55 protein-coding genes (2 of these 55 only partly in view) are annotated in these 56,515 nt (G+C 59.9%); 23 read left to right on the top strand and 32 right to left on the bottom strand.

The annotated features are described in order from the left end of the window. The 3 genes from ileS to murJ form a co-directional block, all read right to left on the bottom strand. Positions 1-797 carry the beginning of an isoleucine--tRNA ligase gene (gene ileS, locus AB4N41_RS04745; RefSeq protein WP_041477795.1) on the bottom strand. 2,035 nt of this gene lie to the left of the window's left edge, so only the first 797 of its 2,832 coding nucleotides appear in the window; it begins with the start codon at positions 795-797; the stop codon falls past the left edge of the window. A 13-nt stretch (positions 798-810) separates the two neighbouring features. Beyond that, the gene (gene ribF, locus AB4N41_RS04750) at positions 811-1,749 is read right to left on the bottom strand and encodes a bifunctional riboflavin kinase/FAD synthetase (protein WP_016773125.1); all 939 of its coding nucleotides are present in this window, start codon (positions 1,747-1,749) and stop codon (positions 811-813) included. Between the two features lie 129 nt (positions 1,750-1,878). Beyond that, a complete protein-coding gene (gene murJ / locus AB4N41_RS04755; RefSeq protein ID WP_095181848.1) occupies positions 1,879-3,417 on the bottom strand; it encodes a murein biosynthesis integral membrane protein MurJ in 1,539 nt (512 codons plus the stop codon). A gap of 252 nt (positions 3,418-3,669) precedes the next feature. On the opposite strand from murJ, the gene rpsT reads away from it, so the two are divergent. Next, on the top strand, positions 3,670-3,942 hold the full coding sequence (rpsT, locus tag AB4N41_RS04760) for a 30S ribosomal protein S20 (protein ID WP_003228351.1): 273 nt from the start codon (positions 3,670-3,672) through the stop codon (positions 3,940-3,942). 185 nt (positions 3,943-4,127) lie between these two features. On the opposite strand, the gene AB4N41_RS04765 is transcribed toward rpsT, so the two are convergent. The 5 genes from AB4N41_RS04765 to rplU all read right to left on the bottom strand — a co-directional run bounded on the left by AB4N41_RS04765 (position 4,128) and on the right by rplU (position 7,883). After that, positions 4,128-4,595, bottom strand: a complete 468-nt coding sequence (locus AB4N41_RS04765; protein ID WP_041477794.1) for a CreA family protein — start codon at positions 4,593-4,595, stop codon at positions 4,128-4,130. A 10-nt stretch (positions 4,596-4,605) separates the two neighbouring features. Continuing rightward, complete coding sequence (proB, locus tag AB4N41_RS04770) at positions 4,606-5,724, bottom strand: glutamate 5-kinase (protein ID WP_039761700.1); 1,119 nt, start codon at positions 5,722-5,724, stop codon at positions 4,606-4,608. Positions 5,725-5,861: 137 nt separating this feature from the next. Further along, the gene (gene cgtA, locus AB4N41_RS04775) at positions 5,862-7,085 is read right to left on the bottom strand and encodes an Obg family GTPase CgtA (RefSeq protein WP_016773122.1); all 1,224 of its coding nucleotides are present in this window, start codon (positions 7,083-7,085) and stop codon (positions 5,862-5,864) included. A 193-nt stretch (positions 7,086-7,278) separates the two neighbouring features. Further along, positions 7,279-7,536 carry a 50S ribosomal protein L27 gene (gene rpmA, locus AB4N41_RS04780; RefSeq protein WP_016773121.1) on the bottom strand — a complete coding sequence of 86 codons (258 nt, stop codon included), beginning with the start codon at positions 7,534-7,536 and terminating at the stop codon, positions 7,279-7,281. A 35-nt stretch (positions 7,537-7,571) separates the two neighbouring features. Then, positions 7,572-7,883 carry a 50S ribosomal protein L21 gene (gene rplU / locus AB4N41_RS04785; RefSeq protein ID WP_007924746.1) on the bottom strand — a complete coding sequence of 104 codons (312 nt, stop codon included), beginning with the start codon at positions 7,881-7,883 and terminating at the stop codon, positions 7,572-7,574. A gap of 241 nt (positions 7,884-8,124) precedes the next feature. Here rplU and AB4N41_RS04790 point away from each other — a divergent pair, with 241 nt between their 5' ends. Further along, a complete protein-coding gene (locus AB4N41_RS04790) occupies positions 8,125-9,093 on the top strand; it encodes a polyprenyl synthetase family protein (protein WP_016773120.1) in 969 nt (322 codons plus the stop codon). Positions 9,094-9,274: 181 nt separating this feature from the next. Continuing rightward, positions 9,275-9,616 carry a zinc ribbon domain-containing protein YjdM gene (locus tag AB4N41_RS04795; RefSeq protein ID WP_016773119.1) on the top strand — a complete coding sequence of 114 codons (342 nt, stop codon included), beginning with the start codon at positions 9,275-9,277 and terminating at the stop codon, positions 9,614-9,616. A gap of 8 nt (positions 9,617-9,624) precedes the next feature. Here AB4N41_RS04795 and AB4N41_RS04800 read toward each other — a convergent pair whose 3' ends face one another. After that, positions 9,625-9,822, bottom strand: coding sequence for a hypothetical protein (locus AB4N41_RS04800; protein WP_252876924.1), 198 nt, complete (start codon positions 9,820-9,822; stop codon positions 9,625-9,627). Here AB4N41_RS04800 and AB4N41_RS04805 point away from each other — a divergent pair. Then, the gene (locus tag AB4N41_RS04805; protein WP_016773118.1) at positions 9,821-10,078 is read left to right on the top strand and encodes a PA4570 family protein; all 258 of its coding nucleotides are present in this window, start codon (positions 9,821-9,823) and stop codon (positions 10,076-10,078) included. The two genes, AB4N41_RS04800 and AB4N41_RS04805, sit on opposite strands and share 2 nt — an antisense overlap. Positions 10,079-10,217: 139 nt before the next feature. Here the strand turns inward: AB4N41_RS04805 and AB4N41_RS04810 are convergent, their stop codons facing one another. The 3 genes from AB4N41_RS04810 to AB4N41_RS04820 form a co-directional block, all read right to left on the bottom strand. After that, on the bottom strand, positions 10,218-10,835 hold the full coding sequence (locus tag AB4N41_RS04810; protein WP_039761705.1) for an FKBP-type peptidyl-prolyl cis-trans isomerase: 618 nt from the start codon (positions 10,833-10,835) through the stop codon (positions 10,218-10,220). A gap of 120 nt (positions 10,836-10,955) precedes the next feature. Next, on the bottom strand, positions 10,956-11,261 hold the full coding sequence (locus AB4N41_RS04815) for a DUF6482 family protein (RefSeq protein WP_150638478.1): 306 nt from the start codon (positions 11,259-11,261) through the stop codon (positions 10,956-10,958). 130 nt (positions 11,262-11,391) lie between these two features. Continuing rightward, on the bottom strand, positions 11,392-11,880 hold the full coding sequence (locus AB4N41_RS04820; RefSeq protein ID WP_016773116.1) for a TIGR00645 family protein: 489 nt from the start codon (positions 11,878-11,880) through the stop codon (positions 11,392-11,394). A 160-nt stretch (positions 11,881-12,040) separates the two neighbouring features. Here AB4N41_RS04820 and AB4N41_RS04825 point away from each other — a divergent pair, with 160 nt between their 5' ends. After that, the gene (locus AB4N41_RS04825) at positions 12,041-13,870 is read left to right on the top strand and encodes a hypothetical protein (RefSeq protein ID WP_252876926.1); all 1,830 of its coding nucleotides are present in this window, start codon (positions 12,041-12,043) and stop codon (positions 13,868-13,870) included. Here the strand turns inward: AB4N41_RS04825 and AB4N41_RS04830 are convergent. Both AB4N41_RS04830 and AB4N41_RS04835 read right to left on the bottom strand, forming a co-directional pair. Further along, a complete protein-coding gene (locus tag AB4N41_RS04830; protein ID WP_016773114.1) occupies positions 13,867-14,187 on the bottom strand; it encodes a PA4575 family protein in 321 nt (106 codons plus the stop codon). The genes AB4N41_RS04825 and AB4N41_RS04830 overlap by 4 nt on opposite strands. 325 nt (positions 14,188-14,512) lie before the next feature. After that, positions 14,513-16,951: a Lon protease family protein gene (locus AB4N41_RS04835; RefSeq protein ID WP_056790505.1), complete on the bottom strand. Its 2,439-nt coding sequence runs from the start codon at positions 16,949-16,951 to the stop codon at positions 14,513-14,515. A 302-nt stretch (positions 16,952-17,253) separates the two neighbouring features. On the opposite strand from AB4N41_RS04835, the gene AB4N41_RS04840 reads away from it, so the two are divergent. The 4 genes from AB4N41_RS04840 (at position 17,254) to AB4N41_RS04855 (ending at position 20,833) form a co-directional block, all read left to right on the top strand. Continuing rightward, on the top strand, positions 17,254-17,742 hold the full coding sequence (locus tag AB4N41_RS04840; protein WP_016773112.1) for a DUF3015 domain-containing protein: 489 nt from the start codon (positions 17,254-17,256) through the stop codon (positions 17,740-17,742). 96 nt (positions 17,743-17,838) lie between these two features. After that, the gene (locus AB4N41_RS04845) at positions 17,839-19,692 is read left to right on the top strand and encodes an Lnb N-terminal periplasmic domain-containing protein (protein ID WP_252876927.1); all 1,854 of its coding nucleotides are present in this window, start codon (positions 17,839-17,841) and stop codon (positions 19,690-19,692) included. 219 nt (positions 19,693-19,911) lie between these two features. Continuing rightward, complete coding sequence (locus AB4N41_RS04850; protein ID WP_073475524.1) at positions 19,912-20,268, top strand: hypothetical protein; 357 nt, start codon at positions 19,912-19,914, stop codon at positions 20,266-20,268. 70 nt (positions 20,269-20,338) lie between these two features. Beyond that, entirely contained in the window at positions 20,339-20,833 is a 495-nt protein-coding gene (locus AB4N41_RS04855; protein WP_252876928.1) for a GreA/GreB family elongation factor, read from the top strand. Here the strand turns inward: AB4N41_RS04855 and gdhA are convergent. Then, a complete protein-coding gene (gene gdhA, locus AB4N41_RS04860) occupies positions 20,830-22,167 on the bottom strand; it encodes an NADP-specific glutamate dehydrogenase (protein ID WP_252876929.1) in 1,338 nt (445 codons plus the stop codon). The genes AB4N41_RS04855 and gdhA overlap by 4 nt on opposite strands. Before the next feature lie 352 nt (positions 22,168-22,519). Further along, positions 22,520-24,184: an energy-dependent translational throttle protein EttA gene (gene ettA / locus AB4N41_RS04865; RefSeq protein WP_016773108.1), complete on the bottom strand. Its 1,665-nt coding sequence runs from the start codon at positions 24,182-24,184 to the stop codon at positions 22,520-22,522. Positions 24,185-24,471: 287 nt separating this feature from the next. On the opposite strand from ettA, the gene morA reads away from it, so the two are divergent. From morA to AB4N41_RS04890, 5 genes are all read left to right on the top strand, one after another. Continuing rightward, positions 24,472-28,320: a cyclic di-GMP receptor MorA gene (gene morA, locus AB4N41_RS04870; protein WP_041477787.1), complete on the top strand. Its 3,849-nt coding sequence runs from the start codon at positions 24,472-24,474 to the stop codon at positions 28,318-28,320. Positions 28,321-28,553: 233 nt separating this feature from the next. Next, the gene (glyA, locus tag AB4N41_RS04875; RefSeq protein ID WP_016773106.1) at positions 28,554-29,807 is read left to right on the top strand and encodes a serine hydroxymethyltransferase; all 1,254 of its coding nucleotides are present in this window, start codon (positions 28,554-28,556) and stop codon (positions 29,805-29,807) included. 335 nt (positions 29,808-30,142) lie between these two features. Next, on the top strand, positions 30,143-31,456 hold the full coding sequence (locus tag AB4N41_RS04880; RefSeq protein WP_095181858.1) for a C4-dicarboxylate transporter DctA: 1,314 nt from the start codon (positions 30,143-30,145) through the stop codon (positions 31,454-31,456). Between the two features lie 49 nt (positions 31,457-31,505). Further along, complete coding sequence (locus tag AB4N41_RS04885) at positions 31,506-32,210, top strand: FadR/GntR family transcriptional regulator (RefSeq protein ID WP_016773102.1); 705 nt, start codon at positions 31,506-31,508, stop codon at positions 32,208-32,210. 18 nt (positions 32,211-32,228) lie between these two features. After that, positions 32,229-32,933, top strand: coding sequence for a GntR family transcriptional regulator (locus AB4N41_RS04890; RefSeq protein ID WP_252876930.1), 705 nt, complete (start codon positions 32,229-32,231; stop codon positions 32,931-32,933). A 114-nt stretch (positions 32,934-33,047) separates the two neighbouring features. Here AB4N41_RS04890 and yjiA read toward each other — a convergent pair whose 3' ends face one another. The 3 genes from yjiA to AB4N41_RS04905 all read right to left on the bottom strand — a co-directional run bounded on the left by yjiA (position 33,048) and on the right by AB4N41_RS04905 (position 36,457). Next, positions 33,048-34,025: a GTPase gene (gene yjiA / locus AB4N41_RS04895; RefSeq protein ID WP_252876931.1), complete on the bottom strand. Its 978-nt coding sequence runs from the start codon at positions 34,023-34,025 to the stop codon at positions 33,048-33,050. A gap of 152 nt (positions 34,026-34,177) precedes the next feature. Further along, positions 34,178-34,375, bottom strand: a complete 198-nt coding sequence (locus AB4N41_RS04900) for a YbdD/YjiX family protein (RefSeq protein WP_003228401.1) — start codon at positions 34,373-34,375, stop codon at positions 34,178-34,180. 15 nt (positions 34,376-34,390) lie between these two features. Continuing rightward, complete coding sequence (locus tag AB4N41_RS04905; protein WP_041477781.1) at positions 34,391-36,457, bottom strand: carbon starvation CstA family protein; 2,067 nt, start codon at positions 36,455-36,457, stop codon at positions 34,391-34,393. Positions 36,458-36,616: 159 nt separating this feature from the next. Between AB4N41_RS04905 and AB4N41_RS04910 the strand changes: the two genes are divergently transcribed. Continuing rightward, positions 36,617-36,985: a PilZ domain-containing protein gene (locus AB4N41_RS04910; protein ID WP_041477779.1), complete on the top strand. Its 369-nt coding sequence runs from the start codon at positions 36,617-36,619 to the stop codon at positions 36,983-36,985. Between the two features lie 99 nt (positions 36,986-37,084). On the opposite strand, the gene radA is transcribed toward AB4N41_RS04910, so the two are convergent. Genes radA through katB form a run of 3 tightly spaced genes read right to left on the bottom strand, consistent with a single transcriptional unit; the run spans position 37,085 to position 40,647 of the window. Continuing rightward, a complete protein-coding gene (radA, locus tag AB4N41_RS04915) occupies positions 37,085-38,452 on the bottom strand; it encodes a DNA repair protein RadA (protein ID WP_007909773.1) in 1,368 nt (455 codons plus the stop codon). 47 nt (positions 38,453-38,499) lie between these two features. Beyond that, on the bottom strand, positions 38,500-39,045 hold the full coding sequence (locus AB4N41_RS04920; RefSeq protein WP_460138355.1) for an ankyrin repeat domain-containing protein: 546 nt from the start codon (positions 39,043-39,045) through the stop codon (positions 38,500-38,502). Between the two features lie 60 nt (positions 39,046-39,105). After that, on the bottom strand, positions 39,106-40,647 hold the full coding sequence (katB, locus tag AB4N41_RS04925) for a catalase KatB (RefSeq protein ID WP_252876933.1): 1,542 nt from the start codon (positions 40,645-40,647) through the stop codon (positions 39,106-39,108). Positions 40,648-40,932: 285 nt separating this feature from the next. Between katB and mscL the strand changes: the two genes are divergently transcribed. Beyond that, positions 40,933-41,346, top strand: a complete 414-nt coding sequence (mscL, locus tag AB4N41_RS04930) for a large-conductance mechanosensitive channel protein MscL (RefSeq protein WP_024014404.1) — start codon at positions 40,933-40,935, stop codon at positions 41,344-41,346. A 45-nt stretch (positions 41,347-41,391) separates the two neighbouring features. Here mscL and AB4N41_RS04935 read toward each other — a convergent pair whose 3' ends face one another. Continuing rightward, on the bottom strand, positions 41,392-42,168 hold the full coding sequence (locus AB4N41_RS04935; RefSeq protein ID WP_041477773.1) for a ferredoxin--NADP reductase: 777 nt from the start codon (positions 42,166-42,168) through the stop codon (positions 41,392-41,394). A gap of 313 nt (positions 42,169-42,481) precedes the next feature. Here AB4N41_RS04935 and AB4N41_RS04940 point away from each other — a divergent pair, with 313 nt between their 5' ends. Further along, positions 42,482-43,192 carry an autoinducer binding domain-containing protein gene (locus AB4N41_RS04940; RefSeq protein WP_041477771.1) on the top strand — a complete coding sequence of 237 codons (711 nt, stop codon included), beginning with the start codon at positions 42,482-42,484 and terminating at the stop codon, positions 43,190-43,192. Positions 43,193-43,366: 174 nt separating this feature from the next. After that, on the top strand, positions 43,367-44,491 hold the full coding sequence (locus tag AB4N41_RS04945; protein WP_252876934.1) for a methyltransferase: 1,125 nt from the start codon (positions 43,367-43,369) through the stop codon (positions 44,489-44,491). A 72-nt stretch (positions 44,492-44,563) separates the two neighbouring features. On the opposite strand, the gene AB4N41_RS04950 is transcribed toward AB4N41_RS04945, so the two are convergent. The 3 genes from AB4N41_RS04950 to AB4N41_RS04960 form a co-directional block, all read right to left on the bottom strand. Beyond that, positions 44,564-44,731, bottom strand: coding sequence for a DUF2474 domain-containing protein (locus tag AB4N41_RS04950; protein ID WP_252876935.1), 168 nt, complete (start codon positions 44,729-44,731; stop codon positions 44,564-44,566). An 85-nt stretch (positions 44,732-44,816) separates the two neighbouring features. Beyond that, entirely contained in the window at positions 44,817-45,824 is a 1,008-nt protein-coding gene (gene cydB, locus AB4N41_RS04955) for a cytochrome d ubiquinol oxidase subunit II (RefSeq protein WP_016773089.1), read from the bottom strand. 3 nt (positions 45,825-45,827) lie between these two features. Then, positions 45,828-47,273: a cytochrome ubiquinol oxidase subunit I gene (locus AB4N41_RS04960; protein WP_024014409.1), complete on the bottom strand. Its 1,446-nt coding sequence runs from the start codon at positions 47,271-47,273 to the stop codon at positions 45,828-45,830. Between the two features lie 469 nt (positions 47,274-47,742). On the opposite strand from AB4N41_RS04960, the gene AB4N41_RS04965 reads away from it, so the two are divergent. Then, a complete protein-coding gene (locus AB4N41_RS04965) occupies positions 47,743-48,978 on the top strand; it encodes an MFS transporter (protein WP_252876936.1) in 1,236 nt (411 codons plus the stop codon). A 5-nt stretch (positions 48,979-48,983) separates the two neighbouring features. Here the strand turns inward: AB4N41_RS04965 and AB4N41_RS04970 are convergent, their stop codons facing one another. Beyond that, positions 48,984-49,535, bottom strand: coding sequence for a DJ-1 family glyoxalase III (locus AB4N41_RS04970; protein WP_252876937.1), 552 nt, complete (start codon positions 49,533-49,535; stop codon positions 48,984-48,986). A gap of 67 nt (positions 49,536-49,602) precedes the next feature. Beyond that, positions 49,603-50,049, bottom strand: coding sequence for a DUF4879 domain-containing protein (locus tag AB4N41_RS04975; protein WP_095181869.1), 447 nt, complete (start codon positions 50,047-50,049; stop codon positions 49,603-49,605). Positions 50,050-50,269: 220 nt separating this feature from the next. Here AB4N41_RS04975 and AB4N41_RS04980 point away from each other — a divergent pair, with 220 nt between their 5' ends. Further along, on the top strand, positions 50,270-51,565 hold the full coding sequence (locus tag AB4N41_RS04980; RefSeq protein ID WP_016773083.1) for an NCS2 family permease: 1,296 nt from the start codon (positions 50,270-50,272) through the stop codon (positions 51,563-51,565). Beyond that, positions 51,562-52,641 (top strand): tRNA (uridine(54)-C5)-methyltransferase TrmA, encoded by a 1,080-nt coding sequence (gene trmA, locus AB4N41_RS04985; RefSeq protein ID WP_252876938.1) that lies wholly within the window; start codon positions 51,562-51,564, stop codon positions 52,639-52,641. The genes AB4N41_RS04980 and trmA overlap by 4 nt, the downstream gene beginning before the upstream one ends. 54 nt (positions 52,642-52,695) lie before the next feature. Here the strand turns inward: trmA and AB4N41_RS04990 are convergent, their stop codons facing one another. Then, positions 52,696-53,142, bottom strand: coding sequence for a DUF2442 domain-containing protein (locus tag AB4N41_RS04990; RefSeq protein ID WP_236168712.1), 447 nt, complete (start codon positions 53,140-53,142; stop codon positions 52,696-52,698). Then, positions 53,139-53,567 (bottom strand): DUF4160 domain-containing protein, encoded by a 429-nt coding sequence (locus AB4N41_RS04995; RefSeq protein WP_236168713.1) that lies wholly within the window; start codon positions 53,565-53,567, stop codon positions 53,139-53,141. The genes AB4N41_RS04990 and AB4N41_RS04995 overlap by 4 nt, the downstream gene beginning before the upstream one ends. Positions 53,568-53,893: 326 nt before the next feature. Between AB4N41_RS04995 and aroQ the strand changes: the two genes are divergently transcribed. Together aroQ and AB4N41_RS05005 are read left to right on the top strand one after the other, a co-directional pair. Next, the gene (gene aroQ / locus AB4N41_RS05000; protein WP_076564187.1) at positions 53,894-54,334 is read left to right on the top strand and encodes a type II 3-dehydroquinate dehydratase; all 441 of its coding nucleotides are present in this window, start codon (positions 53,894-53,896) and stop codon (positions 54,332-54,334) included. A gap of 5 nt (positions 54,335-54,339) precedes the next feature. Continuing rightward, positions 54,340-55,194 (top strand): shikimate dehydrogenase, encoded by an 855-nt coding sequence (locus tag AB4N41_RS05005; RefSeq protein ID WP_252876939.1) that lies wholly within the window; start codon positions 54,340-54,342, stop codon positions 55,192-55,194. Positions 55,195-55,312: 118 nt separating this feature from the next. Here the strand turns inward: AB4N41_RS05005 and AB4N41_RS05010 are convergent, their stop codons facing one another. Beyond that, positions 55,313-55,990, bottom strand: a complete 678-nt coding sequence (locus tag AB4N41_RS05010) for a TetR/AcrR family transcriptional regulator (protein WP_016773079.1) — start codon at positions 55,988-55,990, stop codon at positions 55,313-55,315. Positions 55,991-56,092: 102 nt separating this feature from the next. After that, positions 56,093-56,515 carry the 3' end of a 3-dehydroshikimate dehydratase QuiC gene (gene quiC, locus AB4N41_RS05015; protein ID WP_252876940.1) on the bottom strand. 1,479 nt of this gene lie beyond the right edge of the window, so the window shows 423 of its 1,902 coding nt (coding positions 1,480-1,902); the start codon falls outside the window, past its right edge; the stop codon is at positions 56,093-56,095.

Consider the following 56,515-nt stretch of genomic DNA (forward strand, 5'->3'; position numbering starts at 1 on the left):
TTGTCGCCGATATCGACCAGGGCGTAGTTGAATTCCGGGTGCACGTTCAGCGCCTGGTTGGCCGGGATGGTCCACGGGGTGGTGGTCCAGATCACGATCGCAGCAGGTTTGCTCAGCGACGCCAGACCGAAGGCCGCAGCCAGTTTGGCTTCGTCGGCGATCGGGAACGCAACGTCGATGGTCGAGGACTTCTTGTTCTCGTACTCGACTTCCGCTTCAGCCAGAGCCGAACCGCAATCGAAGCACCAGTTCACCGGCTTGAGGCCCTTGAAGACAAAACCACCCTTGACGATTTCGGCGAGGGCGCGGATTTCACCGGCCTCGTTCTTGAAATCCATGGTCTTGTACGGATTGGCGAAGTCGCCCAGCACGCCGAGACGGATGAACTCGGACTTCTGCCCTTCGATCTGCTCGGTGGCGTAGGCACGGCACAGCTCGCGGGTCTTATCCGCGCCGAGGTTCTTGCCGTGGGTCACTTCCACCTTGTGCTCGATCGGCAGGCCGTGGCAGTCCCAGCCCGGGACATACGGCGCGTCGAAACCCGACAGGGTTTTCGAGCGGATGATCATGTCCTTGAGAATCTTGTTCAGTGCGTGACCGATGTGGATCGTGCCGTTGGCGTACGGAGGGCCGTCGTGCAGGACGAACTTCGGACGATCCTTGCCAATCTCGCGCAACTTTCCGTACAGGCCAATACTGTCCCAGCGCTGCAGGATCTGCGGTTCGCGCTGTGGCAGGCCGGCCTTCATTGGGAAGGCGGTGTCCGGAAGGTTTAGCGTGGCTTTATAGTCGGTCATTTAAGGCTCTTCATTAGCGATGGGCGCTAGGTGCGGCTAGTGCACGGGCGGTGGCGACATCCGCATTGATCGCCGTTTTCAATGCCTCCAGAGAGGCGAAGCGCTGCTCTTCACGCAGCTTTTGGTGGAAAACCACCGTCAAACGCCGGTCATACAGATCGCCGGCAAAATCTAACAGATGGACCTCGAGGTGGGCTTTGCCATCTCCTTGCACCGTGGGGCGCACGCCGATATTGGCGACGCCGGGCCAGGTCTTGCCGTCGATGTCGACATTCACCAGATACACCCCGGTAAACGGCACGCGACGACGCTTGAGTTGAATGTTGGCAGTGGGCGTGCCCAGTTGCCGGGCCAGTTTCTGCCCATGCAGCACGCGACCGGCGATGCGGTACGGACGGCCGAGCAAGCGTTCGGCCAAGGCAAAATCGGCCGCAGCCAAGGCGTTGCGCACCTGCGTGCTGCTGACGCGAATGCCGTCCAGCTCGACGGTTTGCGCCGCTTCGACGGTGAAACCGTGAACCTGCCCGGCCTGCATCAGAAAATCGAAATCGCCGAGGCGGTCGCAACCGAAACGGAAATCATCACCGACCTCCAGATGCTGCACGCCAAGGCCATCGACCAGAATGGTATCGACGAACTCACTGGCGCTGAGCTTGCTCAGCCGTTGGTTGAAAGCCAGGCACAAGACCCGGTCGACGCCTTCAGCGGCCAGTAACTGCAGCTTGTCGCGCAACCGCGCCAGACGTGCCGGTGCGGTGTCGGGAGCAAAGAACTCCCGCGGCTGCGGCTCGAAAATCACCACGCAGCTGGGTACGCCCAACTCGAGCGCACGCTCACGCAGCCGGGCCAGGATAGCCTGGTGACCACGGTGAACACCGTCAAAGTTGCCAATAGTGGCGACGCAGCCCCGATGCTGGGGGCGCAAGTTGTGGAGGCCTCGAACCAGCTGCATAACGCGCTTCTTGCTCATAAAGTGGTCGATTATAACCACACCCGACGGCCGACGACAGGCAACACCGTAACGCAAAGTGAACGAGCCGACAAAACCGCCGGCCCATGCCTGCTCATGAAGGCTGAAACCTCAGCTCAAGGCCTTGCGATTGAAGTCTCGCAGGCGGAAACCCAGCAACAGCAACATACCGAAATACGCCACCACGCCAGCAACTACCAGCGCACCCAGGCGCAAGAAGCGCTCAAACATATGGCCCTCATCCCAGGCGGGCATGAAATGCATGCCGGCCAGCAACACCGCCGACATCACGGTCACCGCAACGACCAGCTTGAAGCCGAATTTGCCCCAGCCCGGTTGCGGTTGATACATCTTTTGCTTGCGCAGTTGATAGAACAGCAGCCCGGCGTTCAGGCAAGCACCGGCACTGATCGCCAAGGCAAGGCCGGCGTGGGCTAGTGGGCCGATCAACGCCAGGTTGAACAACTGCGTGCAGACCAGCGTGAAAATTGCGATTTTCACCGGGGTGCGAATGTTCTGTTGCGCATAAAAGCCCGGCGCCAGCACTTTGATCACGATAATCCCGAGCAGGCCGACCGAATAGGCAATCAGCGCGCGTTGGGTCATCTCGGCATCAAAGCCACTGAACTGACCGTACTGGAACAACGAAACAGTCAGCGGCTCGGCAAGAATCCCCAGTGCCAGCGCGCACGGCAACACCAGCACAAAGCACAGGCGCAGCCCCCAATCGAGGATCCGCGAGTATTCGTGGCGATCCTTGCTGGCGTAGGTCTTGGCCAGCGTTGGCAGAAGAATCGTGCCGAGCGCCACGCCCAATACGCCCGACGGCAATTCCATCAAGCGGTCGGCGTAATACATCCACGACACCGAACCTGCGACCAGAAACGAGGCGAAGATGGTGTTGATGATCAGCGAAATCTGACTGACCGACACGCCGAGAATCGCCGGCAGCATCTGCTTCATCACCCGCCACACGCCGCTGTCGCGCAGGTTCAGGCGTGGTAGCACGAGCATGCCGATCTTTTTCAGGTGCGGCAGCTGATACAGCAACTGCGCCAGACCACCTACCAGCACCGCCCAGCCAAGAGCCATGACCGGCGGATCGAAATACGGCGTGAGGAACAGCGAAAACACGATCATGCTGACGTTGAGCAGAGTCGGTACGAAGGCCGGCACCGAGAAGCGGTTCCAGGTATTCAGAATCGCGCCGGCCAGCGACGACAGCGAGATCAGCAATATATAAGGAAAGGTCACCCGCAACAGATCGGAGGTGAGCTGGAATTTTTCCGGGGTATCGGTAAAACCGGGCGCCGTGGCCCAGATCACCCAGGGGGCGGCGATCATGCCCAGTGCAGTCACAACCGCCAACACCAGCGTCAACAGGCCCGATACATAGGCAATGAAGGTGCGCGTCGCCTCTTCGCCCTGCTGGCTTTTATATTCGGCCAGGATCGGCACGAACGCCTGGGAGAAAGCCCCTTCGGCAAAGATGCGCCGCAGCAGGTTGGGCAGTTTGAAAGCAATAAAGAAGGCATCCGTGGCCATCCCGGCGCCGAATGTTCGCGCGATCAGCGTGTCACGAACAAAACCCAGAATCCGGGAAAGCATCGTGATAGAGCTGACGGCGGCCAACGATTTGAGCAGATTCATTGAGAGAGTTTGTGCCTGTCGATAAACAGCAGGCGAACAATGCGCCTACTTGTGCGATACTCCGCGCCGCAACAGCACAGAGCCAAAGCTCGCGAGTTTACAGGTCAAGCGCCGGAAATAAATATCCCGCCTCTTTATACCTACCACTTAGCGGAACGATTCAAGTGCCCTTGACAAGACAAGTCTTCATCGGCATGATTCGCGGCCTATTTTGTTTGCTATTTCCTAAAAAGTCTTTCGAGGAGCTCGACGGTGGCCAACTCACCTTCCGCCAAAAAACGTGCAAAACAGGCTGAGAAGCGTCGCAGCCACAACGCCAGCCTGCGTTCCATGGTTCGTACCTACATCAAGAATGTAGTTAAGGCCATCGACGCAAAAGACGCTGAAAAAGCTCAAGCTGCATACGTTCTGGCTGTGCCAGTTATCGACCGTATGGCCGATAAAGGCATCATCCACAAGAACAAGGCTGCTCGTCATAAGAGCCGTCTGAATGGCCACGTCAAAGCGCTGAAAGAAGCCGCTTAATCGACGTAGTCATTAAAAAACCGACCTCAGGGTCGGTTTTTTATTGCCTGTGATTTAACAAGCTACAGGCAAAAAAACTGTGGGAGCGAGCCCGCTTGCGAATGCGATCTGCCAGTTGATATTTCTATCGACCGACATGACCTCTTCGCGAGCAGGCTCGCCCCCACAGTTCGGATTGGTGGCGCTTATTGCTGGACCGGCACCCACGGCAGGATCGGGATCGCCGTCACGGCATTCTGCGGACTACCCTCGATCAAGCGATCGCTGTAGACCAGATACACCAGCGTGTTGCGCTTCTTGTCGAGGAAACGCACCACTTGCATGGTCTTGAACACCAGCGAGGTGCGCTCCTTGAACACCTCGTCGCCGTCCTTCAACTCACCCTTGAATTTGATCGGCCCGACCTGACGGCATGCGATCGAGGCCTCTGCGCGATCCTCGGCCAGACCAAGACCACCCTTCACTCCGCCCGTCTTGGCGCGCGACAGGTAGCAGGTCACACCTTCGACTTTCGGATCGTCGAACGCTTCGACCACAATCCGGTCATTCGGCCCGACAAACTTGAACACCGTCGACACCTGACCGATTTCCTCGGCCGAGACCAGCAATGGCATGGCCATCAGCAGACCCAACAATCCTTTCGCTACACGCATCGAATTTTCCTTAAACCAGAATCAGGTTGTCACGGTGAACCAGTTCCGGCTCCGCCATGTAACCGAGCAAACCGACAATCGCATCCGACGACTGACCGATGATTTTTTGCGCTTCCAGGGCGCTGTAATTGGCCAGCCCCCGAGCGATCTCCCGACCGTCCGGCGCCACACAGACGACCATCTCACCGCGACGGAAACTGCCTTGAACCAGTTTCACACCCACCGGCAGCAGGCTTTTGTTGCCCTTGGACAACGCCGACACCGCCCCCTCATCCAGCACCAGAGTGCCACGGGTTTGCAGATGACCGGCCAGCCACTGCTTGCGCGCCGCGAGCATGCCACGCTCCGGCGATAGCAGCGTGCCAATGCGCTCGCCCGCCTTCAGGCGATCGAGCACACGCTCAAGGCGCCCGCCGACGATGATGGTGTGCGCACCGGAACGCGCTGCCAGGCGTGCCGCACGCAACTTGGTCTGCATGCCGCCGCGCCCCAGCGCACCGCCGGTACCACCTGCAACCGCATCGAGCGTCGGATCATCGGCGCGCGCTTCATAAATCAGCTGCGCATCGGGATTGTTGCGCGGATCGGCGTCGAACATGCCGTCGCGATCAGTGAGGATCACCAGCAGATCGGCCTCGACCAGATTGGCCACCAGCGCCGCCAGCGTGTCGTTGTCGCCGAAACGGATTTCATCGGTGACCACAGTGTCGTTTTCGTTGATCACCGGAATGACTTTCAGCTCGACCAGTGCACGCAAGGTGCTTCGGGCATTGAGGTAGCGCTTGCGGTCGGACAGGTCGTCGTGGGTCAGGAGAATCTGCGCAGTGTGCCGGCCATGCTCGGCGAAGCTCGACTCCCACGCCTGCACCAACCCCATCTGACCGATTGCAGCGGCCGCCTGGAGCTCGTGCATGGCACTGGGTCGTGCGGTCCAGCCCAAGCGACTCATGCCGGCCGCCACCGCCCCGGAGGACACCAGCACCAACTCGACGCCCGCCTCATGCAGCGCCACCATCTGCTCGACCCAGACACTCATTGCCGCGCGATCCAGCCCTTTGCCGTCAGCTGTCAGCAAAGCGCTGCCGATCTTCACGACCCAACGCTGCGCACCTGTCACCTTGCTCCGCATCATCTTCAACCTTAGCTTGAGGGCAGCGCGACCTGGCACTGCCCGTGACGTTAATCGTGGCGATTGCTGACCAACGATCGATTTCCGGATACTAAAACGCCGCTCGATTGAGCGGCGTTCAAGTTTATCGCAACGGATCAGTCACGCACGTAAATGATTTCCGGACCGTCTTCGTCATCCACATCTTCTTCGTCCCAGTCATCGTCGCCGATGTCATGGACCGACTTCACGCCACTGCGACGCAGGGCACGCTTGTCGTCCAGCGCCTGCAACTGCGCACGGGCTTCGTCTTCGATGCGCTGATCGAGATCGGCCAGCTCTTCCTTGTACGCAGGGTCTGCGGCGAGGCGATCGGCACGGTCTTCCATGTAACGCATGATGTCGTGGCACAGACGCTCGGTACCGATCTTGGCGATGGCCGAGATCACGTACACCGGACCAGTCCATTCCAGGCGATCGACGATTTCCTTGACGCGAGCATCGTGCTCTTCTTCAAGGATCTGATCGCACTTGTTCAGCACCAGCCAGCGATCACGCTCGGCCAGCGACGGGCTGAACTTGATCAGCTCGTTGACGATCACTTCAGCTGCGTCCGGAGCACTGGAATCATCCAGCGGCGCCATGTCGACGAGGTGCAGCAGCAGACGCGTACGCGCCAGGTGCTTGAGGAAGCGAATACCCAGGCCGGCACCGTCGGAAGCGCCTTCGATCAAGCCCGGAATGTCGGCAATGACGAAGCTTTTCCAGCGATCGACACTGACCACACCCAGGTTCGGCACCAGTGTGGTGAACGGGTAGTCGGCGACTTTCGGCTTGGCGGCCGAGACCGAACGGATAAAGGTACTTTTACCGGCGTTCGGCAAGCCCAGCAGACCGACGTCGGCCAGCACTTTCATTTCCAGCTTCAGGTCGCGCTGCTCGCCCGGCTTGCCTGGCGTGGTCTGACGCGGCGCACGGTTGGTACTGGATTTGAAACGGGTGTTACCCAGACCGTGCCAGCCGCCCTGGACCACCATCAGTTTCTGACCAGCCTTGGTCAGGTCGCCGATGACTTCCTGGGTGGCGGAGTCGATCACGGTAGTGCCGACCGGCACGCGCAGGATCAGGTCTTCGCCCTTCTTGCCGGTGCAGTCGGTGCTGCCACCGTTGGAGCCACGCTCGGCATCGAAGTGACGGGTGTAACGGTAGTCGACCAGGGTATTGAGGTTTTCGTCGGCCATCATGTAGATGGAACCGCCGTCACCGCCATCACCGCCGTTCGGGCCGCCGTTTTCAATGAATTTTTCCCGGCGGAAACTCATGGCACCGTTGCCACCGTCACCGGCCTTTACGCGAATCGATACTTCATCAACAAACTTCATAACCAACGCCTCTCGCCGTACGGACGAGCCGAAAAACAATCAAGACATAAGACTCTTGCAAAAATGAGCGCAGCGACCCCAAGACACGACCTGCATCGCACGCCGACAGCCCATACAAACAGCTTTGCAAGAGACTCACCCCACAAACGAAAAAGCCCCGTCGCAAGACAGGGCTTCTCCAGCGATCTCGCGATTAAGCCGCGATTACGCTCACGTAACGACGACCGAAGGCGCCCTTTACTTCGAACTTGATCACGCCTTCGATTTTAGCGAAGAGAGTGTGATCCTTGCCCATGCCAACGCCGTAGCCAGCGTGGAATTGGGTGCCGCGCTGACGCACGATGATGTTGCCGGCCTTGATGACCTGGCCGCCATACATCTTCACGCCAAGGCGTTTGGCTTCTGAGTCGCGACCGTTACGGGTACTACCACCAGCTTTTTTGTGTGCCATGAGTTCAATTCTCCTAGTGAGGAATTAGGCTGTAATTAAGCCTGAATACCGGTGATTTTGATCTCGGTGAACCACTGGCGGTGGCCCATACGCTTCATGTGGTGCTTACGGCGACGGAACTTGATGATGCGGACTTTATCGTGACGACCTTGGGAGATCACTTCAGCCTTGACGGTTGCGCCAGCAACAACTGGTGCGCCGATGTTCACGTCGTCGCCATTGGCGACCAGCAGAACGCGATCAAAAGTCACGGATTCGCCAGTAGCGATTTCCAGTTTTTCGATCTTCAGGTATTCACCTTCAGCGACCTTGTATTGCTTACCGCCGGTAACGATTACTGCGTACATGGTATTTCTCCGATAATCCTGCTCACCCAGCTCTTTATAAGAAGAGGTATTGGCTGGCATGGCTGCATGGGGCTGGAACGGCCCAAGTGCAATTGCGTAAGGCAGGTGCTGCCCAGGAAGTTCAGGGTGCGCGATTGTACGCAAGCAATCTGCCTCGCGCAAGTGGCCGTCCATCGCGCCTTGACAGGTCTGGACGGGGGTCCTAGCATGCCGCGCAACCCTTCTGGAGCGACTCTCGCTGATGCAACCCCAAGCTTTCTACCGCGCGGTGGCGGACGATTTTAGCGCCGTCGACGGCATCATCAAGAAGCAGCTGACGTCTCGAGTGCCGCTGGTATCGAAAATCGGCGATTACATCACGTCGGCCGGCGGCAAACGCCTGCGTCCTTTATTAGTGTTGCTGTGTGGCAAGGCCCTGGGTCGCGAAGGCGACGACATGCGCCTGCTGGCCGCCACCATCGAATTCCTGCACACCGCGACCCTGCTGCATGACGACGTCGTCGACATGTCCGGCATGCGCCGTGGCCGCTCGACCGCCAACGCCATGTGGGGCAATGCCCCGAGCGTGCTGGTCGGCGACTTCCTGTATTCGCGCTCGTTCGAAATGATGGTCGAACTGGGCTCGATGCCGGTGATGAAGATTCTCTCCCAGGCCACGCGCATCATCGCTGAAGGCGAAGTGTTGCAGCTGTCCAAGGTGCGTGACGCCAGCACCAGCGAAGAAACCTACATGGAAGTCATCCGCGGCAAGACCGCGATGCTCTTCGAAGCCTCGACCCACAGCGCCGCCGCCCTGGCTGGCGCGACCGCCGAGCAGAGTGAAGCCCTGCGCACGTTCGGCGATCACCTGGGTGTGGCGTTCCAGCTGGTTGATGACTTGCTCGACTATAAAGGCGACGCGGAAACCCTGGGCAAGAACGTCGGCGACGATCTGGCCGAAGGCAAGCCAACCCTGCCGCTGATCTACACCATGCGCGAAGGTACGGCCGAACAGGCGGCACTGGTGCGTCAGGCGATCCAGAAAGGCGGGATCGAAGACCTGGAAAGCATCCGCATCGCCGTCGAAGCGTCCGGCTCGCTGGAGTACACCGCGCAACTGGCCCGCGATTACGTGGCCCGCGCGATCAAGTGCCTGGAGGCGCTGCCGGCCAGCGAATACCGCGATGCGCTGGTGGAACTGAGCGAGTTCGCGGTCGCCCGCACGCACTGATTCATCCCCTGTGGGAGCGAGCCTGCTCGCGAAAGCAATCTGCCAATCGACTCAATGTTGACTGACACAGCGCTTTCGCGAGCAGGCTCGCTCCCACAGTTGTTTCTGCGCTATGCCCTCCTCCGCGTAAAACCCTATACAATGTGCGCCCTTTAGCCCTCCTGATACCCAAGGAACCTTAGTGAGCACGTTGCCACCCTGCCCGAAATGCAATTCCGAATACACCTACGAAGACGGCACCCAACTGGTCTGCCCCGAGTGCGCCCACGAGTGGTCTGCCAGCGGCGAAGCCGAAGTGGCGGCCGATGATGCCGTGAAGAAAGATTCGGTCGGCAACGTCCTGCAGGACGGCGACACCATCACCGTGATCAAGGACCTCAAGGTCAAAGGCACGTCGCTGGTGGTCAAGGTCGGCACCAAGGTCAAGAACATCCGCCTGTGCGATGGCGATCACGACATCGACTGCAAGATCGACGGCATCGGCCCGATGAAGCTCAAATCCGAGTTCGTCAGAAAAGTCTGAGCCTTGCGTCATCCATCCTGCGCCAGCCGTGGGATGGAGCTTTGCCCTCCCCGCTTCAGCTCAATAAATCCGCGCATGGCCATCAGCCAGCCATTTTGACCTGACACAATCTTTACCCGGAAAAATCCACGATCCGCCAATAGGCACTTGCTATTTGATGAATAAGAATTATTCTCATTGAAACCTTTCAAGGAGATGAGACCCATGACTTATTTGATCGACGCCTGGCTGGATCGCCCACACCCGTACCTCAGAATCCTCCATCGGGAAACCGGCGAAGTCTGTGCGGTGCTTGAAGAAGAAGCCTTGCATGAGCTGCAGGATCAAGGTGATCTGGACGTCAGCAGCCTCAACTCCAGCGAGCCGCTGGTGCTCAAGGAGCTGGTGCGCAATCTGTTCCTGTTCTGCTATGCCCGGGCGTTGCGCCCGACCAATGAGCTGCACAACAAGATCGAAATATGAGCAGCATTAAAAAAACCTGTGGGAGCGAGCTTGCTCGCGAAAGCGATAAATCAGTCAACGAATGAGTCGACTGAAAAACCGCCTTCGCGAGCGAGCTCGCTCCCACATTTTTTAGCCCGCCATCAAGGCAGGCTCGGTATTACAGAACGTCCAGCAGCTCGACGTCGAATACCAGAACGCTGTGCGGCGGGATGCTGCCCACGCCTTGTGCGCCGTAAGCCAGTTCGCTCGGCACGTACAGGCGCCATTTGCTGCCGGCATTCATCAGTTGCAGGGCTTCGGTCCAGCCAGCGATCACGCCGCCAACCGGGAATTCTGCAGGCTGGCCGCGCTCGTAGGAGCTGTCGAACACAGTGCCGTCGATCAGGGTGCCGTGGTAATGCGTACGCACCTGGTCTTCACGGGTCGGCTTGGCGCCTTCACCCTGAGTCAGCACTTCGAATTGCAGGCCGGAAGCCAGGGTGGTGATGCCGTCACGCTTGGCGTTTTCGGCGAGGAAGGCCAGGCCTTCGCCAGCCGCGGCTTCAGCCTTGGCAGCTGCTTCGGCTTGCATGATCTCGCGGATCACCTTGAAGCTGGCGGACATTTCTTCCTGGCCAACACGGCTTGGCTTGCCGGCGAAAGCGTCGGTCAGACCGGCCAGGATCGCATCCAGGCTGACACCCGGTGGCGGGTTGTCGCGCAGCTGGTCGCCGAGTTGACGGCCGATACCGTAGCTGACGCGGGTTTCGTCGGTGGACAGATTTACTTCGGACATGACACTGCTCCGCTGTGCGGACGGCCACAGGACTTGCCGTGCGTGCACAGCGCGTCCCGGCGCGCCCGGAACCAAAAGGGCGAGCAGACTAGCACAGATACCCCGGACTTGGGGCCGGGGCTACAGGGCCGAACGCCAGGCGAGCGGCACCTTCAGGCTTTCATCGAGGTCACCGACCAGGCCACACATTTCGTCATGGACCGAGGTGTGCACAAGATTGAAGGGCAGTACCGGAAAGGCATGCAGCAGATCCCGCGCGTGCTCCACTGAGCGCAGCGTCAGCATGTTGCCCTTGAGATCGCTCAACGGATACGCCGCCCCATGCATCCTCGCTTCCAACAGGTAAATGCCACCCTCCATCGAGATCAGGTTCAACTCATCGACCTTCCTGGCAACAGCAAACGCGTTCAACTCTTGCAGGTTCATGGAAGCACCTCACACATGGCGAATCGCACCGTTACAGGCATAGGCCGCTGCGCTTGAAAGCACAAGCCACAAACGAAACCGCCCGTCTGTTTCGCAACAGACGGGCGGTTTTTTTGCCTTGATCGGCTGATCAGTGCTTGGTGACCTTGTCCAGGTAACCCATAGCAAACGCGGACACCACAAAAGTCATGTGAATGATCACGTACCACATCAGATGCTCAGGATCGACGTTCTTGGCATCCATGAAGATGCGCAGCAGGTGGATCGAAGAAATCGCCACGATCGACGCCGCGACTTTCATCTTCAGCGACGACGAGTCCATGGTGCCCAGCCAGCTGAGCTTCTCTTTGCCTTCGTCGATGTCCAGTTGCGAGACAAAGTTCTCGTAGCCGGAAATCATCACCATTACCAGCAGACCGCCCACCAGCGCCATGTCGATCAGCGACAGCAGCACCAGAATCAGATCCGATTCAGCCATGGCGAAGACGTTGGGCAGGATATGGATGATTTCCTGGAAGAACTTCAATGCCAGCGCCAGCAGACCGAGGGACAGGCCGATGTAGATCGGCGCCAGCAGCCAGCGGGTGGCGTACATTGCATTTTCGATAAAGCGTTCCATTGACTCTCACACAAGGGGCTGGAAATGGCGGCGAGTATAACAGCCCGCTGTGACAGCCAGAAACCGCCGGAAAATCCGCCACCTGCGTGTGTGTGACAAAGTTTTTCTGCTAGTGTCCAAAGCATTGACAGCCCAATGACAGTGGACAGGACGCGTGGAAATGGATGTGCGATCAGCCTTGACGACTGCCGGAATCTGCCTCGCCTTGCTCATCGGCGGTTGCTCGCCCGGCGATGAAAAACAAGTCGCCAACCTTGACGAAAAGACCGCCACCTTCGAACAGTCCCTGGACACGATCAGCGATCCGAAGCTCAAGGACGCCATCACCGAACTCGGCGGTTCGCTGCTGTTGCTCGAACGCGCCCGACTCAAGCTCGACGACATCACCCCGCATACCGAATACGGCGCAGACGCCCTCGCCGTGCTCAAGCACTACCTTACCCCGCAGGCGCTGGTCGATACCTTCATCAATGGCCTGTTCGTGCTGCACAAGGACGCCAGCTCGGATTACCTGACCGATCTGCAACCGGTATTCCCGTTCAACCTGAACATTCCCGGCGGTTTTCTGTTCCCGCACGGCATCGAATGGCATTCGGTCACGTTGAGCAACAAACGGGTGATCGCCTGGCAGCCGGAGTGGTCGGAGACCGACCCCGGCATTCAGCTCAGCCCGTCCAGCTCCAACGTGACCAACCCCGATGACCTGACGGTGACCTACCCGTTCATCGATGGCCTCAACGTCGACAAAAAAAGCCTGCCGCAACCGGTCAGCCTGCAAGGCCAGGTCGAGGTCATTGCGCCCCGTCGCTTGTACAGTTTCGACCTGACGCAGAAAGACGTCGGCCAGACCCGCAGCAACGACAATCTCAGCGTCAAACTGCTCAAGCTGGAAAAAAACTACGCCGAGGTCGAAGTCAGCAACAGCCTGCCGCTCGCGGCAGAAGTCGCCGAAACCCGGATCAATCCGCTGATCGTCCAGGCCCGCGACGCCAGTGGCCAATACCTGGTGCGCGCCGGTTCGATCAACGAAAGCCCGGAGCAGGTCGAGTTTTACCAGAAGCAACTGACGCAGTTACAGAAGCAGAAGAGCTGGAGCGACACCCTGGAAAAACAGCTCAGCGACGAACAGCAAGCCTTCGAGAAAGAACACCCGCGCCGCTACAACAAGGTGTATTTCCACGGCCCGATCGACACACTGGAAGTCAGCGTGCTCGACTTCTCCTCGGCAACGGTGACGCGCAAATCCCTAGATCTGCCGGTGCGCACCTTCAATCCGCACACCACGGCCAAAGCCGTGCAGCCGCTGGATCTGCCAGTTGTGGTGTATGACGATCTGGCCGCCAACTGGCTCAAAGGCGCGGACCTGACCGAGGAACAATTGAAGGCCGGCGTGCGCATTCATCAATCGGTGGAAGAGCCGAGCGCGGCGCGTATCGAGTTTTCCCACCGCCGCACCTTCAATGACGAATTGCTTGGCGACCAACTCAATCCCGGCGTCAGCCCGGTGACTTTCTTCACGGAAAAGCGCGGCGGCAAACTCGACGAGCCGATCGAACTGCCGCCCGAGGCGTATCAGGTCGATCCGCTGCAAGCGACGATTACATATGATCTGAACCTGTTTCCGGAAACCCCGGCGATTGCCGTGGGTTCGATGCCGTTGTTTCTGGCGACTGTGGTCAAGCAATCCTACGACGCGCAGTCATTGCCCAAAGGCCTGGCGATCAAGGACAACACGCTGGTGGTCGACCTGAAAACCTTCCCGGCCAACGAATGGCGTTTCTTCGTCAAGGACGACAGTGGCCACTACCTCAAGCAGATTCTTTCGGTCAGCCACGACGCCAGTGCAGAAGGCCCGGCGCTACTCGGCGTGCACTATTTTTACGGTCGCCCGACTCGCGTGGAAACCTATCAGCGCACCGACCTCGCCACCGTGCAATACGGTTTTGAGGTCAAGCTCGACAAGGCGCAGGTCGACCAGTCAGCACCTTAACCGTTGAGGCTGCGCCCACGGCCGCCGTTGATCTGCCGCAACTGCGCTTGCAGATGCAGGCTCCAGATCTGCGGATCATCGGCCAGTTCGTAACCATGCAAGGTCAGGCTTTCAACGATGGTGTCGAGAATCGACTCGGCCGCGACCGGGCCGTGAAAAGGGCCTTGGGCTTTGATCGCGGAAGGTTGTTCGCCGGCCATGCCGGCCGCGAAGAGCAGCGTCCACATGCCGTTGTCGCCGGCCAACGGCTTGACGGCGCATTCGATCCGGGTCACCAGACCCAGGCATTGACGGGTGAGACAGAGGTTGCGCGACATGGCGGCGACCCTCGGTAAAGCCGGTATTCAGCCCCCATGGGAGGACTGGCTCGATCCAGTGATACTGTCGATATCCTTGACCTGAGAATAGAAGAAAAGTGTCCCGCGCAAGCCAAATGGAACCAGAAGGCGCCGAATGGTCATTGTGTGAATATTGGCGCCAGACTCGTGACACATTCCCCGAAGATCCCCGCAGAGACCAATCTGGAAAAGCACTGTGGGAGCGAGCCTGCTCGCGAAGACGATGGATCAGCCAACTCATTCGTCAACTGAAACAGCGCTTTCGCGAGCAGGCTCGCTCCCCACAGGGTTTATTGCAAGCCTGTCAGGCCGGTTTGGCTTCGGCGAGAGCCTCCTGCGCCAGTTCCTTCTCGGCCTCCTTCAGGTCTTCTTCGCTGATCATCTCGGCGATGTCGCGCAGGCGCTCGACCACTCGCGCATTGATGCTGCCTTCGGGGAATTCGCCATCGGCGTTCGGTTCACCGGCCGGCTCGCCCACCAGCAGGCTCAGCGCCTCATCGGCCTGACGCACCGCATACACGTGGAACTGGCCGGCGCGCACGGCGGCCAGGACTTTCTCATCGAGCATCAGCGTGGCGACGTTGGCCTGGGGAATGATCGCGCCTTGTTCGCCGGTCAGACCGCGCGCTTCGCAGAGGCGGAAGAAGCCTTCGATTTTCTCGTTGACCCCGCCGACCGCCTGCACTTCGCCGAACTGGTTGATCGAACCGGTGATGGCAAAACATTGCTTGAGCGGGGTTTTCGACAGCGCCGAAATCAGCGTGCACGCCTCACCCAGCGAGGCACTGTCGCCATCGACGTAGCCGTAAGACTGCTCGAGCGCAATGCTCGCCGAGATCGCCAGCGGGAATTCCTGAGCGTAACGGCTGCCCAGATAACCGGTGAGGATCATCACGCCTTTGGAGTGAATCGGCTGGCCGAGGTTGACCTCACGTTCGATGTCGACGATACCGCTGCCGCCCGGATAGACCGTGGCGGAAATCCGCGCCGGCACGCCGAACGCCGAATCACCGACCTCCAGCACCGTCAGCCCGTTGCACTTGCCGACTGCTGCACCGTCAGTGTCGATGAGGATGATTCCGGCGAGCATGTCGTCGAGAATCCGCGCCGAGACCCGCCCGGTGCGGGTGGCCTTGGCTTTGAGGGCGCGTTCGATATGGCCGGCGTCGGTCATTTCATCGCCGGCCAGATGGCGAATGAAATCCGCCTCGCTGACCAGTTGGAACAGGTCACCAATGCGCGCCGACAAGCGCCCCTGATGCTCGGCCAGCCGCGCGCTGTAGGTCGCCAGCCGCGCCACCGCATCGGCGGTCAGCGGCGCCATGCCTTCTTCCGAAGTGCGGGTTTTCAGGAGCTGGGCGAACTGCTCGAGGCTTTCGTCGACCATCGGGATGTCTTCGTCGAAGTCGACCAGAACGCGAAACATCTCTTGGAAGTCCGGATCGAGATCCTGCAGCGTGTAATACAGCTGCCGCGCACCAATGATGATGACTTTGACCTGCAGCGGGATGTGCTGCGGATTCAGGGTCATGGTGGCGAAGCGGCCCATCTCGCCCAGCGGCGACTCCATTTTCAGTTTGCGCGATTGCAGGGCGCGTTTGAGCGCATCCCACACGAACGGCTCGCTGAGCATTTTTTCCGCTTCGAGAATCAGGAAACCGCCATTGGCGCGGTGCAGCGCACCCGGACGCAACTGCCGGTAAGTGGTGTAGAGCGCACCTTGATCAGTGGTGTACTCGATGCGGCCGAACAGGTTTTCGTAGGTCGGATGTGGCTCGAATACCACCGGTGCACCGCCGCTGGCCGGATGCCCGACCACCAGGCTTGGTGCGTATTGTTCCTCCAGCAACTTGCGCGCGACGGCGTCGGTCTTGCTGTCGTCGACCAGTTGCTCGACCACGGTTTTCAGCAGGTAGACCTGCATCGCTTGCAGGTAACCGCAGACCCCGGCGTTCTCCGCGTACTTCTCCGACAGCGGCGCCAGCAACGGCTGCAAGGCCAGGGTGATGGTTTCTTCGTTGAGGTGGCGCAGTTGATTGTTCGACTCGCGCTTCCACTGCGGCAGGCTGGCGAGTTCTTCGTTCAGGCGCTCTTCGAGGCCGGAAATGTCATCGTGAAAACGCTCGCGCTCGGCTTCCGGCAACTGCGCGAATTCGGCTTCGTCCAGGGCCTTGCCGTCGAGCATCGGCGTGAAGGCGATATTGCTGCTGTCGCGGTACAGGGCGACGTCTTTTTCCAGGGCCAGGCGCTCGATGATGTCCAGCGCCTTGTCGTAGCGCTGGTTGAAGGCGCGGTCGATGGCGCTTTTTTTCTGCTGGTAGGACGGGTGTTCGAAAACCGCCGGAAAAGTCGCCAGCAGGTTGTCGATCAGGCCGTTGATGTCAGCGATGAACGAGGCCGCCGTGCCCGATGGCAGCTCCAGTGCACGCGGTTCGCGCGGCTCATCGAAGTTGTTGACGTAGACCCAGTCCGCCGGGGTCTGCAGTCGCTTGCCTTCGGCTTTCAGGTAGCGTTTGACGAACGAAAAACGGCCAGTGCCGGGCTCGCCCATGACGAATACGTTGTAACCGGGGCGTGGCATCGCCACACCGAACTGCAAGGCTTCGACCGCGCGTTCCTGGCCGAGCACACCGCGAAAGGGCTCCAGATCATTGGTGCTAGTGAAGCTGAACTGTTCAGCGGAAAACGGACGAGTCAGCGCTTCGGGCGCAAGACGCAGGCTGGCAGCAACAGGATCAGGCATCGGGCTTCCTTAACAATCAGGCGGGGCAGGTAGCGGCATTCTGGCGCTGCCCGTGCCCCACTGGCAAGGCGCGCCACATGACAAAGCATAGACAAGCGCGCGGCCGGCCGACGCATCCCGATAAATCAGAGGTTTATTCCAAATATTTTGCAAAAAATCACGGAACCGCTGGAACGTGCCTAAACTCCAAACTGCGCGGCTGGAACTAATACCGGCCCACTGACACTTTCGGTTCTGTCCTCGGGCAGAGCGCGAAGGGCCAGAACCCTGTCCATTGGTATGCACATAAAGAGAACAAAGCTATGAAACGGATTCTTCTCGGTACTCTCTTCACCGCTGTATCCATCAACGCAATGGCGCAAGCCCCGGGCGGCCCGGATTGCGGTTGGGGCAACATGCTGTTCGAAGGTCAGCGTGGCACCCCGGCGCACTTCCTTGCTTCCACCACCAACGGCACTTCCGGTAACGCCACGTTCGGTATGACTTCCGGCACCAACGGTTGCTCGACCAACGCATCGCTGACCTACGGCGGCAAATCCTGGTTCGCCATGAATGGCATGATGAACGAGCTGTCCGAAGACATGGCCAAAGGCAATGGCGAAGCGCTGACCACTTATGCCGTGGTCCTGGGCGTAGCACCGGAAGATCGTGCGCACTTCGCGCAAGTGACCCACGAGCACTTCCAGCAGATCTTCAGCAAAGCTGACGTGACCGCTGAAGACGTGCATACCAACACCCTGGCAGTACTGAAATCGGACCCACGTCTGGCCAAGTACGCAACTCAGGCTTAAGCTCGACCCCGCCCGCTTCCTTCGGGAAGCGGGTTTTGTTTTTTTGGCCCGCCCCTCTTTGGGTCTTTTATTTCTTTCCTGTTCAAGTTGCCGACTATGCTCAAACGCCTTGCCTGGCTGGCGCTCTGTGTCTGCGCCCCGCTGTCCGCCGCGCCTCACATCGATCCTCAACGTTTGCAGCAACTGGCCAACGACCGCTTCTGGATTTCCCTCGGTCATTACGAAACCGCCAAACTCGGCGGCTGGCGCAGCTATGTCAGCGACAAGAAGTTCTTTCTCGCGCCCGACGGCAATGAACATCCGGACCGTGAACTGGCCGCCACCGTTCAGGCGCTGTACGCCCCGGCCAGTCTCGGCGAACAACACGCACAATGCGTCTACCCGGCGCGTACACGCTGGCTGAAAGCGCAGCTCAATCTCGCCGACCTGCCAGCGCCCGAATGCGCCGAATACAAGCAATGGTTCAAGGACGTCTCGCCGCACAGCGCGGTGATGATCTTCCCGGCGGCGTATCTCAACAGCCCTTCGTCGATGTTCGGCCACACCCTGCTGCGCATCGATCAGGCGGATGTGCAGGCCGACAAGACTTCACTGCTCAGCTACGCGATCAACTTCGGTGCCTACATCGAAGGCTCGGACAACAGCATTCTGTATGCCTGGAAAGGCTTGATGGGCGGCTACCCGGGGCTGTTTGCGCTGGTGCCGTATCAGGAAAAACTCTCGGAATACCGCAGCCTGGAAAACCGCGACCTGTGGGAATACCGCCTCAACCTGACTCAGGAAGAAACCGCACGCATGGTCGAACATGTGTGGGAGCTCAAGCAGATCCAGTTCGACTACTTCTTCTTCGACGAAAACTGCTCGTATCGTTTGCTGGAACTGCTGCAAGTGGCGCGACCGAGCCTGCGCCTGACCGAACAATTCCCGCTGACCGCGATCCCGACCGACACTGTCAAAGCGGTGAAAGAGGCCGGGCTGGTCGAACACATCGAATATCGCCCGTCCCGCGAACGTGAACTGCTCAGCCGCGCCGAACCGTTGAGCGATGAAGAACAGCAATGGGTGCTCAAGGTCAGCGCCGATCAAAAAGTCCTGCAAGAGCCGACGTTCAAGGCGCTGCCGCGCGCGCGCCAGGCGTTGATCGTCGACGCCGCCTATCGTCTGGAGCGCTACCGCGCCAACGGCCAGGAGCGCGACCCGCAACGAGCGCAGCGCAGTTTCGAACTGCTGCGGGCGATCAACAAGAACCCGGCGCCGGAGTTGGAAATTCCGCAACCCGGTCTGCCCGAAGATGGCCACGAGTCCCGCACCTGGCAGGCCGGCCTAGGTACGCGAGGCGATCGCGCCTTTGGCGAATATGGCCTGCGCATGGCTTATCACGACCTCAATGACAACGCCGAAAGCTTTCCTCTCGGCGCGCAGATCGAGATCCTGCAACTGAAGCTGCGCCAATACGAAGGCAATGACTGGCAGCTACAGCAACTGGATCTGGCGACCATTCGTTCGCTGACGCCGCGCAACGAGCTACTGCAACCGCTGTCGTGGCAAGTCACCGGTGGCCTTGAGCGGGTGCCGGGCAAGCATGATGACGAGACGCTGGTCAGCCATGTCAACGGTGGCGGCGGCGGCACGTGGCAGTTGGGCGAAGACGTGCTCGGCTTCGCGCTGGGCACGGTACGCGTGGAACACAACAATGACTTCGCCGAGTTTGTTTCCCCGGCCGGTGGCTTCAACACCGGCGTGCTGTGGAAAAACCCGCTAGGCAATCTGAGCCTGGAGGCCAAGGGCGACTACTTCTTCAACGGCGAAGTGCGCCGCAGCCTGAGCCTGAATCAGCAGTGGGAGCTGTCGCGCAACCTCGGTTTGCGCCTGAGCGCGCAACGCGAATTCAGCCAGCTCGCCAGCCCGGAAACGGAAGTCATGCTTGAAGTGAAGTGGTATCACTACTGATCCCGAGCCTGTGTAAATCTCCCTGTGGGAGCGAGCCTGCTCGCGAAAGCGGTGGGTCAGTCAATAGCAGTGTTGCCTGACAAGACGCCTTCGCGAGCAGGCTCGCTCCCACAGGGGCCTTGTGGTGTGCAATGGATTTTTCACAGGCCTTCGACAGCCGCCTCATGAATCCCCTTCTAGACTTTCCTTATGAGCCGAGTATCGGCGCGGGAGAGTGCGATGTGGCGGTGCGTGGGATTGTTGGGCGTTGTATTGGCGCTGGGCGGTTGCCAGACCACCCATGAAGACTTGATCGCCAAGGGTTATCCACCGGCCTTCGCCGACGGTTTCGATGACGGTTGCGTCAGTGGCCGGCAAGCGGCAGGTTCGATCAGCGGCGAGTTTCGCAAGAACGTGCCGCGCTATCTCAAGGACCAGCAATACGCCGACGGCTGGGTCGACGGCTTCCGCCAATGTCAGGCGATGCTCGAAAACAAGGATCGCGAGCAATATCGCAACGAACATTGGGATGAACGCGAACGCGCCTGGCAGCAGCAGAAGGACCAGGACGTCGGGCGGGCTTATCGCTCGCAATAGGTCGCTTGCAGACATCCGTTGAAACCAAATGCCGGCAACCATGGCCCAAATCCTTTAACAGGAGGACTTCATGAGTCGCGCATTCGTCAACGAAGACAACGCCGCCGCGCAGGCTGATCAGCCGGTCGAACGTCAGGTCAGCACGCAGCCCAACTACGTCACCCCGCAAGGTCTGGCGCAGTTGCAGGGGAAAGTCGCCGAGCTGCAAAGCCTGCACGCCGAGCAAACGGCCAAGGGCGAGCAGGCCGACAAGCAACGTCTGGCCGATCTGCAACGGGATCTGCGCTATTTCACTCAACGCCTGAGCAGCGCCCAAGTCGCAGTCGCTGCGACCTCCACCGACAAGGTCCAAATCGGTAGCTGGGTGACTTTTGCCGATGAACACGACACTGAACACCGCGTGCAACTGGTCGGCGAGGATCAGGCCGACGCCAGTCAGGGCCTGATCAACTGGGCCTCACCGCTGGGCCGGGCTTTGCTTGGCGCCCGGCTCAACGATGAAGTGCTGTGGCAGCGGCCTGCCGGCGATCAACTGATCGAAGTGATCCGCATCGAACCGGCTTAAACCACGCCTTGCGCCAACATCGCATCGGCGACTTTGACGAAGCCGGCAATGTTCGCGCCTTTGACGTAATTGACCTGACCGTTGTCTTCGCCGTAATGCACACAGGCGTGGTGGATCGACTGCATGATCGCGTGCAGCTTGCTGTCCACCTCGCCCGCCGTCCACAGCAGGCGCATGGCGTTCTGCGACATTTCCAGACCACTCACGGCAACACCGCCCGCATTCGACGCCTTGCCCGGTGCGAACAGAATGCCGGCCTCGATAAAGATATCCACAGCCTCCAGCGTGGTCGGCATGTTCGCGCCTTCAGCCACACAGACGCAGCCATTGCGCAGTAGCGTGCGTGCGGCCTCGGCGTCGAGTTCGTTCTGCGTCGCGCAGGGCAGCGCGATATCACACGGCAGCGACCACGGATGTTGGCCGGCGCGGAATTCCAGACCATGGGCGCTCGCCAGTTCGCTGATGCGCCCGCGTTTGATGTTCTTCAGCTCCAGCAGCGCCAGCCACTGTGCTTCGCTCAAGCCTGCCTCGCAGTACAGCGTGCCTTCGGAGTCGGACAGGGAAATCACTTTGCCGCCCAGATCCATCACTTTGCGCGCCGCGTACTGGGCAACGTTGCCGGAACCGGAAATCGCCACGCGCTTGCCTTCCACGCCCTGCCCGCGGCGCTTGAGCATCTCCTCGGCGAAGTACACGCAGCCGAAACCGGTGGCTTCCGGGCGAATCAGGCTGCCGCCGTAGGTCATGCCCTTGCCGGTGAGGACGCTGGTGAACTGGTTGCTCAGGCGCTTGTACTGGCCAAAGAGGAAACCGATCTCCCGCGCACCGACACCGATGTCACCGGCCGGCACGTCAACGTCGGCGCCGATGTGGCGATACAACTCGCTCATGAACGCTTGGCAGAAACGCATGACCTCGGCGTCGCTCTTGCCCTTCGGATCGAAGTCGGAACCGCCCTTGCCGCCGCCCATGGGCAGGGAGGTCAGCGAGTTCTTGAAGGTCTGCTCGAAGGCGAGAAATTTCAGCACGCCGAGGTTCACCGACGGATGAAAACGCAAGCCGCCCTTGTACGGGCCGATGGCGCTGTTCATCTGGATACGGAAGCCGCGATTGACCTGGACCTTGCCCTGATCGTCGACCCACGACACCCGAAACACCACCGCACGCTCCGGCTCGCAGATGCGCTCGAGAATCCCCGAAGTCAGGTAATGCGGATTGGCTTCAAGGAACGGCCACAGACTGCGCAGGACTTCTTCGACAGCCTGGTGGAATTCGGGTTGATCCGGGTCGCGTTTTTTCAGGCGCGCAAGGAAGGATTCGACGGATTCGATCATGGGCAAAGTCTCGGCAAATTTATTGTCGTTGGAGGAGATTGGGCCGGACTGTAACAAACGAATTGCGCACAGGAACAGAGCAAAATGTCGCAGTTATGAAATTAAATGGTGCACAGGATATAAATCCGAGGGGTATTTGATCCGTTTTTGCACCTGAGTGGGGAGCACAGATCCAAGACTTGCACCAACAGTTACACCGTATTCGCGAGCAGGCTCGCTCCCACATTTGGAATGCGTTACCCCTGTGGGAGCGAGCCTGCTCGCGAAAGCCGCAACTCGGTTTATCAGGAAAAACCCAGGGCAAAAAAAACGGAGCCCGAAGGCTCCGCTTTTTCATGCAACCAACCCGATTTCAGGCCAGTTTCTTGTGACGTACCCGGTGAGGCTGGGCCGCTGCTTCGCCGAGGCGTTTTTTGCGGTCGGCTTCGTACTCGGTGTAGTTGCCTTCGAAGAACACCGCTTGCGAGTCGTCTTCGTACGCCAGGATGTGCGTGGCGACACGGTCAAGGAACCACCGATCGTGGGAGATCACAATGGCGGCGCCCGGGAAGTCCAGCAGGGCTTCTTCCAGCGAACGCAGGGTTTCCACGTCGAGGTCGTTGGACGGTTCGTCGAGCAGCAGGACGTTGCCGCCCTCCTTCAGGGTCAGCGCCAGGTGCAGACGACCTCGCTCACCGCCGGACAGATCCTTGACGAACTTTTGCTGATCGCCGCCCTTGAAGTTGAAGCGGCCGACGTAAGTGCGCGACGGGATCTCGTAGTTGCCGATGCGGATCTGGTCGGAACCGTCGGAAATCTGCTGGAACACGGTCTTGCTGCCGTCGAGGTCTTCGCGGCTCTGGTCGACGCAGGCCAGTTGCACGGTTTCGCCGATTTCGATGCTGCCCGAATCCGGGGTTTCCTTGCCCATCAGCATGCGGAACAGCGTCGACTTACCGGCACCGTTACCACCGATCACGCCGACAATGGCGCCTTTCGGCATGGAGAACGACAGGTTGTCGATCAGCACGCGATCGCCGTAGCCTTTGGTGACGTTCTTGAATTCGATGACCTTGTCACCCAGGCGCGGACCGGCCGGGATGTAGATCTCGTTGGTCTCGCTGCGCTTCTGGAATTCCTGCGATTGCATTTCTTCGAAGCGTTGCAGACGTGCCTTGGATTTCGACTGGCGGGCCTTGGCGCCTTTGCGCACCCACTCCAGTTCTTCTTTCATGGCTTTTTCGTGAGCCGACTGCTGCTTGGATTCCTGGGCCAGGCGATCGGACTTGGCTTCGAGCCAGCCCGAATAGTTGCCCTCGTAAGGAATGCCCGCGCCGCGGTCGAGTTCCAGAATCCAGCCGGCGACGTTGTCGAGGAAGTAACGGTCGTGCGTGATCGCGACCACGGTGCCCGGGAAGTCGTGGAGGAAATGCTCCAGCCACGCCACCGAATCAGCGTCCAAGTGGTTGGTCGGTTCGTCGAGCAGCAGCATGTCCGGTGCGGACAGCAGCAGACGGCACAGGGCGACACGACGCTTTTCACCACCGGACAGGTGTTCGACTTTCGCGTCCCAGGCCGGCAGACGCAGCGCATCGGCGGCGACTTCCAGTTGGCGCTCGAGGTTGTGGCCGTCGCTGGCCTGCAGGATCGCTTCGAGCTTGGCCTGTTCAGCAGCAAGCTTGTCGAAGTCGGCATCCGGGTCAGCGTAAGCCGCGTAGACCTCGTCCAGACGCGCTTGCGCATCCTTGATCACGCTGACCGCTTCCTCGACCACTTCACGTACGGTCTTGGCTGGGTCGAGCTGCGGCTCCTGCGGCAGGTAACCGATGTTCAGGTCCGGCATCGGACGGGCTTCGCCTTCGAACTCGGTGTCGACGCCGGCCATGATTTTCAGCAGCGTCGATTTACCCGAACCGTTGAGGCCGAGCACGCCGATCTTGGCGCCGGGGAAGAAGGACAGCGAAATGTTCTTGAGGATTTCCCGCTTCGGCGGAACAACTTTGCCCAGCCGATGCATGGTGAAGACGTATTGAGCCATGGAGAACCTTGGGTCAGTGACAGATGAATGATTGGAGCGCAGGCGATGCCTGGCCAGACTGTGCGCGTCGTTCACTTGATCGCAATCAATGCGTGCGCGCTGGAAAAAGTCTGATTGTAGGGGCTGGAACGCCCCCGGTCTAACCGGCAAAGCTACCTTAATGCCGGAAGGCAGTCCAGCCGAGAGGGGCTGGCACTTCGCCACAACTCAAGGCATGCTAGCCGCCCTTCGGGCGTCCGGCTTATAGTGCACGTCGCGCCAGTCCAGCCAAATCGCAGGATCACAGCTTGACCAATGTCACTCCGCCAGCCTCTGTGAGCAGCACCCCACCGGCGCCCGGCTCGCCCCTGCGCGGGACATTGAAGGGTGCGCTGGCCACCCTCGTGCTGTTATTGCTCGCGTTGCTGTTCTGGCAACTGCTCGATCAATTGCGTGAAACCCAGAAGAACCAGCGCCAGTACACCATCGATTACACCGCCGATCTCGCCGCTCAGGTCAGCCTGAACATGGCGCTGAATGCGCAAATCGCCCTCAATCTGCTACCGATCGTCGAACAACCGCAAACCGCCGACGAACAGCAGATGCTCCTGCGCAAGTTGCAGCGTTCGCTGCCGGATCTGCGCAGCATGGCCCTGCTTTCTCCCTCCGGCCGCATCATCAGCGACAGCGCCACCGACAGTTCCGACGCCGATTACCTGACCGAACTGGTGCGTCGCAGTCGCGCTCAGGCGCATTATTTCAGCAATGCCGATGACGGCTCGGTGGTGCACCTGCTGTTGCATCAGGCCAGCGGCAGCAGTCGCGGTTACTGGGCCTTGCGCCTGACGCCAACCTTCTTCGACTCGCTGACCAAACAGGACGCCACCGCCCTGCGCCCGTTGTGGCTGGTGGAAAACCGCCTCAATCACCAGATCATCAGCCGCGAAGCGGGGCTGCCCTCGGCCAAGGCTGGCGGGCTGACGCCTGACGATGTCGCCAACACCGTGCTGACCGTGCCGCTGAGCAGCAGCGACTGGCAATTGCGCGGGCTGTTCGACCGCCAGCGCGTACTGGAAGAATTGCTGCCGGCGTTCATCGGCAAATGCCTGCTCGGCCTGGCGTTTTCGATGTTGCCGGTGATTGCACTGTTGAACATGCGTCGGCGCCAGCGCCAGGTGCATGAAGGCCGGCGGCGTTATCAGGATATTTTCGAAGGCACCGGCGTGGCCTTGTGCGTGCTTGACCTGTCCGGCCTCAAGCAGATGTTCGACAAGGCGCAGATCCAGACCAGCGACCAGCTCAAGGCCTGGCTCGACCAACCGCAGCAGCGCCAGCAGTTGCTCGCGGAAATGCGCGTCACCGAAGTCAACCAGGTCGCCCTGCAACTGCTCGATGTGCATTCCTGCGACGATGCCTGGCAACTGCTGATCGATGGCCAGCGCCATCCGCAGTGCGCGATCGGTCAGCAGATCCTCGACGCCGTCCTGCAGCAGCAGAAACAGCTGGAACTGGAAATCAAACTGCCCAACAGCAACGGTCGCGACCAGCACCTGTGGATGGTCCTGCGCCTGCCGAGCGAGCAGCACGACTATAAAGCGGTGATCCTCAGCATCAACGACATCACCAGCCGCAAGCTGATCGAGCTGTCGTTGCTGGAGCGCGAAGGCTTCTGGTCGGACGTGGTGCGCACCGTGCCGGATCATCTGTATGTGCAGGACGTGATCAGCCAGCGGATGATTTTCAGCAACCACCACCTCGGCCAGACCCTGGGGTACAACCGCACTGAACTGCATCAGATGGGCGAATACTTCTGGGAAATCCTTCTGCATCCGGAAGACGCCGACTATTACCATCGCTCGCGGCAGTTGCAGCGTCACGCCGGTTACAGCCAGTTGTTGCAATGCCAATTGCGCTTCCGCCATCGCGACGGCAAGTGGCGGCGCTTCGACATCCGTGAACAGGCGCTGGCGCGGGACAAGCATGATCAGGTCACGCGGATCATCGGCGTGGCCAAGGACATCACCGAACAGATCGAGGCCAGCGAATCGCTGCGTGACAGCGAGCAGCGTTACCGCATGCTCGCCGAAAGCATCAGCGACGTGATTTTCTCCACCGACAGCAAGCTCTCGCTGAACTACGTCAGCCCGTCGGTGCAGGCGGTGCTCGGTTACAACGCCGAATGGATTTTCCAGAACGGCTGGCAATCGATCATCGCCAATCCCGGGCAACTGAATGGCATTCATGTGCTGATGGACCGCGTCAGCAAGGCGCTGGACAAGCCCGAGCAACTGGCATTGCTGCGCAGTCAGGTGCAAACGCAGCTGTTCCTCTTCGATTGCCTGCGTGCCGATGGCCGCAAGATTCCGATCGAACTGCGCCTGGTGCTGGTGTGGGACGAGCACGGCGCGTTCGAAGGCGTGCTCGGCGTGGGCCGCGATATCAGCCAGCAGCGCCGTGCCGAAAAAGACCTGCGCATGGCCGCTACGGTATTCGAGCACTCGACTTCGGCAATCCTGATCACCGACCCGGCCGGCTACATCGTCCAGGCCAACGAAGCGTTCAGTCGGGTCAGCGGCTACAGCGTCGGCGAAGTGCTCGACCAGTTGCCGAACATGCTCACCGTCGACGAGCAGCAGGATGCGCACCTGCGCTACGTGCTCAAGCAGTTGCACGAGCACAGCACCTGGGAAGGCGAAGTGTGGATGAAGCGCCGTAACGGCGAGCATTACCCGGCGTGGGTCGGCATTACTGCCGTGCTAGACGACGAGGGCGATCTGGCCAGTTACGTGTGTTTCTTCAGCGACATCAGTGAGCGCAAGGCCAGCGAGCAGCGCATCCACCGCCTCGCCTATTACGATGCCCTCACCCATTTGCCGAACCGCACGCTGTTCCAGGATCGTCTGCACACCGCGCTGCAAGCGGCCGAACGGCAGAAGTCGTGGGTGGTGCTGATGTTCCTCGACCTCGACCGTTTCAAACCGATCAACGACTCCCTCGGCCACGCCGCCGGCGACCGCATGCTCAAGGACATGGCCACGCGCCTGCTGGCCTGCGTCGATGACGACGACACCGTGGCGCGCATGGGCGGCGACGAATTCACCTTGCTGCTGCAGCATCGCTCCAATCGCGAACTGGCGCTGAACCGGGCGATTCATGTCGCCGAGCAGATTCTCGCCAGCCTGGTGCGGCCGTTCGTGCTCGAGGGCCGCGAGTTCTTCGTCACCGCCAGTATCGGCATCGCCCTGAGTCCGCAGGACGGCAACGAACTCAGCCAGTTGATGAAGAACGCCGACACGGCGATGTACCACGCCAAGGAACGCGGCAAGAACAACTTCCAGTTCTATCAGGCCGACATGAACGCCAGTGCGCTGGAGCGTCTGGAACTGGAAAGCGATCTGCGCCATGCGCTGGAGCAGAACGAATTCGTCCTGTATTACCAGCCGCAGTTCAGTGGCGACGGCAAGCGCCTGACCGGCGCCGAAGCGCTGCTGCGCTGGCGCCATCCACGTCGCGGGCTGGTGCCGCCGGGGGATTTCATTCCGGTGCTGGAAGAGCTCGGCCTGGTGGTGGACGTTGGCGACTGGGTCATCAGCGAGGCCTGTCGACAGCTGAAAACCTGGCACCAGCAACGGGTGCGGGTGCCGAAGGTGTCGGTGAACATTTCCGCACGGCAGTTCTCCGACGGCCAGTTGGGCACGCGAATCGCGACGATCCTGCGCGAAACCGGCCTGCCGCCGGCGTGTCTGGAGCTGGAACTGACCGAAAGCATCCTGATGCGCGAAGTCAGCGAGGCGATGCAGATTCTTGCCGGGCTGAAGAACCTCGGCCTGAGCATCGCAGTCGATGACTTCGGCACCGGTTATTCATCGCTCAACTACCTCAAGCAATTCCCGATCGACGTGCTGAAGATCGACCGTACTTTCGTCGACGGCCTGCCGTCCGGCGAACAGGACGCGCAGATCGCCCGGGCGATCATCGCCATGGCCCACAGCCTGAACCTGGCGGTGATCGCCGAGGGCGTGGAAACCCACGAGCAACTGGACTTCCTGCGTGAGCATGGTTGCGATGAGGTGCAGGGCTATCTGTTCGGCCGGCCGATGCCGGCGGGACGGTTTGAAGCGCAGTTCTGTAACGATGCGCTGTTCATGTTCGACTGAACATCTGCGGCGCGCCCTTCGCGAGCAGGCTCGCTCCCACAGGGGAATGCATTGCAGCAGGGGAATGCATCTCAAATGTGGGAGCGAGCCTGCTCGCGAAGGGGCCGGCAAAAGCACCGCACATCTGTCATGAACGCCACTTGTCTGCGACATGACGTCGTTTCATATGTCATCCAAAAGCGGTTGGGTTAGAATGCCCCCCTTTTCTGCCCCCCCGATCCTTGAGGACCGCCATGTTCAGCCGTGATTTGACTATTGCCAAGTACGACGCCGACCTTTTTGCCGCCATGGAGCAAGAAGCTCAGCGTCAGGAAGAACACATTGAGCTGATCGCTTCGGAAAACTACACCAGCCCAGCGGTGATGGAAGCTCAAGGCTCGGTCCTGACCAACAAGTACGCCGAAGGCTATCCGGGCAAGCGTTACTACGGTGGTTGCGAATACGTGGACGTGGTTGAGCAACTGGCCATCGACCGTGCCAAGGAACTGTTCGGCGCCGATTACGCCAACGTTCAGCCGCACGCCGGTTCCCAAGCCAACGCCGCTGTTTACCTGGCTCTGCTGCAAGGTGGCGACACCATTCTGGGCATGAGCCTGGCCCATGGCGGTCACCTGACCCACGGCGCCAGCGTTTCCTCCTCGGGCAAGCTGTACAACGCCGTTCAATACGGTATCGATGCCAACGGCCTGATCGACTACGACGAAGTCGAGCGTCTGGCGGTCGAGCACAAGCCGAAAATGATCGTTGCCGGTTTCTCGGCCTACTCGCAGATCCTCGACTTCCCGCGCTTCCGCGAGATCGCTGACAAGGTTGGCGCCTACCTGTTCGTCGACATGGCTCACGTCGCCGGTCTGGTTGCCGCTGGTGTCTACCCGAACCCGGTACCGTTCGCCGACGTCGTGACCACCACCACGCACAAGACCCTGCGCGGTCCACGTGGCGGTCTGATCCTGGCCCGTGCCAACGCCGAGATCGAGAAGAAGCTCAACTCCGCAGTATTCCCGGGCGCCCAGGGTGGCCCGCTGGAGCACGTGATCGCGGCCAAGGCGATCTGCTTCAAGGAAGCGCTGCAGCCTGAGTTCAAGGCTTACCAGCAACAAGTGGTGAAGAACGCCAAGGCCATGGCCGAAGTGTTCATCGCGCGCGGTTTCGACGTGGTATCGGGCGGTACTGAAAACCACCTGTTCCTGCTGTCGCTGATCAAGCAGGACATCTCCGGCAAAGACGCCGACGCCGCTCTGGGCAAAGCGTTCATCACCGTGAACAAGAACTCCGTGCCGAACGATCCACGCTCGCCGTTCGTGACTTCCGGCCTGCGCTTCGGTACTCCGGCTGTGACCACTCGCGGTTTCAAAGAGGCTGAGTGCAAAGAGCTGGCCGGCTGGATCTGCGACATCCTGGCTGACCTGAACAACGAAGCGGTGATCGACGCCGTTCGCGAGAAAGTCAAAGCCATCTGCAAGAAACTGCCGGTGTACGGCGCTTAATCGCGACGTTAAACCAGCAGCATGAAAAAACCGGCCAAGTGATTGGCCGGTTTTTTTTCGCCTGCAATTCACCTGTAGGAACTGCCGAAGGCTGCGATCTTTTGATCTGGATTTTAAAAACAAGATCAAAAGATCGCAGCCTTCGGCAGCTCCTACGCGGCTTTGGCCGCTGGTCAGACCGGTCATGCCAATTTCATGTTTTCCCCTTGTAATCAGGAAAAAACCAAGCCTAGACTGCGCCTGCACTGGACATACCGGTAAGACCACAATAATTAAGTCCTGCATCCGATGCGCAACGCGTGCGGCAGCCAGGACACCGACCCAGGATTCCTCCCATGCTCAGATGGTGCTCGCGTTCAATCTTCCTTCAAGTGGTTCTCGGACTGATGCTCGGCATCGTCTGCGGGCTGACCCTTCCTGAATACTCCGCCCAGCTCAAACCGCTCGGCGATGGCTTCATCAAATTGATCAAGATGCTCATCGGCCTGATCGTATTCTGCGTGGTGGTCAGCGGCATCAGCGGCGCGGGCGATCTGAAGAAGGTCGGGCGCATCGGCCTGAAGTCGGTGATCTACTTCGAAGTGCTGACCACCATCGCCTTGGTGATTGGTCTGGTGTTCGCCTTCAGCACCGGCATTGGCAGCGGCGCGAACATTCATCTGGAGCAACTCTCCAGCGCCGACATGGGCGACCTCGCCGAGCGCAGCCAGCACATGCACACCACCACGCAATTTCTGATGGACCTGATCCCGACCTCGGTGATCGGTGCCTTCGCTGACAACAATATCTTGCAAGTGCTGCTGTTCTCGGTGCTGTTCGGCAGCGCACTGAATCTGGTTGGCGAAGCGGCTTCCGGGATTTCGCGGCTGATCAACGAACTCAGCCACGTGATCTTCCGCATCATGGGCATGATCGTGCGTCTGGCGCCGATCGGCGTATTCGGCGCCATCGCCTTCACCACCAGCAAATACGGCCTCGATTCGTTGCAGCACCTGGGCAGTCTGGTCGGTCTGTTCTACCTGACCTGCGTCGCCTTCGTCACGCTGATCCTCGGTCTGGTGATGCGCGTCTCCGGCCTGCGCATGTGGCCGCTGCTCAAGTACCTGCGGGAAGAACTGCTGATCGTCATGGGCACCGCCTCTTCCGACGCCGTGCTGCCGCAGATCATGCGCAAGCTCGAACACCTCGGTATCGGCAGCTCGACGGTCGGTCTGGTGATCCCGACCGGGTACTCGTTCAACCTCGACGGCTTCTCGATCTACCTGACCCTGGCCATCGTGTTCATCGCCAATGCCACCGGCACACCGCTGGCGATGACCGATTTGCTGACGATTCTGCTGGTTTCGCTGATCACCTCCAAAGGCGCCCACGGCATTCCCGGTTCGGCGCTGGTGATTCTCGCGGCAACGCTGACGGCGATTCCGGCGATTCCCGTGGTCGGCCTGGTGCTGGTGTTGGCCGTGGACTGGTTCATGGGCATCGGCCGCGCGCTGACCAATCTGATCGGCAACTGCGTCGCCACCGTGGCCATCGCCCGCTGGGAAAAGGACATCGATGTACAGCGAGCGAACAAGGTGCTCAACGGCGAACAGGGCTATAACTTTCAACCGCGAAAAACCGTCGCTCCGGCGGCGGCCAAAGAATTCTGAATGAGTGCCGTGCCTGCCAATGCGCAGGCACGGCGCAGGGAGCCAATACGTGATTACAACTTCAACCGTCGTCAATTCAGTGGTGGAGAAACTCCGCGCCGCGTTGGCCCGAGGCCAGTGGCGCTCCGGCGACATGCTGCCGGGCCAGCGTGAACTGGCCGAACAGCTGGGCATCAGCCGGCCGAGCCTGCGCGAAGCGGTGATCGTGCTGGAAACACTCGGCCTGGTGCGCTCGATGCCGGGCAAAGGCGTGGTCGTCCTCGATGCGCAACTCAGCGACAGCCAGAGCCACGACAGCGCAGTCGCCGGGGCGAGCCTGGAAGATGTGCTGCAACTGCGCTACACCCTCGAGCCGTTCATTGTCGGGCTGGTTGCGCAATCGATCAGCAGCAAGGAGGTCGGCCAGTTGCGCCTGACCCTGATGGACATGCGCGAAGCCCTCGAGGCCGGTGACAGTGAAGCCGGGGTCAGCGCCTACATCGCCTTTCACGAAGAACTGTTCACGCTGACCTCGAACCCGATTTTCCAGAGCGTGGTGCAGCAGACCAGCAATGCCCTCAAGCAAAGCGCCGAAGTGTTGCGCAATTCACCGGAACATCTGGCCGAACGCCTGGAAGAAAACGAAGCCGTAGTCCGCGCGATCCGCAGCAAGAACAGCGCTCAGGCCAGCGCCGAAATGCGTCGGCACATTCTGCGCGAAGGCCAGCGCATGGGCGTTGAGCTGAATATTCCGGACGACAACCTGCCCACCTGATTTGCCAGGAGAACGGCCATGAACAGTTTTGCTTCAGCCTCGCATGCCGATTCGACCGCCCTGCCCGTCTCTCGCCTGCGCATGCCGGTTGAGGAGTTGTATCCGCGACTGTTCGACGCGATTCTCGAGCAGCGTATCGATGAAGACAGCCGGTTCACCGAGGAGAGTCTGCAAGCGATGTTCGGCGCCGGCCGCGCCGATGTACGACGGGTGCTGACGCAGTTGTCCCATGAGCAGATCGTGGTATTGCGCGCCAATCATCGACCACGAGTGGCTGCGCCTGATCGGGAGCTGATCCGGCAGACTTTGCATGCGCGACGGTTGGCTGAGAACACGTTGGTGGGGTTGGCGTGTCAGCGTCCGCAGCCAGACGATTTGAAATGCTTGCGCACGTTGATAGAGCGCGAGAAGCGCGCCGTCGAGCAGGATCGGCGCGGGGCGGCGATTCGGTTATCGGGGGAGTTTCATCTGCAGTTGGCGCGGATGGCGGCTAATGTGCCGTTGGCGCATTTTCTGCACAGTCTGGTGCCGCTGACGTCGTTGGCGATTGCGCGGAGTCGGTGCCCGACGCGCAGCTGTTGCGCGTGGCAGGAGCATTTGGCGTTGGTTGAGGTTGTGGAGCGAGGTGATGCTGCTAAGGCAGAGGGGCTGATGAATCGGCATCTGGATCATCTTGAGCAGACACTGCTGGGTTCAGATCTTGAGCATTGTGCTGTCGGTTAGACCGCCTTCGCGAGCAGGCTCGCTCCCACAGTGGATTGCATTCCTTCTGACAGAATGCGTTCTACTGTGGGAGCGAGCCTGCTCGCGAAGAGGCCCGTTGAGCTATTGAAATTATCAGGCTTGTTGCGCTGCAACCCTGGCAAACCCCGCCCGAATCTTCTCTTCCGGCAAGTCATCGGCGATAAACACGATCACACTCTCCCGCGCCTCGCCCTCGGCCCATTCAGTGTCCCAGTCGAAACCATAGAGTTTCAGCACACCCTGAAACACCAGGCGCCGATCTTCGCCAGCAATATTCAGCACGCCTTTGTAGCGCAGCAATTGCCTGCCGTGTTCTTCCAGCAGTTCGTTCATGAATTCGCTGAGCTGATCGATATCCAGCGCCTGATCGGTGCGCAGCACCAGGCTGGAGATGCGATCGATCGACGGCGCCTTGCTCACCGGACGCAAGCTCAAACCGCCGCCCAGGTCAGCATTGAGGTTGAAACCACGCACATCCAGCAGTTCAGCCAGATCGATGTTGCCATGCTCGACCACGCGGATCGGCGCGCGACGGTTGATTCGCGTAAGGCGTTCGCTCAGCGCGGTGAACGTCGCCTCATCGACCAGGTCGGTCTTGCTCACCAGCAAGCGATCGGCGAAACCGATCTGCGCCTGGGCAATGGTCTGGGTCAGGTGCACGTCGGCGTGAGCGGCGTCGACCAGGGTGATGATGCCGTCGAGCAGGTAACGCTCGCGCAGCTCTTCGTCGATGAAGAACGTCTGCGCCACCGGTGCCGGATCGGCGAGACCGGTGCACTCGATCACCAGACGATCGAAGGCAATTTCGCCGCTGTCCAGGCGCTCGAGCAGCAAGTACAGCGCCTTGGTCAGATCGGTGTGAATGGTGCAGCAGACGCAGCCGTTGGCCAGGGTCATGACCTGCACCGGCTCGTCACCCAGCAGTTGGGTGTCGATGCCGGCGTCGCTGAATTCGTTTTCAATCACGGCGATTTTCAGGCCGTGCTCGGCTTTCAATAAATGACGCAGCAAAGTGGTCTTGCCGGCGCCGAGGAAACCGCTGAGGACCGTTACCGGAATGGGAGAAGACAAAACCCGATCTCCTGAAAAGAATACAAAAACAAATGTGGGAGCGAGCCTGCTCGCGAAAGCGGTGTGTCAGTCAAATCCTTCATCAACTGACACTCCGTATTCGCGAGCAGGCTCGCTCCCACAGGGGATTACCTCAACCGCAGGCTGTCAGCTCAACAGCACTTCGGCCCACCCTTGCCACCGTAACGGGCTTCCTGACGTTCGCGGAAGAACATCTCGTAGCTCATCACCGGTTTGTCCGGGTGTTTGGTTTGCATATGCTCGACGTAGGTGTCGTAGTCGGGCATGCCGACCATCAGGCGCGCGGCCTGACCGAGGTATTTACCGAGGCGACTCAGGTCATTGAACATGCTGCAATCCTCTGGTTACGCATCCGGCAGGGCCTGGAATGGCGATTCTTTATCCGTACGCTCTTTCTTGCCCCAGGCGGCGATGCCGACCTTGAGCGCATAGAACAGGATGCTGAACACCACGAACAGGAACAGCGCGGTGAGTGTGGCGTTGGTGTAGGCGTTGAAGATCACGTGCTGCATCTGCTCGACGCTTTTCGCCGGCGCCAGCACCTGACCGTTGGCCAGCGCATCGCTGTACTTCTTGGCCAGGGACAGGAAGCCGATCGCCGGGTTGGCGTCGAACAGCTTGATGAAGCCAGCAGTGGTGGTGCAGATCAACAGCCAGGTGGCCGGCAACAGGGTGACCCAGATGTAGCGCTGGCGCTTCATCTTGATCAGGACCACGGTGCCGAGCATCAGCGCGATACCGGCGAGCATCTGGTTGGAGATGCCGAACAATGGCCACAGGGTGTTGATGCCGCCCAGTGGATCGATCACGCCCTGATACAGCAACCAGCCCCACATCGCCACACAACCGGCGGTGGCGATCAGGTTGGCGGTCCACGATTCGGTGCGCTTCAGCGCCGGCACGAAGGAGCCGAGCAGATCCTGCAGCATGAAACGCCCGGCACGGGTACCGGCGTCCACAGCGGTGAGGATGAACAGCGCTTCGAACAGGATCGCGAAGTGGTACCAGAACGCCATGGTGTTTTCACCCGGCAGGACACTGTGCAGGATCTGCGCGATACCGACCGCCAGGGTCGGCGCACCGCCAGCACGGGCCAGAATGGTGGTTTCACCGATGTCGTGGGCCACGGCTTGCAGCGCTTCCGGCGTGATCGCGAAGCCCCAGCTGGTGACCATTTGCGCCACTGACGCGGCATCACTGCCGACCACGGCGGCCGGGCTGTTCATGGCGAAGTACACGCCTGGCTCGATCACCGAAGCGGCAACCATGGCCATGATCGCCACGAACGATTCCATCAGCATGCCGCCGTAACCGATGTAGCGGGCGTTGGTTTCGTTATCCAAAAGCTTCGGCGTGGTGCCCGACGAGATCAGCGCGTGGAAACCCGATACCGCGCCGCAAGCGATGGTGATGAACAGGAACGGGAACAGACCGCCCTTCCATACCGGCCCGGTGCCGTCGACGAACTGGGTCAGCGCCGGCATTTTCAGCTCGGGCATGGTCACCAGAATACCGATCGCCAGGGCGACGATGGTGCCGATCTTGAGGAAGGTCGACAGATAGTCACGCGGCGCCAGAATCAGCCAGACCGGCAGCGACGCGGCGACAAAACCGTAACCGACCAGCATCCAGGTAATCTGCACACCGGTGAAGGTGAAGGCTTTGGCCCATACCGGATCGGCAGCAATCTGCCCGCCCAGCCAGATCGAGCCGAGCAGCAGCAACACACCGACCACGGAGATCTCGCCGATGCGGCCCGGGCGGATGTAGCGCATGTAGATGCCCATGAACATCGCGATCGGGATGGTCGCCATCACGGTGAAGATGCCCCACGGGCTCTCGGCGAGGGCCTTGACCACGATCAGCGCCAGCACCGCGAGGATGATGATCATGATCAGGAAGCAGCCGAACAGTGCGATGGTCCCGGGAATCCGGCCCATCTCTTCACGCACCATGTCGCCCAGGGAACGGCCGTTGCGTCGGGTCGACATGAACAGGACCATGAAGTCCTGCACCGCGCCCGCCAGCACCACACCGGCAATCAGCCAGAGTGTGCCGGGCAGATACCCCATCTGCGCCGCCAGCACCGGACCGACCAGCGGCCCCGCGCCAGCGATGGCCGCGAAGTGGTGACCGAAAAGAATGTGTTTGTTGGTCGGCACGTAGTCCAGACCATCGTTGTTGAGCACGGCGGGGGTGGCCCGACGCGGATCCAGTTGCATCACGTTGTTGGCGATGAACAGACTGTAGTAACGGTACGCAACCAGATAAATGGCCACGGCAGCGACCACAATCCACAAGGCGTTGATCGCCTCGCCGCGGCGCAATGCCACTACGCCCAGGGCGCACGCTCCTACGATTGCCAGCACGAGCCAGGGTAAGTGGCGCAGCAGGCTATTATTATTTTTCATTTTATTATTCCAGCCAGGGTGGACAAGAAAGACAGCCACCCCGAGTTTAGCGCTTACGGCGCCAAAGGCCATACCCCGACATAGGTCTAGACGCTTGAGCGATTGGCTGGCGCCCGCATTCGCGGTCTATAGTCAGCGAACCTTCATGAGGATTGCGCCATGAGCGAGCACCCCGCCAATCGACGTCGTTTCAAACGTATTGCGTTCGATGCCCGAACCGAGCTGAAACAGGGCGAGTACATCTGGCCGGTCAAACTGATCGACCTGTCTCTCAAGGGCCTGCTGATCGAGCGACCGGAGCCGTGGCTCGGGGATAAAGAGCAGGACTTCCTAGTCGACATTCATCTGAGCGAAGACGTCGATATAGAAATGGACGTGCATCTGGCCCACGAGGAAAACGGCCACTTGGGGTTCATCTGCCGGCACATCAGCCTGGAATCGATCCAGCGCCTGCGCCGGTTGATCGAACTGAATCTGGCGGATGAGGCCGAGCTGGAACGCGAACTGGGTGCGCTGATCGAAATCTGACTTGCCCCCTGTAGGAGCTGCCGAAGGCTGCGATCTTTTGATTTTGTTTCAAGATCAAAAGATCGCAGCCTTCGGCAGCTCCTACACAGGGGATTGTGGTTACTCGAAGAGTGCGTCGAGGGCCTGTTCCAGACGCGTCACGGCGATGATCTGCAAGCCGGGAGGCGATTCCTTCGGAGCATTACCCTTCGGCACGATGGCGCGTTTGAAACCGTGCTTGGCCGCTTCTTTCAGCCGCTCCTGCCCGCTCGGCACCGGGCGCACTTCGCCAGACAGGCCGACTTCGCCGAACACCAGCAGATCATGCGGTAACGGCCGATTGCGCAAACTCGACATCACCGCCGCCATCAACGCCAAATCCGACGCTGTCTCCAGCACCTTCACGCCACCGACCACGTTGAGGAACACGTCCTGATCGTGGGTCGGAATCCCGCCGTGGCGGTGCAGCACCGCAAGCAACATCGCCAGACGGTTCTGATCCAGCCCCAGCGTCACCCGACGCGGGTTGGCCAGATGGCTGTCATCGACCAGCGCCTGCACTTCCACCAGCATCGGCCGGGTGCCTTCCCACGTCGCCATGACCACACTGCCCGGGACTTCTTCCTGAGCGCGGGTGAGAAAAATCGCCGATGGGTTGGAGACTTCTTTCAGGCCCTTGTCGGTCATGCCGAACACGCCCAATTCGTTGACCGCGCCAAAACGGTTCTTCACCGCACGCAGCAGACGCAGACGACCATCGGATTCACCTTCGAAATACAGCACGGTATCGACCATGTGTTCCAGCACACGCGGACCGGCCAAGGCGCCCTCTTTGGTGACGTGGCCGACGAGGAAGATCGCCGTGCCGCTCTGCTTGGCGTAACGCACCAGCAACGCCGCACTTTCGCGCACCTGCGACACGCCGCCCGGGGCCGATTGCAGTTGTTCGGTGAAAATAGTCTGGATCGAGTCGATCACCATCACCTTGGGCTTTTCCTGGCGAGCGGTGGCGATGATGGTTTCGATGCAGGTTTCGGTCATCACCCGCAGTTGATCCTGCGGCAGGCCGAGACGGCGGGCGCGCATCGCCACCTGCTGCTGGGATTCCTCACCAGTGACGTACAGCGCCGGCATGCTTTTGGCCAGATTGCACAGGGTTTGCAACAGAATGGTCGATTTGCCGATCCCCGGATCACCGCCGATCAGCACCACCGAGCCATCGACCAGACCACCGCCGAGCACGCGGTCGAGCTCACCGGAGGCGGTGGAAAAACGTGGAATCTCTTCGATGCTGACTTCGGCGAGCGTCTTGATCTGCGCCTGCTGGCCAGCCCAACCGGTGCGCCCGGTGGGTGCCGTGGCGCCGCCGCTTTCGATCATGGTTTCGGTCAGGGTGTTCCAGGCACCGCACTCGCCGCACTGCCCGGCCCACTTGGGAAAGGTTGCGCCGCACTCGGTGCAGCCGTACATGCGCTTGGCCTTGGCCATCAGAACCCCCGGAACAAAAGACGCGATGATAACGCAGCCACCGCCGATCAGCGCGGCGCAGCGGTACGGATTTCGCCGCTGGCCAGACGTGCGGCGCTGTTGCCCAGCGGATCCTCGGCATTGAGGTCGGCGCCCTTGGCTTTCAACGCATCAAGCAATTCCAGACGCTTGAACAGCCCGGCGTACATCGCCGCTGTCTGCCCGGCGCCGTTACGCTGGTCGGGGCTGCAATCGCTGGCCATCAGTCGCCGGGCGATCTGCAGCTCGCCTTTGAATATCGCGCCCATCAGCGCCGTGTTGCCCCGCTGGTCCTGGGCACAGGCATCTGCGCCAGCGGCGAGCAGGCGCTCAACCGCCGGCGCCTGACCGTGATAGGCCGCCAGGATCAGCGCGGTGTAACCCTTGCTGTCGCGGGTATCGAGGGAATAGCCAGACTCGATAAAGGTCTCGAGCATCGGCACATCACCCCGGCGGGCGGCGTCGAAGTAGTAATCCTGCAACTGCGCCTTGATCGCCTCGGGGCTCTGCTCGACCGGGGTTGCCCACGCAGTAAGCGACAGGCACCCGGCCAGGCACAAAAGAAAAATACGCATCAGGCTCTCTCCTTCAACGCACGCGAGGCGAGACTGGCCCTCGCGTGCGCCGCATCGCTATCAGTCGGTCAGTTTCGCCGCCAGTGCTTTCACGCGGCTGAGGTCGCCCTTGGCCACTTCAGTCACACCGCTGCCGTACTCAGGGTCGGCCTTGTACAGGAAGGACAGGATGATGTGCTTGCTCTCGTCATCGGTGGTGGCCAGCGAGCCGCCGAAGCTGTCGATCAGGTCGCGGCGTTCCTGCTTGCTGTACGAGCGATACAGATCACCGGCCTGCTTGAAGTTCTGCTCACGCTGGATCTTCGCCTGCTGCGTGCTGCCCGCCAGCGCCGACTGGCTGTAACGCGCCGCTGGCGTTTCTTCACGCGGTTGCAGGCGGCTTGGCTGGTAGTTGACGCCGGACTGGCTGGCGCCGAAATTCATCGCACCATCCTGATTGCCATTGTTCACTGCGGTTTTCGGTGCGTTGATCGGCAATTGCAAAGCGTTGGCGCCGAGGCGATACATCTGCGTATCGGCATAAGAGAACACTCGGCCCTGCAACAAGCGGTCTTCCGAAGGTTCGATACCCGGAACTACGTTGGCTGGAGCCATGGCAACTTGTTCGGTTTCCTGGAAGACATTGGCCGGATTACGGTTCAGGACCATTTGTCCAACTTTGCGCTCGGCAATACCCGGCCAGATCTTGGTTGCATCCAGTGGATCGAAATCAAACTTGGACAAATCCTGTGGCTTGAGAACCTGCACGTACAAGTCCCACTTCGGAAAGTTGCCCTTGTTGATATTACTCACCAAGTCGTTGGTCATATGACTGTAATCCTGACCCTGAACTTCGCTGACTTGTTTTGGCGTGAGATTCTTGATGCCTTGAAGACTCTTCCAGTGAAACTTCACGTAGTGAACTTCATTCTTGGCATTGATCAGCTTATAGGCATGAACACCATTGCCATCCATCTCCCGGTAACTGGCCGGAGTGCCGTAGTTGGAATACAACTCGGTCAGCGTGCGGGTGGCTTCCGGTACATGGGAGAAGAAATCGAACCGGCGCGAATCGTCATCGAGGTTGGTGCGCGGATCGGGCTTGAAGGCGTGCACCATGTCCGGGAATTTGATCGCATCGCGGATGAAGAAGGTCGGGAAATTGTTGCCGACCAGATCCCAATTGCCGTCAGCAGTGTAGAACTTGGTGGCGAAACCCCGCGGGTCACGCAGGGTTTCCGGGGAATGGTTGCCATGCACCACCGCCGAGAAACGCACGAATACCGGCGTGCTCTGGCCTGCGGCGAACACCTTGGCCTTGCTCAGGTCGCTGAGGTCATCGGTCACGGTGAAGGTGCCGTGAGCGCCGGTGCCGCGTGCGTGTACGACGCGCTCGGGGATGCGTTCACGATCGAAGCGCTGCAGCTTCTGGATCAGTTGCACATCCTGCAGCAGCACCGGGCCGTTGGCGCCGGCAGTTTGCGAGTTCTGATTGTCACCGACTGCCGAGCCGTTATCGCGGGTCAGCGGAGCGGCGTTGACCGAAAAGGTCAGCAGCCCGGCAGTCAGTACGCCGAAGGTGCGGCGGAAGGGAAAAGCCCCCAGTCCAGGAGTGGATGTCATATCAGGTTCCTCTGGTTTTATTGAGCGCATCCAGGTGCGCCACAGCAAGGCTAGAGGCCCCCGCCGAGGAACATAAATAGAAAGAACGTAACACCATGATTGAAGAAATTGGCTTTCCCGTCAGCGGGTTAGCGCGTATTCCGCGCGCGATTGCTGGCAATTTGCAAACTAATCGTCAATCGATGTGTCGATAAAAACGGGCATTGTAAGAAGGTGTTTCGCGCAGGAGGCGTTTCGCTGATTTACACTGCCAACACCAAACTCATCTGTAACAAGGAAATAACTATGGGCGTGCTTAGCGAGTTCAAGGCCTTCGCGGTCAAAGGCAATGTGGTCGACATGGCCGTCGGTATCATCATCGGCGCGGCGTTTGGCAAAATCGTTTCGTCGTTTGTCGGCGACGTGATCATGCCGCCGATTGGCCTGTTGATCGGTGGAGTGGACTTCAGTGATCTGGCTGTCACGCTCAAAGCCGCCCAGGGCGATGCGCCCGCAGTGGTGCTGGCTTACGGCAAATTCCTGCAGACGGTGCTGGATTTCGTGATTGTCGCTTTCGCGATTTTCATGGGTGTCAAAGCCATCAACCGCCTCAAGCGCGAAGAAGCCGTAGCACCGACCGCACCGCCGATCCCGAGCAAGGAAGAGCAACTGCTGGGCGAAATTCGCGACCTGCTCAAGGCGCAGAACGAGCGGCCCTGAGGCATTCGGTAGTCATCAAAACGGCACCCGCGGGTGCCGTTTTCGTTACCAGTAATTTTCCACCGCAACCTGCCCCGGCTTGCGCGTCAGGCTCAGGCGCATGTCGCGCTGCTTGAGCAAGGCGCGGGTGTCGTCGATCATCTGCGGGTTGCCGCACAACATCACACGCGAATGCTCTGGCGAGAGCTCAACGCCCGCCGCACGTTCCAGCTCGCCGTTTTCAATCAGCGTAGTAATCCGGCCCCGCAGCGCGCCTGGATGCGCTTCGCGGGTCACAGTGGGGATGAATTGCAGCTTGTGGGCGTATTCGCTCAGATAGTCCCGTTGCGCCAACCCGGCGATCAACTCCTGATAAGCCAGCTCCCGCGCCTCCCGCACGCTGTAAACCAGAATGATTCGCTCGAATTTCTCCCAGACCTCGAAGTCCTGCAGGATCGACAGAAACGGTGCCACCCCGGTGCCGGTGGACAGTAACCACAGGTCTCGGCCATCGACAAAGCGATCCAGCGTCAGGTAGCCGAACGCCTGGCGTTCTACCATCAAGCTGTCGCCGACCTGGAGCCGGCTCAGCTCACTGGTGAATTCGCCGCCCGGCACGACGATGGAAAAGAACTCGAGAAACTCGTCGAACGGCGACGACACCATCGAATAGGCGCGCCAGACCGTGCTCCCATCGGCCTTGGTGACGCCCAGTCGGGCGAACTGGCCGGCACGAAAGCGAAAGCCTGGGTCGCGGCTGGTGCGCAGCGTGAACAGGTTCGCCGTCAACGGTTGCACATCGAGCAAGGTCTGGGTGGTGTACTTCTCGGCACTGGCAGTCATGAGGCACTCCTTGAAACGATTGCCTACAGTGTCCCGCAAAACCGCGCTGCCAAACACCTGCCAACGGTAATGATATTGACAGAATCAGCGCTGCACATTTGATGTGATGTCAATTTTAGATCTAGAGTAATAACTTTAAGATGGCAGTTAAAATATAACAGCGCGTATTGCTAAGAACACTTTATAAAAAACATCAAAGTTTCAATCTCGAAAAAATGTAAGGCGTTTCGCAGGAAAGATCCTACACTTCGATTCGTGCCGGATCTTTTGGATCCATTCCGCACCCCGATATCAAGATACAGAGGCAAAGTTCATGGAAACGTGGAAGGAATCACAATTGAAACAACTGACATTTGCCAAAGGCATTGAAGCGGCATACCCGATACTGCTGAGATTTGCCGAGAATCTGGGCTTTAACTACTGTGCAATAGCAGTGACGTCCCCTCATCGTGATGTCCATCTGAATGCCTTGCAAATCAATAACTATCCGAAAGAATGGAACATTCAGTACAACAAAGAGAACTTCCGCAATATTGATCCGGTAATAGCGCATTGCAATCACTCAATATTACCCATCGTCTGGGAAGAAAGAGTCTTCAACGATGCACCCGAGTTGTGGCAGGCGTTGAAACAGAATGGGCTGCAGCATGGCTGGTCGCAGGCCTTTCATGACGAAACCAGCGGTTTGTGCAGCATCATCAGTCTGGCGCGCACCCACTGCCCGATCAGCCCGCTCGAACTGTATGAGCATTACGGTTATCTGTTTTTTGCCAACCGACACTTCAGTGACCTGTATGCCCGCACCGTGCCCACACCGGCCAAACCCAGCAAGCCGAGGCTATCGTCCCGGGAGCTGGAGATCATGAAATTGTCCGCCATGGGCAAGACCGCTCACGATATTTCGAGAATCCTCAGCCTGAGCGAACGCACCGTTAACTATCATGTGCAAAACGTCATCGAAAAATTCAACGTCTGCAACAAGATTTCCGCGGTGATTGCCGCCGCTCGTGCCGGGATTATCTGACTGACGAGCGATATCGCACGGTAATCCTGCGAGTATTTACGCGCAAAAAAACGTACCATTCAGGCCTTTCCGAGTGATGACGCAACCTGCTTGCATCGCAGTCCACTCGGTCGGATCCCGTCGCACCATCTGCCGGCAACGGGATATCTGCCGAATATCCTGAGTCCCCGCCCCATGCCCTTGCTCGAAACGCCTTTCGCCCAGCTCGACCTGATCCGCCAGCCTGAACAGCAGAATGAACCGCTGCAAGCGTTCGATGCGGCGGACGAATACCTGCTCAATCATCTCGCCAGCGAACAACCTCAGAGCAGCACCCGCGTGCTGGTGCTCAATGACAGCTTTGGCGCCTTGGCGATCAGCCTGCAGGGCAAGGTCGAGGTGAGCAGCAGCGGCGACTCGTTCCTCGGTTTCGTCGGGCTGGAAAAGAATCTGCTACGCAATGGCCAGGCGTTCGATGCGATTCGTCCGATTCCGGCCAGTGAGCCCTTGGTCGGGCCGTTTGACCGGGTGCTGATCCGCGTCCCTAAAACCCTGGCGCTGTTGGAGGAGCAGTTGATCCGCCTGCAAGGGCAACTCGCTCCGGGCGCGCAAGTGATCGCCGCCGCCATGGTCAAGCATCTGCCGCGCGCTGCCGGCGATCTGCTCGAGCGCTACATTGGCCCGGTGCAGGCGTCGCTGGCCGTGAAGAAAGCCCGACTGCTGATCGCCACGCCTGAAAGCAAAGCGCCCGCCACATCGCCCTATCCGACTCGTTATCGTCTCGACGAACCAGCGATCGAATTGCTCAACCACGCCAACGTGTTCTGCCGCGAAGGCCTCGACATCGGCACTCGCGCGTTTCTGCCGCATCTGCCAAAGAACCTTGGCCACGCGCGAGTCGCCGATCTCGGTTGCGGCAACGGTGTTCTGGCAATCGCCGGCGCCTTGCAGAACCCGGATGCGCATTACACGCTGGTCGACGAATCGTTCATGGCGGTGCAATCGGCTGCCGAGAACTGGCGCGCGGCATTGGGCGATCGCGAAGTGATCGTGCGCGCTGGCGATGGTCTGGCCGGGCAGGCGCCGCAGTCGCTGGACGTGGTGCTGTGCAACCCACCGTTCCATCAGCAACAGGTGGTCGGCGATTTCCTCGCCTGGCGCATGTTCCAGCAGGCGCGCGAGGCGCTGGTGGTCGGCGGTGCGCTGTACATTGTCGGCAATCGGCATCTGGGCTATCACAGCAAACTGGCGCGCTTGTTTCGTGGCGTCGAGCAAGTGGCGGCCACGCCGAAATTCGTCATCCTCAAAGCGCGCAAATAAATCTGCGGCATAAAAAAACCCTCCGTGAGGAGGGTCGCAAGTCCATACCCGAAGGCGCCGGGACGGGATATTTCAGTGGGTGGTCAAACCCGCGGCATTCATGAACATGCGCATCAGGCTGGCGGCGATGAACAACACGCCGACACTGCCAACCCAGATCAGGGCCAACCAGCCGAGCCGCTGCCACAGCGGCTTTTTTTCGGCTTCTTCAATGTCGTGCAGGGAATGTTTGCAGGTCATTGCATCGATCTCCGTTAAGCCAAGGCGTCACTGCGGACGCCTTCGCGAGCAGGCTCGCTCCCACAGGGCAAGCCCAGCAATTGGATTAGTGATAACCATCTTCGTGGGTGACCTTGCCGCGGAACACGTAGTAGCTCCAGAAGGTATAACCCAGGATGAACGGAATGATGAACAGCGTGCCGACCAGCATGAAGCCCTGACTTTGCGGCGGCGCGGCGGCGTCCCAGATCGAGATCGACGGCGGCACGATGTTCGGCCACAGGCTGATGCCCAAGCCACTGTAGCCGAGGAAGATCAGCACCAGGGTCAGCAGGAACGGCGTGTAGTTGGCGTTACGTGCCACCGCGCGGATCAGGCCGTACAAGGTGACCAGCACCAGAATCGGCACCGGCATGAACCAGAACAGATTCGGCATGCTGAACCAGCGTGAGGCGATTTCCGGATGCGACAGGGGTGTCCACAGGCTGACGATACCGATCACTGCCAGCAGGACGAACGCCAACGGCCGCGCCAGGTCATGCATCTGCTCCTGCAATTTGCCTTCGGTTTTCATGATCAGCCAGGTGCAACCGAGCAAGGCATAAGCCACTACCAGCGCCGCGCCGCAAAACAGCGTGAACGGTGTCAGCCAGTCCAGTGAACCTCCAGCGAACTGGCGATTGACCACCGGCAGACCATCGATGAACGCTCCCAGCGCCACGCCCTGAAAGAACGTCGCCGCGATCGAACCACCGATGAATGCCTTGTCCCACAGGTGACGTTTTTCATCCTTGGCCTTGAAGCGGAACTCGAAGGCCACACCGCGAAAGATCAGGCCCATGAGCATGAAGATCAGCGGCAGGTACAGCGCCGACAACACCACCGAATAGGCCAGCGGGAAGGCGCCGAACAACGCCGCGCCACCCAGCACCAGCCAGGTTTCGTTGCCGTCCCACACAGGGGCGACGGTGTTCATCATCACGTCGCGATCGGTCTTGCCGGGCACGAACGGGAAGAGAATGCCGATGCCCAGGTCGAAGCCGTCCATGACCACGTACATCATGATGCCGAAGATGATGATCACGGCCCAGATCAGCGGAAGATCGATACCCATGAGTCAAATCTCCTTGGTCAAGCGAGTGTTGTCTTCGTGCTCGCCCTCGGCCGGATCGTCGGCTGCGGACAACGGACGCGCCGGGGTGCGTTTCTTGCCTGGACCACCGTCCGGCGTTTCACTGCCTTCGCTGATCTTCGGCCCTTTGCGCACCAGGCGCATCATGTAGCCGAGCCCCGCGCCGAACAGCGCGAAATACACCACTACGAACATGATCAGGGTGATGCTCATCTGCATGAAGCTGTGGTTGGACGAAGCATCTGCGGTGCGCATCAGGCCATAGACCACCCACGGTTGACGGCCGATTTCCGTGGTGAACCAGCCGGCAAGAATTGCGATCAGGCCGGACGGCCCCATCCACAACGCCAGATGCAGGAACGGCCGCGAGGTATACAGCGAATCGCGTTTGCGCAGCCACAGACTCCACAAACCGGTGAAGATCATCAGGAAACCGAGACCGACCATGATCCGGAAGGACCAGAACACGATGGTCGAATTCGGCCGGTCTTCCGGTGGAAATTCCTTCAGCGCCGGTACTTGTTTATCCAGCGAGTGGGTCAGAATCAGGCTGCCGAGGTATGGAATCTCTACGGCGAACTTGGTGCGTTCCTCTTTCATGTCCGGCCAGCCGAACAGGATCAGCGGCGTCGCTTCGTCGCCATGGTTTTCCCAGTGGCCTTCGATCGCAGCGATTTTTGCCGGCTGATGCTTGAGCGTATTGAGGCCGTGGAAGTCGCCGATCACCGCTTGAATCGGCGCGACGATCAATGCCATCCACATGGCCATCGACAGCATGGTGCGGATCGCCGGGTTGTCCCTGCCGCGCAGCAGGTGCCAGGCCGCCGACGAGCCGACGAAGAACGCCGTGGCGACGAACGCCGCCGTGGCCATGTGCATCAGCCGGTAAGGGAATGACGGGTTGAAGATGATTGCCAGCCAGTCGGTGGGGATGACCTGACCGTTGACGATTTCAAAGCCTTGCGGGGTCTGCATCCAGCTGTTGGAGGCGAGAATCCAGAAGGTCGAAATCAGCGTGCCGATCGCTACCATCACCGTCGAGAAGAAGTGCAGGCCGCGCCCGACCTTGTTCCAGCCGAACAGCATCACGCCAAGGAAACCGGCCTCAAGGAAGAACGCCGTAAGCACTTCATAGGTCAGCAACGGCCCGGTGACGGCACCGGCGAAGTCGGAAAAACGACTCCAGTTGGTGCCGAACTGATAAGCCATGACCAGCCCGGAAACCACGCCCATGCCGAAGTTGACGGCAAAAATCTTCGACCAGAAATGGTAGAGATCGCGGTAGGTGTCGTTGCGGGTCTTCAGCCACAAGCCTTCGAGCACCGCCAGATAACTCGCCAGGCCAATCGTGATGGCCGGGAACAGAATGTGGAACGAGATGGTGAACGCGAACTGAATTCGGGCGAGATCCAGAGCCTCTAAACCGAACATATGGCTTCCTCTGTCAGGTAATACGGGTAGCTGGCCCGGAGGCCTGCACCACTGCCCCCACGGATATGGAGTGCGGCGAATTCGGATTCGTTCTTTTTTTGCAACCATCGCAACGCAGGGAGTCTGGCCAAATGGCCGCCAGATCAGTTCCGGTCGGGGTCTTGATCTGGATCAAGCAACGTTGAAAGAGTAGTCCCATTTTTACCAATGAACTGCGTGGTGGTTTGCCGCGTGACAAGTTGCCTCACTCCCCCGTTGCGAGGGGATTTATCCCCGTTCGGCTGCGCAGCAGTCGTCGCTTCCAGCTTTTGGGGCCGCTGCGCGACCCAACGGGGATAAATCCCCTCACCACAGGGTTGATTGTCAGCATGAACGATCGATGTCTGGCTAACTGAATTGTTTCTCGTAGCAACTTCCTGTTACAGACTGGTGATAATCTCGCCGTTCACTCGCCCAAGACTGCCTTCAGATGCCCATTCAAGAGCCCCTGCTGTTACGTCACCATCGTCCGTTCATGGCTTTTTGGCTGGCGCGGATTTTCACCGCCAGCGGTTTCCAGATGCTCACCGTGGCGATCGGCTGGAATCTGTATCAACTGACCGGCAACGTGCTGGATCTGGGCCTGGTCGGGCTGGTCGAATTCGCCCCGCGCGTGCTGTTCATGCTGCACACCGGACACGTTGCCGATCGCTATGATCGGCGCAAGGTCGCCGCACTCTGCCAGTCATTGCAGGCATTGATTGCCTTGGCGCTGGCCATCGGCAGCGCCACCGATCACGTCACCCGCGAGATGATTTTCATCCTCGCCTTTCTGCTCGGCGCCGCCCGTTCGTTCGAGATGCCGACGACTCAGGCCTTGCTGCCCAGCATCGTCCCCAGTGCGCTTTTCCCCCGTGCGGTTGCCGCCGCGCAATCGGCGCAGCAGTCGGCCACTATCGTCGCTCCGGCTCTTGGCGGTTTGCTCTATGCGTTCGGCAGCGTCTGGGTCTACGGCCCGACCGTGCTGCTGTACGTGATCGCCTGCACGCTGATGCTCAACCTGCCGGCACGCCAGACGCCATTGAATAAAGGCAAAGCCACGCTGGACTCGCTGCTGGCGGGAATTCGCTTCATCCGCAGCCGCCCGGACATCCTCGGTGCGATCTCGCTGGACCTGTTCGCCGTGTTGCTCGGCGGCGCCACGGCGTTGCTGCCGGTGTTCGCCAAGGACATTCTGCTGACCGGCCCGTGGGGCCTTGGCCTGTTGCGCTCGGCGCCGGCGGTGGGTGCGTTGCTGATGTCACTGTTCCTGGCGCGATTTGCCGTGGAGCGCAATGTTGGCCGGGTGATGTTCACCGCCGTCGGCATCTTCGGCGTCGCCACTATCGCGTTTGGTTTGTCGACCTCGTTCTGGTTCTCCCTGGCGGTGCTGGTGGTGCTCGGCGCAGCGGACATGATCAGCATGGTCATCCGTGCCTCGTTCGTACAACTGGAAACCCCCGACGAAATGCGCGGCCGGGTCAGTGCGGTCAACGGCCTGTTCATCGGCGCATCGAACCAGTTGGGCGAATTCGAATCCGGCCTCACCGCCCACTGGTTCGGCACCGTGCCGGCCGTGGTGATGGGCGGGATCGGCACGCTGGTGGTCACGGGAACGTGGATCAAACTGTTTCCGACGTTGGCGAGTCGGGATCGGATGCATGTGCCGGTGGAAGAGAAGGCCTGAATCCTTCAGGCCATCAACTCCCCCGCTACCCTCGCCCGCAACGCCTTGCCACCAAGCTGCTCGACCAGGGTCAAGGCAAATTCCAGCGCCGCGCCCGAGCCTTGGGCGGTGATGCAGTTGCCGTCGACCACCACCGCTTGATCAACAAACGTACAGCCTGATAGTTGATGGCTGGCGCCGGGCAGGCAGGTCATGCGTCGCTGGCGCAGCACGCCTGATGCTTGCAGCGCGACAGCCGGGGCTTCGCCGATGGCGGCGAACAGGCGGCCGGCCCTGGCTTGGTCCTTGAGCAATTGCTGCAAGGGTTGATGCGCCGCCAGATGCCGGGAACCGACGGCACCGCCTGGCAGGACGATCAGGTCAAAAGTCTGTGCCAGTACATCGACCAGCATGCCGTCGGCAGTCAGCCGGGTGCCGCGCGCACAGGTCAGCATGCGTCGGCCTTCGATGCTGGCGGCGACCACTTCGATGCCGGCGCGGCGCAGCACGTCGATCAGGGTCACGCTTTGCAAATCGTCGATGCCCTCGGCGAGGGCAATCAGGGCTCTGGAAGTCATGGGCGCTTTCCGCTGGATAGTCAGTCAAGCGTAGTCAGCTTTGTCCCACCCTGTTCGCAGACAGCCGTTACTTGATGTAAAGCTGGGTCGAAAGCGTGTTGCGCGGAGCGTTGATCGAGGTGTTGCTGAAGTTGAAGGTGCCTTCCTGTTTGCCGGCCAGATCGAAGGTATAAAGAGAGCCGACGGTTTTGCTGCCGGGGGTGCATTCGGTGAGGTTGCCATTATCGAAGGCGCACACCGGACCTCGGGTGCCGTTGACCTCGAAGCCATCCAGCGTCACGTGTGGCTGGTTCTGGCCATAGCCGACTTCCAGCACGAAGACTTTGATATTCGGCCCGCTGTGATTGCATTGGGTTTGCGGCTGGTTATCGGCAATATCTTCCAGGCCGCAGGACGGTGACTGCACTTTGATCACCTTCACCTCGGAGAGTGGCGGCGCCGATGCCGCGAACGCCGGAGCTGTCACCAGTAGTGCTGCAATCCATCCGAAAATCCTGATCCAACCGTTGCGCATGCCTGCCCACTCCAAAAAATCAGCGCGCAGTATGGCGCAGTTGTCGGCTGCGCAAAACTTCGCCGACGATCGACACCAACATCCGCCAAATTCCTCACGCGGCTGGTATGATGCGCGGCTTTTTCCGGCCCACGACAATTTTCCAGGCGCTTGCGACGGTCTGTGCTTTGCTGTTGAGGTCGATACATTCACGGCGCCACGCGCGCCACGGGGAGCAGACATGCTGGAAAGGCTGTTTCAACTCAAGGCACACAACACCAACGTGCGCACCGAAATTCTTGCGGGCGTCACGACTTTCCTGGCCATGGCTTACATTCTGTTCGTCAACCCGAGCATCCTCGGCGAGACCGGCATGGACAAGGGCGCGATCTTCGTCGCCACCTGTCTGGCGGCTGCCATCGGCTCGACCGTTATGGGCCTGATCGCCAACTACCCGATCGCTCTCGCTCCGGGCATGGGCCTGAACGCCTTCTTTACCTACACCGTGGTGCTGCACATGGGCCACACCTGGCAGGTGGCGCTGGGTGCGGTGTTCATTTCCGCCGTGCTGTTCTTTCTGCTGTCGATCTTCCGCATCCGTGAATGGATCATCAACGCCATTCCGCTGCCACTGCGCTCGGCGATTGCCGCCGGTATCGGCCTGTTCCTGGCACTGATCGCCCTGCACAATGCCGGCATCGTGGTCAGCAACCCGGCGACCATGGTCGGCCTCGGCGATCTGACCAAACCGGCACCGATTCTGGCCACCGTCGGCTTTGCCGTGATCGTCGCCCTCGAAGCGCTGAAAGTGCGCGGCGCGGTGCTGATCGGCATTCTGGCAGTGACCATCGCCTCGATCGTACTGAACGTCACCGAGTTCGGCGGCATCATGTCAATGCCGCCGTCGCTGGCGCCGACCTTCCTGCAACTGGACATCAAAGGCGCACTGGACATCGGTCTGGTCAGCGTGATCTTCGCCTTCCTGTTCGTCGACCTGTTCGACAACTCCGGGACCCTGATCGGCGTCGCCAAGCGCGCCGGCCTGATGGGCAAGGACGGCCACATGCCGAAAATGGGCCGCGCGCTGATCGCCGACAGCACGGCGGCCATGGCCGGCTCGCTGCTGGGTACGTCGACCACGACCAGTTACATCGAATCCGCTGCCGGCGTCAGTGCCGGTGGCCGCACGGGCCTGACCGCCATCGTCGTGGCAATCCTGTTCCTGCTGGCGCTGTTCTTCTCGCCCCTGGCGGCCAGCGTTCCGGCGTTCGCCACTGCGCCAGCGCTGCTGTTCGTCGCCGTGCTGATGACTTCCGGCCTGGCGGAAATAGACTGGGACGACATCACCGTGGCGGCGCCGGTTGTGGTTACCGCGCTGGCCATGCCGTTCACCTATTCGATCGCCAACGGTATCGCCTTCGGCTTCATCGCCTGGACTGCCATCAAGCTGCTGTCCGGCCGTGCCCGTGAGCTGAACCCGGCACTGGTGATTCTGTCGATTCTGTTTGTGATCAAGTTGGGTTGGTTCAACGCATGAGTTTCGATTCCCAAGCCTACGCCGAACAACTCGAAGCCAAGGTCACGCGCTTGCGTGATCTGCTGGCACCGTTCGATGCACCTGCGCCGACGGTGTTTGATTCGCCGTTGCAGAACTTCCGCCTGCGCGCCGAATTCCGCCTATGGCGCGAGGGCGGCGAACGGCATTACGCGATGTTCTCTCAGGACGACAAGCGCACGCCGATCCTTATCGAAGAATTCCCGATTGCCAGCCTGCGCATCAACCAGTTGATGCCGCAGTTGAAGGCCGCGTGGCAAGCCAGTTCGGCGCTGAGCCACAAGCTGTTCCAAGTCGAATTTCTGACCACGCTGGCCGGCGACGCGATGATCACCCTGTGCTATCACCGTCCGCTGGACGAGCACTGGCATGCGGCAGCAACGAAGCTGTCGGCCGATCTCGGCGTGAGCATCATCGGCCGCTCCAAGGGCAAGCGCGAAGTGCTCGGTCAGGACTATGTCGTCGAGAAACTCGAAGTCGGCGGCCGCACCTTCAGCTATCGCCAGCCCGAAGGCGCGTTCACCCAGCCCAACGGCACGGTGAACCAGAAGATGCTCAATTGGGCTTACGAAGCGCTGGGCGATCGCAGCGACGATCTGCTCGAGTTGTACTGCGGCAACGGCAACTTCACCCTGCCGCTGGCGACTCGCGTGCGCAAAGTGCTCGCTACCGAAATCAGCAAGACTTCGGTCAACGCGGCCCTGAGCAACCTCAGCGAAAACACTGTGGATAACGTTACGCTGGTGCGTTTGTCCGCCGAGGAGCTGACCGAAGCGCTCAACGAAGTGCGCCCGTTCCGCCGCCTGCACGGCATCGATCTGAAGAGTTACGAATTCGGCAGCGTCTTCGTCGACCCACCGCGCGCCGGCATGGACCCGGACACCTGCGAACTGACCCGGCGCTTCGACAATATCCTCTACATCTCCTGCAACCCGGACACCCTGGCGGCCAACATCGCCCAGCTGCATGACACCCACCGCATTACCAAGTGCGCATTGTTCGACCAGTTCCCGTGGACCCATCACATGGAATCCGGTGTGCTGCTGACCCGACGTTGATTGCGGGTAGCGGATACGGAAAAGCCGTCGTGATTGACGGCTTTTTTGTGGGTGCTATGGCGCGATATCAGTTTTACGTGGACGCCCGCCTTTTTTGCCATTGGCTCGCGCTGCCGCAGATTTCGCAGCGCTGCTTTGACGCCCGTTGCGCGAGGCGACGATCGACGCGGCCATGCGCATAAGTGGCGGGCTCGCTGAAATCATTCCGGCAATGGAAATATCCAGATCCTTACCCTCATGGCACAGCGCAGTGCCGGCGAAGCCGATCGTCAGGCTTGCATAATCGCCCGCTTCAAACCCCGCGAATTCGGGATACAGCTTCACCGGAAGCAAAACACCGCTGCCGTCCTCGAAACGAATGACCAAAGAGGATTCTTCGAAGCTCACTGACACGGCCTGCAAACCATTGGCCTGTCGTACTTCGCCAAGTGTGATGGCGGCATCGAGCATTTCTTCCGTCAGGGGGCGATGCACCGACGGTTTTGCCTTGATGACTTTCATAATTCGATCTCAACTCCTTCCAACTTGCCGATCAAGGACAGCAGCACCTTGTCTTCATCGGGTTCATAGCGCGCCGATCCGATCCTGTAGGTCTCGTCGGTGACTGGCTTCATCACGGGCACTTCGTTTGCTTGGCAGTCCCATATCTGATTATCGAGACAAACGGTCTTCAAGCCCGACCACCAGATCCCTCGTGCTCGACGCAGGTGCGCCGGTTGTCCAAGTGACAGACACAAGCCGTTCAGCACAGCGAGCGGTGGTCGTCGGGACAGCGGCACGACATCCCACAGATCAACTTCGTTGTGCCAGAAGCTGAACCGGAAGCGGGCATTCCAGGCACCCGCATCTACATGGGCGTGCGGTGGGCAGTGTTCGTCTCTCAACATGATGCGAATCGACATTCCTTTGTAGCTGCATATCTTCATGCTAACCCATCCGTTAGGTTAATTGATTTCCAGAGCTCGAATTTCCTTTCGAGTCCGACGACCGGTTAACACAAAGCGATGTGCCGGAGGTCACTGAAGACTAGCGGGCGTGGGGTTGGTGCTCGAGAAATGAGCCGAGAAAAACGTAAGAAAAGCTGTCGTTACGTTTTGAAATTACGCTTGGCATGATCCCCCCTGTGCGATCACCGAACGAAAATTACAGCTCTTAAAGTTGTCCAATTGACCGATGTAACCATCTAGTACATTTTATCTCCACAGGCTGAACCCTCTCGGCCAATGCCAAAAACAATAAGTGGAGTTACCCCATGCCCCCTATCGTTCTGGTGCTTAACGGCCCGAACCTGAACCTGCTCGGCACCCGCGAGCCGGCGACTTATGGTCATGAAACCCTGGCGGATATTTCGGCGCTGTGTGGTCGCGCGGCTGACGAGTTCGGCCTGACCGTGGAATTTCGCCAGACCAATCATGAAGGCGAGCTGCTCGACTGGATTCACGCCGCGCGTGGTCGTTGTGCCGGGATCGTGATCAATCCGGCGGCGTGGACGCATACGTCCGTGGCGATTCGCGATGCACTGGTCGCCAGTGAATTGCCGGTGATCGAGGTGCATCTGTCCAACGTCCACGCCCGTGAGCCGTTTCGTCATCATTCGTTTGTTTCCGGCATCGCCACGGCGGTGATGTGCGGGTTCGGCAGCCATGGCTACCGCCTGGCGCTGGAGCATTTCGGTCAGCGGTTGCAGAGGTAAGAACCATGTCGCGTTCCAAGGTGATACTCGCCGGGCTGATCGGCGCCGGGATTCAGGCTTCACGTACACCGGCACTGCATGAGCACGAAGGCGATGCGCAGGGCCTGCGTTATCTGTACCAGCTCATCGACCTCGATCAATTGCACCTCGACAGCACGGCCCTGCACGACCTGCTGCAAGCGGCGGAGCGGATGAATTACACCGGACTGAACATCACTTTCCCGTGCAAACAGGCGGTCATCCCGCTGCTCGACGAATTGTCCCCGGAAGCACGCGGTATCGGCGCGGTCAACACCGTGGTGCTGAAGGACGGCAAGCGTGTCGGCCACAACACCGATTGCCTCGGTTTCGCCGAGGGTTTTCGCCGAGGTCTGCCGGACGCTGCCCGAGAACGTGTCGTCCAGATGGGCGCCGGTGGCGCTGGCGCGGCGGTGGCCCACGCGCTGCTCAGTGAAGGCGTACGGCAATTGACGATTTTTGATGTCGACCGCGAGCGTGCCGAGAGCCTGGCGAACAATCTGAATCAACATTTTGGCGCCGGTCGCGCGCAGGCGGGACGGGATTTGCCCGGGGCGCTGGCGCAGACCGATGGTCTGGTCAACACCACGCCGATGGGCATGGCCAAGCTGCCGGGTTCACCGGTGCCGGCCGGGTTGCTACGCAAGGCAATGTGGGTCGCGGAGATTGTGTATTTCCCGCTGGAAACCGAACTGCTGCGCGACGCCCGCGCCTTGGGCTGCCGCACCCTGGATGGCGGCAACATGGCGGTGTTTCAGGCGGTGAAGGCGTTTGAATTGTTCAGCGGCGTGGTGCCGGATGCGCAGCGCATGCTCGAGCATTTTCAGAGCATGAATGGCTGAACAACAGGGTAACTCTTGTGGGAGCGAGCCTGCTCGCGAAGGCGTCGATTCAGTCAACGAACAGGGCGACTGACACACCGCTTTCGCGAGCAGGCTCGCTCCCACAGGGGGGATCGAGTCAGGCCTTCAGGTAGCGCAACACCGATTCGCAGATCATCTCGCGGTGGCGCTGCTTGATGGTTTCGTCCGGCAGGTCGATCTGGAAGATTTCTCCCAGCGTGTGGCGGTTCGACACGCGATAGAAGCAGAACGAACTGATCAGCAGGTGCACGTCCAGCGCATCGATGCCACGCCGGAACAAACCTTCGTCCGCGCCTCGTTGCAGAATCCCGCCCAAGGTGTCGAGGATCGTGTTGTTCAGCGCCTTGATCGCATCGGAACGCTTTACGTACTCGGCGTTGTGGATGTTTTCGATGCTGACGATGCGCACGAAATCGACGTTGTGGTCATGGTGATCGAAGGTGAATTCCACCAACCGACGGATCGCCAGCTCGGGCGGCAGCTCGTCCAGGTGCAGGCGGTTTTCCGTGCTGCGGATATCGCCGTAAAGCTTCTCCAGCACCTCGACGTACAACTGCTCCTTGCTGCCGAAGTAGTAATAGATCATGCGCTTGGAGGTGTGGATGCGCTCGGCAATCGCGTCGACGCGGGCGCCGGACAAGCCCTGCTGGACGAACTCGACGATCGCCTCCTGGAGAATGTTTTCGCGGGTCTTTTCCGGGTTGTTCTTGCGACTCTTGCGCGGCACTGCGTCGGACTCGACAGCAGCGGCGGAAAGTTCTGAATTCATGGTCATCGCGGGCTCACGGCCATCACTGCACAAGCTGGCGATTATGGGCCGCGCGGGACAGTGAAGGAAGCCGCGCAGCCGGTGTTTAATCCCGCGTTTACGAATTCCCTACAACTTCGCCTGACGCACCGCACCGCTGCGGGATTTGGCCATCGCCGCCAGCCGCACCGCAACGTTGGCCGCGCCGTAGCCGGCATAGCCATTCTTGCGCTGGATGATCTCGAAGAAGAAACGCCCCTCGAACGGCTCGGTGTAGACGTGAAACAACTCGCCGCCCTGGGCGTCACGGTCGTAGAGCACGTTGTAATAGGCCAGCTCGCTGAGAAACTCATCGTCGAAATCGAAACGCGCCGCGAGGTCGTCGTAGTAATTCAGCGGGATGTCCAGCAGCGGCACACCGGCCTCTTTGGCGCGACTGACCTGGGCGAAGATGTCGTCACAATCGAAGGCGATGTGATGCACGCCGGAGCCGCGATAACTCGACAGCGCATGCGAAATGGCAGTGTTGCGGTTCTCGGAAATGTTCAGCGG

It is taken from the genome of Pseudomonas sp. S2_A10, assembly GCF_054668465.1.

Coding starts and splice junctions, on each gene's coding strand:
- AB4N41_RS04945 (WP_252876934.1), top strand. CDS start 43,367: ATGCCCTTGCTCGAAACGCCTTTCGCCCAGCTCGACCTGATCCGCCAG.
- AB4N41_RS04905 (WP_041477781.1), bottom strand. CDS start 36,457: ATGAAAAATAATAATAGCCTGCTGCGCCACTTACCCTGGCTCGTGCTG.
- ettA (WP_016773108.1), bottom strand. CDS start 24,184: ATGGCTCAATACGTCTTCACCATGCATCGGCTGGGCAAAGTTGTTCCG.
- ribF (WP_016773125.1), bottom strand. CDS start 1,749: ATGCAGCTGGTTCGAGGCCTCCACAACTTGCGCCCCCAGCATCGGGGC.
- AB4N41_RS04900 (WP_003228401.1), bottom strand. CDS start 34,375: ATGTTCAATGACCTGAGTCGCCTCGGTAAATACCTCGGTCAGGCCGCG.
- AB4N41_RS04940 (WP_041477771.1), top strand. CDS start 42,482: ATGGAAACGTGGAAGGAATCACAATTGAAACAACTGACATTTGCCAAA.
- cydB (WP_016773089.1), bottom strand. CDS start 45,824: ATGGGTATCGATCTTCCGCTGATCTGGGCCGTGATCATCATCTTCGGC.
- glyA (WP_016773106.1), top strand. CDS start 28,554: ATGTTCAGCCGTGATTTGACTATTGCCAAGTACGACGCCGACCTTTTT.
- AB4N41_RS04890 (WP_252876930.1), top strand. CDS start 32,229: ATGAACAGTTTTGCTTCAGCCTCGCATGCCGATTCGACCGCCCTGCCC.
- AB4N41_RS05005 (WP_252876939.1), top strand. CDS start 54,340: ATGTCGCGTTCCAAGGTGATACTCGCCGGGCTGATCGGCGCCGGGATT.
- rpmA (WP_016773121.1), bottom strand. CDS start 7,536: ATGGCACACAAAAAAGCTGGTGGTAGTACCCGTAACGGTCGCGACTCA.
- AB4N41_RS04815 (WP_150638478.1), bottom strand. CDS start 11,261: ATGAACCTGCAAGAGTTGAACGCGTTTGCTGTTGCCAGGAAGGTCGAT.
- trmA (WP_252876938.1), top strand. CDS start 51,562: ATGAGTTTCGATTCCCAAGCCTACGCCGAACAACTCGAAGCCAAGGTC.
- AB4N41_RS04975 (WP_095181869.1), bottom strand. CDS start 50,049: ATGCGCAACGGTTGGATCAGGATTTTCGGATGGATTGCAGCACTACTG.
- AB4N41_RS04845 (WP_252876927.1), top strand. CDS start 17,839: ATGCTCAAACGCCTTGCCTGGCTGGCGCTCTGTGTCTGCGCCCCGCTG.
- AB4N41_RS04950 (WP_252876935.1), bottom strand. CDS start 44,731: ATGACCTGCAAACATTCCCTGCACGACATTGAAGAAGCCGAAAAAAAG.
- murJ (WP_095181848.1), bottom strand. CDS start 3,417: ATGAATCTGCTCAAATCGTTGGCCGCCGTCAGCTCTATCACGATGCTT.
- AB4N41_RS04835 (WP_056790505.1), bottom strand. CDS start 16,951: ATGCCTGATCCTGTTGCTGCCAGCCTGCGTCTTGCGCCCGAAGCGCTG.
- AB4N41_RS04980 (WP_016773083.1), top strand. CDS start 50,270: ATGCTGGAAAGGCTGTTTCAACTCAAGGCACACAACACCAACGTGCGC.
- proB (WP_039761700.1), bottom strand. CDS start 5,724: ATGCGGAGCAAGGTGACAGGTGCGCAGCGTTGGGTCGTGAAGATCGGC.
- AB4N41_RS05010 (WP_016773079.1), bottom strand. CDS start 55,990: ATGACCATGAATTCAGAACTTTCCGCCGCTGCTGTCGAGTCCGACGCA.
- AB4N41_RS04995 (WP_236168713.1), bottom strand. CDS start 53,567: ATGAAGATATGCAGCTACAAAGGAATGTCGATTCGCATCATGTTGAGA.
- AB4N41_RS04855 (WP_252876928.1), top strand. CDS start 20,339: ATGAGTCGCGCATTCGTCAACGAAGACAACGCCGCCGCGCAGGCTGAT.
- gdhA (WP_252876929.1), bottom strand. CDS start 22,167: ATGATCGAATCCGTCGAATCCTTCCTTGCGCGCCTGAAAAAACGCGAC.
- AB4N41_RS04960 (WP_024014409.1), bottom strand. CDS start 47,273: ATGTTCGGTTTAGAGGCTCTGGATCTCGCCCGAATTCAGTTCGCGTTC.
- cgtA (WP_016773122.1), bottom strand. CDS start 7,085: ATGAAGTTTGTTGATGAAGTATCGATTCGCGTAAAGGCCGGTGACGGT.
- AB4N41_RS04910 (WP_041477779.1), top strand. CDS start 36,617: ATGAGCGAGCACCCCGCCAATCGACGTCGTTTCAAACGTATTGCGTTC.
- AB4N41_RS04790 (WP_016773120.1), top strand. CDS start 8,125: ATGCAACCCCAAGCTTTCTACCGCGCGGTGGCGGACGATTTTAGCGCC.
- AB4N41_RS04850 (WP_073475524.1), top strand. CDS start 19,912: ATGTGGCGGTGCGTGGGATTGTTGGGCGTTGTATTGGCGCTGGGCGGT.
- AB4N41_RS04805 (WP_016773118.1), top strand. CDS start 9,821: ATGACTTATTTGATCGACGCCTGGCTGGATCGCCCACACCCGTACCTC.
- AB4N41_RS04810 (WP_039761705.1), bottom strand. CDS start 10,835: ATGTCCGAAGTAAATCTGTCCACCGACGAAACCCGCGTCAGCTACGGT.
- mscL (WP_024014404.1), top strand. CDS start 40,933: ATGGGCGTGCTTAGCGAGTTCAAGGCCTTCGCGGTCAAAGGCAATGTG.
- AB4N41_RS04830 (WP_016773114.1), bottom strand. CDS start 14,187: ATGTCGCGCAACCTCTGTCTCACCCGTCAATGCCTGGGTCTGGTGACC.
- AB4N41_RS04970 (WP_252876937.1), bottom strand. CDS start 49,535: ATGACTTCCAGAGCCCTGATTGCCCTCGCCGAGGGCATCGACGATTTG.
- AB4N41_RS04840 (WP_016773112.1), top strand. CDS start 17,254: ATGAAACGGATTCTTCTCGGTACTCTCTTCACCGCTGTATCCATCAAC.
- AB4N41_RS04965 (WP_252876936.1), top strand. CDS start 47,743: ATGCCCATTCAAGAGCCCCTGCTGTTACGTCACCATCGTCCGTTCATG.
- rplU (WP_007924746.1), bottom strand. CDS start 7,883: ATGTACGCAGTAATCGTTACCGGCGGTAAGCAATACAAGGTCGCTGAA.
- AB4N41_RS04825 (WP_252876926.1), top strand. CDS start 12,041: ATGGATGTGCGATCAGCCTTGACGACTGCCGGAATCTGCCTCGCCTTG.
- AB4N41_RS04920 (WP_460138355.1), bottom strand. CDS start 39,045: ATGCGTATTTTTCTTTTGTGCCTGGCCGGGTGCCTGTCGCTTACTGCG.
- AB4N41_RS04935 (WP_041477773.1), bottom strand. CDS start 42,168: ATGACTGCCAGTGCCGAGAAGTACACCACCCAGACCTTGCTCGATGTG.
- AB4N41_RS04880 (WP_095181858.1), top strand. CDS start 30,143: ATGCTCAGATGGTGCTCGCGTTCAATCTTCCTTCAAGTGGTTCTCGGA.
- aroQ (WP_076564187.1), top strand. CDS start 53,894: ATGCCCCCTATCGTTCTGGTGCTTAACGGCCCGAACCTGAACCTGCTC.
- AB4N41_RS04765 (WP_041477794.1), bottom strand. CDS start 4,595: ATGCGTGTAGCGAAAGGATTGTTGGGTCTGCTGATGGCCATGCCATTG.
- AB4N41_RS04990 (WP_236168712.1), bottom strand. CDS start 53,142: ATGAAAGTCATCAAGGCAAAACCGTCGGTGCATCGCCCCCTGACGGAA.
- radA (WP_007909773.1), bottom strand. CDS start 38,452: ATGGCCAAGGCCAAGCGCATGTACGGCTGCACCGAGTGCGGCGCAACC.
- katB (WP_252876933.1), bottom strand. CDS start 40,647: ATGACATCCACTCCTGGACTGGGGGCTTTTCCCTTCCGCCGCACCTTC.
- AB4N41_RS04820 (WP_016773116.1), bottom strand. CDS start 11,880: ATGGAACGCTTTATCGAAAATGCAATGTACGCCACCCGCTGGCTGCTG.
- AB4N41_RS04800 (WP_252876924.1), bottom strand. CDS start 9,822: ATGGGTCTCATCTCCTTGAAAGGTTTCAATGAGAATAATTCTTATTCA.